Below are 44686 nucleotides of genomic sequence, written 5' to 3' on the forward strand. Positions count from 1 at the left end.
TGTTTGTGCTTGCCGCTGTAGTGGGCCCGGTTCGCCGGGCCGGTGCGGCGGCGGGTGCGGATCAGGGTGCCGTCGGCCAGCACCACCACCTGCCCCCGCGCGGCCAGCCGCCGCAGCACCCGGTTGAGCCGGGTGGCCCGGCCGGACAGCAGGCCGATCACCTCCAGCAGCCAGCGCCGCAGCGTGGCGGGCGAGATCCCGTTCGGGCCGGCCAGATCCAGGAGCCGCTCGTCCTTGCGCAGCATCGCCAGCACCAGCACCGCCTGCTGGGTGGGGGTGACCTTGCGCCAGCGGGACCCGATCTTTGTCCGGTGTGCGGTGATCAGGCCGGCCAGCCAGCTGATCGTGGCTGCCGAGACCGGCAACGCGCTGCGGTAGGAGATCGGCGTGGTGGTGGGGTGTGAGACAGTGGGTGCGGAGCCCCCGCATGTTCCTTCTTGAGTCACGACTTGATCAACATGCGGGGGCTCCGCCACGTTCCCCGGCCAGCCAGGTCCCGTCCCCAACCCCGTTACGAGACAACCACAACCAGCACCGTCAACACCCCTGACCAGCACAATCAGGATGAAAAGTCCCCAATGGGGTCAGCTCGGGGATGGTGCGCTTGTGGTGACGGCGTCGACGAAGCGCAGTACTCGCGCGTTGACCTCGTCGGCGGACTCTGCCGAGAGGGCGTGGGAGGCGTCGGGCCACAATTCGGCTTGTACCTGAGGGATCAGCGTGCGGGCTCTGGCGAGTGCGGCCGGGGCGCGGTGGATGACGCTGCGTCCGGCGATCAGTGCGAGCACCGGGATGCGGATGGAGTGCAGTTGTTCGTCGGTGAAGTACTCGGGTGGCGGCGCGCCGATCCGGTAGTCGCGGATGCCCGCGTCGATCACCGCCGCGACCGGGTCGTCGGCCGGCACTGACACGCCGCCGGAGATCCAGCTCAGAAACGCCGGCCGGGTCCAGCGGGAGATCACCGGCAGGCCGGCCAGCATCGTGCGCCAGAGCATCGCGGCGGGGAGGTGGCCCAGGGTGCGCACCGGGTCCAGCAGGCTCACCGAGGCCAACCGGCTGGGCGCGCGCACCGCCAGGTTGCAGGCGATCCAACCACCGAAAGACACTCCTACGAGGTGGACCGAGCGCAGGTCCAGCGCGCCCAGCACGGCCTCCAACCAGACCGCCTGGTCGGCCGCGTCGCGCAACGGCCTGGTCTGAACACTGCGTCCAGGCTCGCCGAGCAGGTCCACCGCGTACACGGGGTGGCGGGCGGCGAACGCGGAAAGGTTGGGCCGCCACATGACGGCGGTGCCGGCGCGGCCGGGCAGCAGCACCATCGGCGACCCGTCTGCCGGGCCGAAGCGGTACACCCGGACCGAACCGAAACCGGTCGCCACGTCGTACGTGGCCACCGGCTCGGGCAGGGCGCGCATGCCGGCGTCGTAGACCGCGTCGAACGCGGTTTTCGCCTGCGCTGACCGGAACCCGCCGATCCGCATGAGCTCACCTCCGTGGTTTGCGATACGATCGGATTGTAAACCGTTCACCAAGCAGGTGCCGATGCCCAAACGAGTCGACCATGACCAACGCCGGCGGGAGATCGTCGCGGCGCTGTGGCGCATCGCCAGTACCGGCGGCCTGGAGGCGGTCAGCCTCGGCGAGGTCGCGGTCGAGGCCGGCGTGTCCAAGGGCATGGTCCAGCACTACTTCGGCAGCAAGCAGGAGATGCTCCGATACGCAACCGGCTACCTGCGCGCCCGGGTCGAACAGCGGATCAGCCCGCAGCCACCGACGCTACGCGGGTTGCTGCTGGCGCTGCTGCCAGTGGACGAGGACAGCCGCACGGAGTCGTTGGTCGCCAACGCTTTCTTCTTCCGCGCGCTCAACGATCCCGCACTGGCAGCCCGGTTCCGCGAGGGCAACACCATGCTCCGTGACACCCTCGCCGCGCGGATCACCGACGAGATCCCAGCCCTGGACCCCACCGAGGAGGCCGACACCCTGCTCGCCCTGCTCAGTGGCCTGACCAACGCCCTCCTGCTGGGCCACCACAACGCCGCCGCCGCCACAGCACTGCTCGACCACCACCTCGTCAGGATCGGCGCACACCGCAACTCCCCACCCTGACTGCTCCTGGCTCACGCCGCGGGGAGCTTGTATCTGGTCGCCCGGCCTGGCGATGAGTACTGTCGCTGGAGTGACCGAAGTGGGCGCTGGGCCCGGCACCTCCGGATGAGCCCATGGAACCGACCACGAAGAATCCCGGCGATCTTCGGCGTTCGGCTGCCGAGCATGTGGCCTTGCGGCGAGTGGCGACGCTGGTGGCGCGGGGCGCCGCTCGTGCTGAGGTCTTCGAGGCACTGGTGACCGAGGTGGGCCTGCTGATCTCCGCGACCGACGCGGCCCTCGTGCGGTTGCACGACGACGAGACGGTGACCATGATCGGGCGCTGGAACGAGTCCGACGGGTACCAGAGCATCGGGGTCCGGCACCCGTTCGGCTCCGGCACCCTGGCCCGGCTGATCTGGGACGGCAAGCGTCCGGGCCGGATCAGGAGTTACACGGGCTCCTCGGGTTCGCTGGCCGAGATGATCCGCGGCTGGGGCTGGCGATCGTCAGTCGGTGCGCCGGTCATCGTCGACGGAACCGTGTGGGGTCTTACCGCCGTCGGTTCGGCGAACGACCAGGAGCTCCCGCCCGGGACAGAGAACCAGCTGGCAGCGTTCACCGAACTGCTGGCCATCGCGATCGCCAACGAGCAGAGCCGCGAGGAGCTTGAGCAGCTCGCGGCCGAGCAGGCCGCGCTGCGGCGGGTGGCCGAGCTCGCGGTACACGACGCCCCGCCGGATGAGGTGCTCGAGGCGGTGGTCACCGAGGCTTCGCGCCTGGTCGGCGTCGCCTTCACCACGTTGTTGCGCTTTGAGCCTGACGGAGCGACCGAGGTGGTGGCGATCCACGACCCGCCGGACGGCGTGACCGTGGGGATGCGTGCCTCGGGCGACGGTGACGGCGCCACCCAGCGCGTCTGGCGAACCCGGCGGCCGGCCCGCACCGACCAGCTGACGGCCATGTCGGGCGCGTGGCCGCGGCTGGCCGCGAGCCAGGGGTATTCGTCGAGCGCTGCGGCGCCGGTCCTGGCCGAGGACCGGCTGTGGGGCGCTCTGGTGGCAGCTGGGAGGGGGGCTTTGCCGCCTCGGATCGAAGAACAGCTTTCGCGTTTCGCCGAGCTGGCCGGCACGGCGATTGCCAGTTCCCAGGCGCGTGCCGACGTCCAGGCGCTGGCTGACGAGCAGGCGGCGCTGCTGCGCGTCGCCGAACAGGTGGCCCGCGGCGGACCGCCGGACACGATCTTCGCGGCGGTGGCTGCCGAAGCTCAGCAGCTTCTCGGCGGCCAGCCGATGACACTCGTCCGCTTCGAGGAGGACGCGGCGCTGGTGGTGGTGAGCCGCAGCGGCGGTCCTGCGCCGCCCGGGACGCGCATCGCCTACGCGTCCGGCACGTTGCCCGACCGCGTCCGGCGGACGGGGCGCCCGGTGCGCGTGGACGACTACGGCGTCGAACCCGACGCTGCCCTTGCCCGGGAGTTCGGCCTGACCGCCGCGGTCGCCGCACCGATCGCGCTGGAGAGCCGCGTGTGGGGAATGCTCACCGCCACCTCGGCCGACGGGCCGCTGGTGCGCGGGGTCGAGGATCGTCTTCAGCAGTTCGCCAATTTGGCCGGCACCGCGGTGAGCAACGCGGCGAGCCGCGCGCAGCTGATCGCCTCGCGCGCCCGGGTCCTGTCGACGGCCGACGAGACGCGGCGGCGGCTGCAGCGTGACGTTCATGACGGTGCGCAGCAGCGTCTGGTCCAGACGGTCATCACCTTGAAGCTGGCCCGGCAGTCACTCGCCGATCACGATGTGCAGGCCGGCGTCGACCGTGTCGAGGAAGCACTCAAGCACGCTCAGCGCGCTACTGATCAACTGCGTGAGCTCGTCAGCGGGATTCTCCCGGCGGGGCTGACCCGCAAGGGCTTGCGCGGCGGAGTGGAGTCGTTGCTTGCTGACCTGCCGCTGCCGGTGGACGCTGTTGTCGATATGCCCCGGCTGCCCCCGGAGATCGAGACCACCGCCTATTTTGTCGTGGCCGAGGCGCTGACCAACGTCGTCAAGCACGCCCGCGCCAGCCGCACCTGGGTTCGCGCCGGCCTCAGCGACGGCGCGGTGCGCATCGAGGTGGGTGACGACGGGGTCGGCGGAGCTCAGGCCGGAATGGGCTCTGGTCTGACCGGGCTCTTCGACCGGGTCGAGGCACGCGGCGGCGCGCTTCGCATCATCAGCCCAGTGGGTATGGGGACGACGGTGGAGGCTACGGTGCCGGTTGGCGAGCCGCTCCCGCCCACGCCGGGAATGCCCCATTAGCCGCCAGGCGGCCGATCCTCTGCGCGGGCCTGCAAGCGTGGCCCGGCGTTGCGCACGTAGGCCAGTACGGCGAGGACCCGGCGATGTCCGGTGCTTCCGGCGCCGATGTCGAGCTTGCGGAAGATGGCGGTCACGTGCTTTTCCACGGCCGCCTCGCTGATGGCGAGCGTCGCGGCGACGCCGGCATTCGACTTACCCTCGGCCATCACGGCGAGCACGGCCCGCTCGCGGGCCGTGAGCTGACGCAGCGGGTCGTCCCGGCGATCGCGGCCCAGCATGCGGCGCACGACCGCGGCGTCCAGGGCGGTCCCCCCGGACGCGACCCGCCGGATCGCGCTGACGAACGTCTCGACATCCCCGACCCGCTCCTTGAGCAGGTAGCCCACCCCTTCGGGCCGGTCCCCGATGAGGTCCAGGGCATAGGACTCCTCGTTGAACTGCGAGAGGACCAGAACCCCGAGCGTGGGCCGGCGGTGTCGCAGCTCCATGGCCGCGACCAGCCCGTCATCGCCTCGGTGAGGAGGCATCTGGACATCCACGATGACGACGTCCGGACGGTAGGCCAGCACCTTGCGGAACAGGTCTTCGGCGTCCCCGGCCTGGGCCAGGACCTCGAGCCCTGCCTCCGCCAGCAGGCGCACGATTCCCTCACGCATCAGGACATCGTCCTCGCCGACGACCACGCGCACGGCGCGGTCCGTCTCACCCATCGAGCATCCGGCGGAACTGCGATCCGGCCATGTCGGTCTTCGGGACGAAGCCGACAGCGCCCGCCTGCCGGGCCTCGGAATCGGTGGCCGCGCCGGAATCGGACGAAATCAGCAGCACTCGGGGCTGCCACGACATCAGCTGCATGCGCGCGGTCAACTGGAAACCGTCGCCGTCCGGTAGCCCGACGTCGATCAGCACGGTGTCGGGACGGAGCTCGGTAACTCGCTCCACTGCCTCCGCGATACTGCCGGCTTCCCCGACGACATCATGACCCCATGAGCGCAGGAGCCCGATCGCAAGCTGACGAAAGGACGAGTCATCGTCGACGACGAGAACCGACCGGGGCATGGCCACATCTTTCCAGCCTGGTTGGCTTGGCGAGGTAGGGCTGGCCGGAAATCTCGGCGGGCCGGCCGTAGTTCACTCGCGGGTGAGCACGACTGTGCCGTCGGGCCAGGGGGTCTGGGCAGGGCCGCGCCCCGCTGACAGGCTGCCCGGGAAAGCGAGCTTCCCAGGAGGGCGCCATGGGCACCATGACCGTCGGCCAGGAAAATTCCACCCCGATCGAGCTGTACTACGAGGACCACGGAAGCGGCGACCCGGTCGTCCTGCTGGCCGGCTGGCCGCTGGACAGCCGGTCCTGGGAACCGCAAATTCACCCCCTCCTGGAAGTGGGGCATCGCGTTGTCGCCTACGACCGCCGCGGGTTCGGCCGATCGAGCCGGCCAACCGAGGGCTATGACTTCGACGCCCTGGCCGATGATCTCCACCAGCTGCTGACCAAGCTCGATCTCCGCGAGGTGACGCTGATCGGCTTCTCGCTGGGCACTGGCGAGCTGGCCCGCTACATCGGCACCCACGGCACGGGACGGCTGAGAAGCTGCGTCTTCATCGAGACCCTGGCGCCGTCGTTTGCCAAGTCCGGCGAAAACCCCGAGGGCGTCGACCAGGCCGGGGTGGCCGGCGTGCAGAAGGCGATCCTCGACGACCGGTTCGCCTGGCTGACCGGGCTGGTCGAGAACCTGCTCAACCTCGACGACTACCTCGGCAAACGGGTGAGCGAACAGACCGTTCGCGCCGTCTGGAACGCCGGTGCCGATGCCTCACCATGGGCGACCTGGGCGTGCCCGCCCGGCTGGCTGGTGGACTTCGGCGACGACATCACCAAGATCGACATCCCGACGCTGATCCTGCACGGCACCGCCGACCGGATCCTGCCGATCAACGGTCAGGGCCGTCGGCTGCACGCCGCGCTGCCCGCGGCGCGGTATGCCGAAATCGACGGTGGCCCGCACGTCATGGGCATCACCCATGCCGAAGAAGTCAACCGCGAGCTGCTCGCCTTCCTGCGCGGCACCGCGCCGACGCCATGACCGGCCCCGGCTCCCGCGATGACCTCGCCGGGACACTCAAGCGCACCGAACTGCAGCGCGCCGCGTCCTCGATCCCCGGCCGCGAGATCGTCCAGGTGCTCACCGAGATCCCGGCCGGCGTGCAGTCCGGCTGGCACCGGCATCCCGGTGAAGAGGTCGGCTTCATCGTGGCCGGCACCGTGCGCATGGAGATCCAGGCCCGGCACACGCTCACCCTGCACGCCGGCGACGGCTTCCTGATCCCGCCCGAGACGCCGCACAACGCCACGGACCTCGGCCCCGGAACGGGCCGCATGCTTTCCACCTACCTCGTCGAACCGGGAAAGCCACTGGCCGTGTTCACCAAGCCATGACGACGAAGTACATCCACGCCGATCACCGCCGACCCTGATCGCGGACATCGCTTCCGGAAGCGGCTGACCTGATGAGGAGCAGTCGATGAGCACAGCAGGGAATGGTCCGGGCGACTCTGCCGCCCCGGGGCGGGGCGATGAGGCGACTGCGGCGCCGGCTGCTTCCGCGCGATTGCCCAGTGGACCGCCGGGGCGCGGCCGCGGGTATTGGGCCACCCTGGCCGCGATCGGAGCAATCGGGGGTGTGCTGTCCGGGCTGTTCGCGATCGGTGGCGGTATCTTGATGGTTCCCCTGCTGATGTGGCGCGCCCATCTCGGCCAGCGGCAGGCCGCGGCGACCTCGCTGGTGGCCGTCATCCCCGCCGCCGTCGTCGGTTCGGCCACCTACTTGGCTCACGGCGCCGTCAGCATCGCAGGCGCCGCCCTACTGGCGCCGGGCGTGGTCGCCGGAGCGGTCGCCGGCAGCCAGCTGCTGCGGCGCCTGCCGCTGGCCTGGCTGCGGTGGCTGTTCATCGCCTTCGTCCTCGCGAACGCGGTCCGCCTGCTGGCCGTCGCGCCCGAGCGCGGCCACCCGGTCCACCTGACAGCAGGGGTAGCGCTCGGCTATGTCGGCGTCGGCCTGGTGGTCGGGATCGCCTCCGGCCTGTTCGGCATCGGCGGCGGGATCATCGCCGTGCCGCTCCTGATCTCCGGCTTCGCCGTCAGCGACCTGATCGCGAAGGGCACGGCGCTGCTGGTCAGCATCCCGGCCGGCGTGGCCGGCACCGTGACGAGCCGGCGTAGCGGCCTGGTCGATGTCCGCGCCGGGCTGGTCGTCGGTACCGCGGCCGCCGCCGCCTCGGTACCAGCCGTGTACGCCGCGCTGGTGATCCCTCCCGCCCTGTCGGGAATCTTGTTCGCGGCGCTGCTGCTGGCCGTCGCCGTCCAGCTGGTCATCAAGGCGCTAGCCGCCCAGCGGATCCAGGCAGCGGCCACCGAGCGGTCGCCGAGTCACCGGTGAGCACATCAGGCGACCTCGCCCCTGTCCCTGCCTCGGCATCAAGGGACGCCCGCGCCCGGCACGGGCGCGGACCCGCCGGGAACGGCCTGGTTCCCGGCAATCACGAAAGAAGGAGAGAACGATGGGCACTGTCACCACCGCCGACGGCACGGAGATCTTCTACAAGGACTGGGGAGCCGGCCGGCCGGTCGTCTTCAGCCACGGCTGGCCCCTGACCGCCGACGCCTGGGATGATCAGCTGTTCCTGCTGGCCTCCCACGGCTACCGCGCCATCGCGCACGACCGCCGTGGCGGCGGCCGGTCCGGCCAGCCCTGGGACGGCAACAACCTCGACACCTACGCCGACGACCTGGCCGCGGTCATCGACGCCCTCGACCTGCACGACGCGGTCCTGGTCGGCCACTCCACCGGCGGCGGGGAGGTCGCCCGCTACATCGGCCGCCACGGCACCTCCCGGGTGGCCAAGGCGGTGCTGCTCAGCGCGATCCCGCCGCTGATGCTCAAGACGAGCGCCAACCCCGAGGGCCAGCCCCTGGAAGTCTTCGACGGCCTACGGGCCAGGCTGACCGCCGACCGGTCCCAGTTCTACCAGGACCTCAGCGAGCCCTTCTACGGCGCCAACCGCACGGGCAGCACCGTGTCCCAGGGCCTGCGCGATTCGTTCTGGCTGCTGAGCATGACCGTGGGCGAGAAAGGAGCCTACGACTGCATCAAAGCCTTCTCCGAGACCGACACCACCGAGGACCTCAAGAAGTTCGACGTGCCGACCCTGATCATCCACGGCGACGACGACCAGATCGTCCCCATCGCCGCCGCGGCACTGAAATCAGCGAAGATCATCCCGAACGCGACTCTGAAGGTCTATCCCGGCGCCCCGCACGGCCTGGCCCAGACCACCGCCTACAAGGACACCTTCAACAACGACCTGCTCGACTTCATCAAGTCCTGAGCCGAATCCCCGCAATCGCATCCCGCGGATCAGCGACAGCCTCGACCTGGTGGGCGCGCCGACAGACTGCCCAACGGGTGGGTGCCGGTCAGCGCCAGGCCCGACTTCGCGTTCACGATCCGGTAACCGCCGTTCGGCGGCTTCGGCAACCGGTGCCGTGATCAGCGGTGCGCGTCGCGGAATTCGCCCGGCGTGACCCCGGCGCGGCGGGTGAAGAACTTCCCGAAATTGGTGGGCTCGCTGAAGCCGAGCCGGCGGGCGATGACCGCGACCGGTTCGCCGGTGTGGGCGAGCAACCGCTGCGCCTCCAGCACCACGCGGCCGTCGATGACCTGCTTGACCGGCTGCCCCGTGGCGGCCAGGCAGGCGCGGCTCAGGGTCCGGACGGAATAGCCGAGACGCTGCGCGTAGTCCTCCGCGCGGCGGACCGTGGCGTACCGGCGTTCGAGCTCGGCGCGGAACCGCGTGTAGATCTCACCACCGGCCCGGGGATCGGTCCCCGGGCCGGGCAGCCGGTCGACGTGCAGGAGCAGCACGGCAAGCTGCAACCGGAGGATCTCGGGCGAAACGGTCTCCGGTGGACGGTCGAACTCCGCACGCAGCCGGCCCATGAAGTCCGCCACCACGGCGTGGTCCGGGCTGGTGCCCAGCTGACGGCAGACCGGGCCGGACCACGCGCCGACCACGCGCTCGACGCCGCTGAACGCCGGCGGGAAGGCCGGGGTGAACATCAGGTGCGCGCCGTCCGCCGTGCCGATGTCACCGAAGCCTTGCACCTGGCCGGGCCGCACCCACAGCAGTGTGCCGGGACGGCAGGGGTGGGTCACGAAGTCGACGGTGCGGGTCCCGGTTCCCGCGGTGACCAGCGTGAGCGAGTGGAAGTCGACGCGGTGGAGGCCGCCGGGCCGCCGCATCCGGGCGTGCAGGGTGGCCAGGTCGACGATCTCGAAGCCGGGGACGCCCGCGTCCGGCGGGTGGAATCCGAGGCTGGGGATCGGCTCGTCCGGCATCACACCTCCGTGTCCGGTTCTGACCATGCCAGGTCTGCAGCGTATCTCGCCTGCCTGGGGGTCTGGCGACGAAAGTGGTCACCACGACGGCGACACCGACGCCGTCCGACCAGGAGGAGTGATCGCCGTGAACGGCAGTGTCACGATCATCGACAAGGGCGCGGTCCGCATCCACAGCTACATGGCGCCGGACGACAGCGTGCACGTCACCACGCAGCTGATCGAGACCCCCGCGCAGGTCGTCGTCGTCGACGCGCAGTTCGTGCTGGCCTACGCCGACGAGGTGGCGGCCTACGCACGGGGCCTGGGCAAGCCACTGGACCGGGTGATCGTCACCCACGCCCACCCCGACCACTTCACCGGCGCCGCCCGGTTCGGCGCGCCGGTGCACGCCCTTTCCGTGGTCCGCGACCAGATCGCCGCGCTGGGCGACAGCCAGGACCCGACCGGCGCCGTCGTGCCGGCCGCCGACATCACCCCGACCGTGGTCATCGAGCCCGGCACCGAGGTCATCGACGGCGTGCCGTTCGTCTTCGAGGCCTACACCGGCGGCGAAGCCACCGACGAGCTGGTGATCAAGCTGCCGGAGCAGGGTGTCCTCGTCGCCCAGGACCTCGTGTACCACGACATCCACCTGTTCCTGGGCAACAACGACATCGCGGGCTGGCAGAAGGCGATCGAACGGCTCGCGGGCGAAACCGGCTACGACACCGTCCTCGTCGGGCACGGCACCCCCGCCGGGCCCGAGGTCTACGACCGGATCACCCAGTACCTGGCCGACGCGGCCGAACTGCTCGGCGACGACGGCGAGGCCTACAAGAAGGCCATCGTGGACCGCTACCCCGGCTACGGCAGCCCGTTCCTCATCGACATCGCCAACCGGTACCTCTTCGGTGCCGGACACGCCTGATCCGTCAGCGCCGCCAGGGCAGCTCGGCCGCGGGACGGTCCGGATCGGACAGTCCCGCCAGGACGATCTCGCACACTTCGCCGAACACCCGGACCTGCTCCGGATCCAGGCGGTCGAAGACCGCGGCCCGCACTGCGAAGTCACCCGGACGGGCCCTCACCGCGAGATGCCGAAGCGTCTCATCGGCCTGGTGCACGATGCCCGGCGGACCGTCCTCAGCCCGCCGGGGTGAAGCCACCCTGCACCGTGTGGGCGCCGTCGGCGGCGGTGGCTTGCACGCGATACGTGTCGGCGTCGGCGCGGCGCGAACCGGCGGCGTGGTTGTATTGGGCGGCGAAGATCTGGTGCGCGGCCGGGATGGTCCGGCCCGGCTTGAGCTCCCAGCGGTACACCAACGCGCCGCCGCTCTCCTGCGCGGTGACGGTGAAGTCGTCGGCGGGCCCGGTCTGCCACTGGCCGGTGCTCCGCACACCCCCGGTCTGCGTGACGCGCACTTCCACGACCAGTGCGGTCAGGGGGCGGGTGGTGTCGAGGGTGAGGGCGCTCTGGGCCCAGTAGACGGTGCTGTGCGGGTCGACGGCGCCCTGTGCCGACAGCGGCCCGTCCGAGACCCGGTTTCCCGCCGGGCCGGCCGGGGGCGGGGTGCTCGACGACGGACGGCCCGTGGTCGTCCGGTTCGGATTCGCCGTCGCGGGCGGCGATGCCGGACCGCCCGTGAGGGACTGCGTGGCGCTGGGCGCTTCCGTCGGGCTCGGGACGGAGAGCGTGGTCTCGCCGTCCGGGCGCGCCGGCGCGGTCTGGGCGCTTCCGGCGACGGCGAGGCCGGCGACGACCAGGATGCCCGCCGCGGCGGAGCCGGCGAGCACCACCTTGGGCCAGGACCTCGCGATGCCCGGCCGCGGCGGAGGGGCGGTGGTGCCGGCCATGCCGCGGTGGACGCGGGCCAGCATCCGGTCGCGGTCGGGCTGGTGGGCCTCGGCGGCCTCGCGCAGCCGCCTGCCGATCTCTTCGTTCACCGGCTTCCCTTCTCCGCCGCCATGTCCTTGACCGCGTGCACCCCGAGCACGCGTTCCAGTTCGGCCAGCCCCTTGGAGGTCTGGCTCTTCACCGCGCCGACCGAGATGCCCAGTGCTCGCGCGGTGTCCTTTTCCGACAGGTCGAAGGCGTGCCGGAGGACGACGCAGGCCCGCTTCCCGAAGGGCAGCCGGTCCAGGGCCGCCCGGACGTCCACCACGGCGGCCACGTCCGGACCCGCCACCGGCTGCGGGCCCCGTGACCAGAACAGCGCGACCCGGCGGCGCTCACGCGTCGCGCTACGGACGCGTTCCCTGGCCAGGTTCGCCACGACACCACGGGCGTACGCGAGCGGGTGCTCGGCCTCACGCAGCCGGTCCCAGCGCTGCCACAAGGCGACCAGGGCGTCGGCCGCCAGGTCGTCGGAAGCGTCCGCTTCGCCGGTCAGCAGGTAGGACAGCCGCCCCAGCTCGGCGTAGTGCCGTTCGAAGAAGTCGTGGAACTCCGCCGACGTGTCATCGAGGAGCATGTGTCCCGGCTGTCCTCTCCCTGCCCATGCCCCCGTCCCAGGCGGCAACGTACCAGTGGCGACCCGCGGCCGGGCCGGCGCGGACACCGGCCCGGTGCAGGTCATGACGGCTCGCCGTACAGCACGCCGCGGCCGTACTCGTCCAGGTCGCCGGTGATGACGCCGGAGCCGGCGCCCCCGCCGTACTGGTGCAGGTCGCCGTCGACCCGCGGCCAGGCACCGCCACCGTCGGCGGACCGGAAGATCCCGGTGACACCGCCGACCGTGCGGACGGGGTAGCGCACAGGGTAGCTCGCACCGGGCGCGGACTTGCCGAAGCCGACGGCGGCGGCCACCTGGACCCCACGCGGCCTGCTGAAACTCGCTCCACCGTCGGTGGAGTGCGGAAGCCCGCCGGCGCGGGCGGTGAAGCTCTTGGCGCCGTCAGTGCCGTCGAACAAGGTGGCGCCGCTGAGGGCGTGGAAGGTGCCGGCCGCGGCGCGGTCGGCCACCACGGTCGCGCCCGAAGGCAGGCCGGCGGACACCGTCCAGCTCGCGCCCTGGTCCGTGGAGAAGTGCGGCACCCGGCCCGACGCGGTCCACGCCACGGTGCCGCCGCCCGCGGCCACCGCGGGGGCCGCCGGTTTGGCCGGGGTGGCGGCTTTCGCCAGGTTCCACCGCTGGTCGGCGCTGCCCCGGTCGGCGGGCTGGGCGACCACACGGCGGTCGGTGCCGCCGGTCACGCTCAGGACCCTCGCCCCGTCGCGCGAGACGATCTTCACCGCCCCGCCGCCGACGTCGCGCAGCTGCCATTGCTGGGTGGTGGCGCCGGTGTCCGGCTGCTGTTCGACATCGGCCGCCGCCGTGGCGGAGCCGCGGATCCCCAGCACCTTTCCGCTGTTGTGGTTGACCAGCAGGCAGTAGCCGCCTCCCAGCGGCTTCAGCTGCCACTGCTGGCTCGCGGCGCCGGCGGCGCGTTTCTCCGGCTGGATCCGGGCCCCGTCCGCGGCGTCGCCCGCGGCCACGGCCAGGGCGGTGTCGTCGCGCGCCGAGACGAACTGGTAGTAGGCGGCCGAGTCCACCTGCACCGGCTCGGAGCCGTCCCGGGTCAGCGCCAGACAGGGAACCACGAGCGCGGGAACACCCACCGCCAGGGCGATCGCCATCCAGCGGCCACGGTGCCGCCGGCGTCCCGGTGGCACGGTACCGGCGTGCCGGGCACCAGTGGACCTGGTCTTTCGCAAAGCAGCACTCCTCGGGCCCGCCGGGCCGGCCCGTCCCGGCCTCGGCTCTCCCCCCTGGTTGCCGCCGCGCCCGGAAAGGTTTCCGCCCGCGGGCTCGGAGACCGGTTCAGCTCCGCGACGCCCTCGGCGAGGCCCGCGCTTCGCCGTGCCTGGTGCTCCTGTCCGGCAGAACCGGCCCGATCGAGCGTGCCCCGGCAGAAGCCGGGAGCGGGTCGGCCCGCCCGGCGGATGAGTGCCTTCCCGTCAGGCGGTGCCGAGGTCCAGGAGCCGCCGGGCACCGCGCGCCGCCGTGTCCTATGCAGACAGCCGAGGGCCGGGTGTCGCCGACCCGATGATCAGCGGGTGCACCACCGAAGGCATCCCTCGCCACCGCGCCGTGCCCAGGTCCTCGATGTCGAACCGCTGCTTGAGAAGCGCAACGGTGTCGCGATCGCACCGGCAGCCCTGCGCGAACGCCGCCCACGGCCCCGCCAGCCGCGTCTGCCTGCGCGCCGGTTTCGGGTCCTCGGCACGCACGTGCTCGCAGAACAGCAGCCGCCCACCGGGCCGCAGCACCCGCACGAGCTCGGCCAGCACACGATCGACGTCGGGCACCGTGCAGAGGACCAGCGTCGACACGACCGTGTCGACGCTCGCGTCCGCCATCGGCAGCACATCCGCCCGGGCCCGCACCAGCCGCATCCCGGTGCGGCCCGCCACGCGCTTTTCGAGTCGCCGGTACATCGCCGGTGCGGGCTCGGTCAGCACGACCTCCGCCGTCGCGGGGTAGTGCCCGACGTTGAGCCCGGTCCCCGCCCCGATCTCGACCACCTGGCCATGCGCGCGCCTCAGCAGGTCCCCGCGCCGGCCCGCCATGCCGAGCCGCTCCCCCCGGCGCAGGAACGGCTCGTACAGTGCCGCCCCGAACCGTGCCCAGAGCCCGTCCCGTACCCCCACGCTGTCCCCTCCGGCCATCGTTCCTCCTTCACACCGCCGATGCGACGCAGCACATCAGCCACCGGCCGCCCACCGCATCACCCGCTCGTGCCATTCCGGAGGCTGGCCGGAACGGGCCACGCGGGTCCGGGCCACGGCCTACGCTCGAGGAATGCCGGGACCAGACCAGCTCGTGCGGTTCACAGGTGGCCCCAACGATCGCCCCCTCGCCTACGCGACCGTCGGCGCAGGACCACCGCTGGTCGTCGGCGGCTGGTGGTGCGGGCACCTCGAACTGGACTGGCGGAACCCGTCGTTCCGCCGGTTCGCCGGCCTGCTCGGCGACCGGTTCACCCTCGTCCGCTACGACCGGCCCGGCGTCGGCATGTCCGACGCGGCCGGGCCGCTGGCCACGTCGCTCGCGGAAGAAGTGGCCGCGTTGAGCGCCGTCGTCGACGCGGCCGGGGAGAAGGTGAGCCTGTTCGGTGGTTCGTCCGGCGGCTGCGCCGCGATCGCGTACGCGGCGGCCCACCCCGGCCGCGTGGAGCGGCTCGTCCTCTACGGCAGCTACCTCCGCGGCGCCGACATCGCCACGCCGGAGGCCCGCGATTCCCTGCTGGCGGTCGTCGGACGGCACTGGGGCGTGGGATCCCGGGTGCTCGCCGACCTGTTCCTGCCGACCGCGACCGCAGCGGAACGCGACGAGTTCGTCCGGTTCCAGCGCGCAAGCCTCACCGCGGAGAAAGCGGCGCGCTCGCTCGCGGCGGTGTACGCGTTCGACGTCCGAGACCAGCCGGGCACGATCGAGGTGCCGACGCTCGTCCTGCACCGCCGCGACGATCGCGCGATCCCGTTCGCCCTGGGCCAGGACGTCGCCGCCCGCATCCCAGGCGCCGGCTTCGTGCCGCTCGACGGCACCGACCACCTGCCCTGGCGCGGGGACGTGGAAGGGCTCGTCCACGCCGTGCGGGAGTTCCTCGGCGCGGGCCGGCCCGCCCGCCGGGCCGGCTCGCCACGCCACGAGCTCTCCGAACGCGAACTCGATGTGCTGCGTCTGGTCGCGCAAGGGTCGAGCGACCAGGAGATCGCGCGCCGGCTCGGGATCAGCGCCCACACCGCGCACCGCCACGTGTCGAACATCCGCACCAAGCTGGGTGTGTCGTCGCGAGCGGCGGCCGCCGCGCACGCCGCCACCGCCGGGCTGCTTTGACTCGACCCGAAGTCACGGCTGCCGGTGGTGGCGGTTGCGTCGCTGTCGCCGACTCCCTGCCGGTCCTGCAGCGCAACCGAAGAACATGATCTCCGGCGGTTCACGATTACCGGCAGCTGTTCCTTGATCATCGGAGCCGTTCGCCGAACGCGATAACGGCGGTCGAGACCGTGGCGATGAGGGGTGTGGGGCAAGGACCGCGAACAGCGGCGGGTACGGCTCGAAAACGACGTGGGGCGCCTTCTCCGGCGAAGACACCCGCGGCTGCGGGGTCTGGGCGGTCACCGTCCACGTCTACGCGGCCGGCTCCGATTTGGGCGGAGCCCGGACGTTCTACAACCCGTACAGCGGCCCGAACTGCTGAGGTAGCCACGCAGGGCCGGGGCGCGCCGGCCGCCGGCCCTGCTGTGTCCGCCGAGGTTCTCCGTGGCCCAGCCTCCGGGCCGGCTTGCGGTTACCAGGAAACGGGGCCGAGGCGATCGATGAAGATCCCGGTCGGTCCGTCGGCGTCGAGCGTCGCGAGTTCGATGATCGGGTCGGTGCCCTCGGTGACCGTCAGCTGGCCGGTGTGGTTGTTCATGTCGGTGGCGGCGAACTTGCGGTTGGCGACCTCGCCGGGGGTGATGGCGTTGAACTTGATGTTCGGGAGCGCCTGGGCGTAGCGGACGGTGATCATGTTCAGCGCCGCTTTCGACGAGCTGTAGGCGAGCTCGTGCATTTTCGAGGCGGGCTGCGTCGGATCGGCCATGACCGCGAAGGAACCCACGGCGCTGGACACCATCACCACCCGTGGATTGTCCGCCGCGGCCAGCAGGGGGAGGAACGCGTGCGTGACCCTGACCGGCCCGTACACGTTGGTGTCGTAGACGGAATGGATCTCCTCGGCCGTCGCCTCCGCGGGTGGGACAGCGTTTCCTGGTGCGCCGGCGTTGTTGATCAGCACGTCCAGCCGGTCGGTGTGCTTCCGCACGAGCCGGACGGCGTCGGCCACCGACTCGTCCGAGGTCACGTCCAGCGGGACCATGACCACGTTCGCGCCACCGGCAGCCAGCTTGTCGGCGGCCGCCTGGCCCCGGCCTTCGTCCCGGGAGCCGAGGAAGATCGTCCAGCCCCGCTCCCCGAGCCGCCGGGCCGCTTCGAAACCGAGTCCCTTGTTGCCTCCGGTGATCAGCACCGAGGTCTGTTCCCTGTTCGTCATGCCCACCAGACACCGCTTTCCACTCGGCTGTGACCACGTGTGAACGACCTCACAGTGCGACCGGTCGGGCTTCTTGCTCCCGGTGATCGGCGGGGTTCGCGGTGGGCCGTGGGTAACCTCGGGATCATGGTGTTCGACTCGGCCCGGTTCGACCTGCGCCCGTATTCCGGTTTCGAGACGGAGCGCTTCGTCCGGCGGACGTTCTGCAGCTGGGAGGACGCGGGCTGGCGCTCCTTGCTCGTGCAGCGGTTCGAGCACGTCCCGGTGGCCGAGGACATGGCGCTGCCCGCCGCGGCCGACCTGCACCTGGTACTGCCGGTCTCCGGGCGGGCCGACATGGAGACGCGTGACGGCGGCCGGGCCGTCCACACTCGTTGGCTCCCCGGCCGAGTCCAGCTCGGCATCCCGCACCAGGCCACCATCCGCCGCTACCACGGCGACCCGGACATGCGCAGCGTCCAGGTGCACATCCCGCGCGACACCGTCGACTCCGCCGTGGCGCGACTGGGTGGCGGCATCCCGGACTTCGAGGCCATGGCCGCCTCCGTCGCCACCGGCGACCCGCTGCTCGAGGAAACGGTCCGGGCGCTCGGCTCCCCGGGCCCGGCCGACGACCTGTACGCCGAGACCGCGGCGGCCTTCCTGACCATGCACCTGCTGACCCGGCACGGCCGGCTCCGAGCCGGCCGGCCCCCGGCCCGGGAGGACGCCCGCGTGCGCGCGGCCGTCGCGTTCCTGCGCGAGCGGCTGGCCGAGCCGATCACCCTGGCCGACCTCGCCGACGAGGTGCACCTGTCGGTCTACCACCTCGTCCGGGTGTTCCGGGCCGCGACCGGACAGACCCCGCACCGGTTCCTCACCGGATTGCGGGTCGACGAGGCGAAGCGGCTGCTGCGCGAAACCGACCTGACGCTCGACCGGATCGCCCCGCGGTGCGGCTTCACCAGCCCGGGCGCCCTGTCGGCCGCGTTCGCGCGCCACACCGGAACCCGTCCGTCGGCCTACCGCAATTCCTGACCGGCACACCGCAATTCCGGGCCTGGGCCGGTGAACAGCACCGGCCCTAGCCTGTCTCCATGCAGTCCTACGACGTCACCGCCGAGTCCGCGGCACCGCCCGCGGCCGTGTGGGCCCTGTTGCTCGACGCCCACAGCTGGCCGGCCTGGTCCCGCGTCGACGCCCTGGAGACCGCGCAGTCGACCGGCCTCTCCCCCGACGGCCGGGACGGCGTCGGCGCGGTGCGCGCGTTCCGGACCGGAAAGGTCGTCACCAAGGAGCGCATCACCGCGCTTGAGCCGGAACGCCGGTTCGCCTACGAGGGCGTCGAAAACCCGCAGCTGACCGGCTACCGGGCCGCGGTCGAACTGACGGAGCTGCCCGGCGGCCGAATGCGGATCCGGTGGCACGGCACCTATTCGGCCCGCTGGGGAATGCGCTGGTTCCTCCAGCGATACCTGCGCCGCTTCATGCACGACATGGCGACCGGGCTGGCCGACCACGCCGCCGGGGTACCGGTGCGCCCGGACCCCGGCGCCGGGTTCAGCGACTGACCGCGAAGACGGGGCGCGGCGGCCAAGGCGGCTCGCGCGGTGGGCGTCCGTCCACTTTCGACATTCAGCGAAGGCACGGCTTCCCGGTCACAGACTCTGGCCGCCGGACGCTTCGATGCGCTGCGCGGTGATCCACGACGCCGCCTCGGCGGTGATGGCCCGGACGGCGTTGCCGACGTCTTCCGGCTCCCCGACCCGGCCCGACGCGTGATTGGCCGTGACCATGGCCCGGTACTCGTCGTCGTCGCGGATGACACCGCCGGCGAAATCGGTCGCGGTCGCACCGGGCGCGAGAGCGTTGACGGTGATGGCACGTGGCCCCAGCACTTTCGCGGCGTACTTCGTGTAGACCTCGATGGCTCCCTTCATGGCGGCGTAGACGGAGTACGCCGGGTTGGCGGCGTAGCGGGTCAGGCCGCTCGAGGTGAACAGGATCCGGCCGCCCTGGCGGACCATGGGAGCCAGGAGTTCGGTGAGCAGGATCGGGCCCCGGACGTGCACGGCGTAGAGAGCGTCGATGACGTCGACGGTGGTCTGGCCGAACGGGGTCAGCTTGTCGAACCCCGCGTTGTTCACGAGGATGTCGAACCGGTCTGTCTCCCAACGGTTCCGCAGGTGCGCGCGAAGCTGCTCGGCGAAGGCCGGGAAGGTCTCGGGCCGGGTGAGGTCGAGGGGCAGGGCGGCCGCGGTGCGACCGCGAGCCACGAGCTTGCCGACCACGTCCTCGGCTTCGTCCGGGTTGGCGCGGTAGGTGAGGATGACGTCGGTGCCATCGTCGGCGAGTGCGTCGGCGGCGGCGCGGCCGATACCCCGGTTGCCACCGGTCACGAGTGCGATACGAGTCATGGTCGGATCTCCTGGATGAAAGGGAGGAACGAGCGGCGGTCGAAACGCGCGACCAGCCCGCCTGAGCGATGGAGGCCAGACCAGCTTCTCTTGGCGACGGACCTGACAGCAATGGGAAAATCGGCAGGTAATCATTGCGCTCAGCGCAAAGACCGGGAAGCCCGGCGAACCGCGCTGCCGCTGTCGCTCGATCCACCAGGTCACCGCGTCAGCCCGACGTCAGAGGCCCCTCATCGCCACTCGGTGAACCAAGCGCTACCGGGCTCAGCCAGTCGATGTGGTGCTGGGTCAGCCACGCCGCGGTGTTGCGCGGCCCGCCCTTGAGCCGTTTCGAAATCGCCACGTCCCGGATGAGCCGCTTGATCGGGCCGGGGGTGGCCGTGCCGCCCATCTTCGCGCTGGTCGCCACCAGCCGCTCGACCCGCTCCCGGCGCAGCGCTTCATACGCCCGGAACGCCGCACCCGGCTCGGGCGCGTCACGCAAGCACTTGGCCAGCACGACCGCGTCCTCCATCGCCATCGACGCACCGTGCCCGGCGTTCGGCGCCGCCGCATGCGCCGCGTCGCCGACCAGCACCATCCGGCCCGCGTGCCACCTCGGCGTCGAAGCGATGTCGTAGCCGTTGCTCGCCCGGATCTGCTCCGATGCCTCGACGATCGCCGCCGCCGGCGAGCGGTCGTCGCGCAGCAACGCCGTCGCCTGCCGCTTCCACTCCGCCACCGACGTCGAGGCCAGCTCCACCTTCGACAGCTCCGGCCGCGGCAGGTTCACGAACCACCACGTCTCCCCGTCGGGCGCGGTCGTGTAGGCGAAGAAAACCCGCTTGCCATAGATCATCCGGTACGCACCCGGCATCGGATCGACCGGCGCCTGCCGCGCATAACCGCACAACACGACCGTCCCGGTGTACCGCGGCTCGGGCGCCCGCGGATCGATGAGCACCCGGGTCGCCGAATGGACACCGTCGGCGCCGATCAGCAGCTCGGCTTCCCGCCGGGAGCCGTCCTCGAAGATCGCCGCCACCCCACGCTCGGCCTCGACGTCGACGTCGTCGAGCCGCTCACCGCGCTCGATCTCGATCCCGCGCCCGACGGCCTCCTCGTGCAGCACCCGGTACAGCTCGGCCCGCTTGATGTTGTGCGGCCCGTACCCACCGGCCGGACCGCCCCCGATGGGTGCCTCGCCCAGCCGCCGGCCCGAGCCGCTCCAGAACACCGCGCGATCCGCCGGGAACGACGCCTCCAGCACCGGCTTGTCGGCCTCGATCGCGTGCAGCGCGTCGAAGCCGTTGTTCATGATCGTCATGAACGCGCCGACGTCGTCCGTGTCCGTCCCGCGGGCCTCGCAGACGACGGAATCGATGCCCGCCTTCTGCAGGGCCATGGCCGCGACCGGGCCCGCGACGCCCCCGCCGATGATCAGCGCCTTGGTCATCCCGCTCCCCTCGCCTCGAGGCCCCCGCGTCAACCCGGGTACAGCCGCGGACCAGGCTAAACCAGGCGAGGCCGTCCGGCGGGGTCACACGGCCGCCGGGTTCGGCGGTTTCGCGAATCCGCCTCGGCCGCCGGGTGGTCGTCGGCGCGGGTGGTCCAGGCGTCCTTCGCAAGGTGGGCGGGGCGGCGCTGCCGCGGCGCGCGCGGGAGTGCCGGTCGCGCCGGCCTCGGCCGCAGGCGGGTCGTCGAGCGGCGAACTGACGGCGGCGGCGTCGCGATCGATCGGACGAGATCGCGCCGGATCCGTTCCGGACCGCGCGCGACAAGGCCGAGTCAGCCGCGCCCTCGACACCACGCCCCGCTGTCGCCCCGCCACCGGGTGCCAACGCTTGACCGCGGCGGACAGCCCAGGCGCGGATCGCGGCACGACAAGAGGCTTTCTCAGCTTGCCGGCCACCACTGGGCGTGGATCCGCTCGACCTGAGGTAGAGCCGGCTATACCGCACGGGTAGCGCAGCCTCACCCGGTTGTGCTAGCTCCTGCACCATCGCGCTCCGAGCGGCCCTTCTCTACCGTCGTCCCATGCGATTTCGACCGATCACGCCACCAGGTTCCGACCGCAAAACTGTTCGACTGCATTCGAGAGCCGTGATCGGGCTGCTGCTGGCGGCCGCCGCAGCTTTGGTGGCGACATTCGTGCTCGCCCCCGCCGCCCTTCTGAAGCCGACCTTCGGGGCTTACGATTACACGCAATTGCAGGATGCCTTCGGAAGTGCTCTCGTCGAGTATTGGCGAAGCGGAACCCCGGCGTTCCCCGCCCGCCTGACGACACTGGTCGACTACTGGTTCCAATGGCATGCGATCAAAGTGGCGATCAGCGCGCTGGCGGTCATCGTCTTCGCCTTGCTCACCACCGCGCTGTGGCAGCGATACCTGCGAGCCCGGCCCTGGTACGCGGCGGTCGCCACGGCCGCCGCGGTGTTGACGGTCCTCGCCATGGGAGTGTTGATGGTGAACATCGAGGTGACCGCCGTACCGCTGGTCGGGTTGCTGGGGCTGCTACCCGGCACAACCGCCGACGGAAAACTCGCCCAGGTTTTGAGTGAGATGCACGAAGGGCTGACGGAATCGGCCGGCCCGCATGCCGGTTCCCCCGCGCTGACGATATTTCTCGGCGAGATCGAGCGATACCACTGGGTCATGGTGGCGATTTCCGCCACGCTGATGGTGGCAACCGGCCTGGCGAGCGCTTATTTCTGGAAGCGGCGTATCACCGGCGACCCGGGCGCCACCCGCGTCAGATTCATGCACACCACACTCGGTGTCGTCTCGGCTCTGACCGCATGCCTGCTGCTACTCCTGGCAGGGGCCACTACGCTCTCGGCGCTCGAGCCCGCCACCACGCTGCTGGACGTCATCGGTGCGGGCTGAACACCGCTCCTGCTGCGTCGTAGGGTCGTGACCGTGGCGACGAGCGTGTGGCGGGCGATGACGGGCAACCCCGTCCGATTCGTCCTGTCGCGATGGCCATGGCGCAGCCTGGCCTATGTGGTCGGCAGCGTGGCGGTCATCTCGATCGCCTGGCTGGCCTTCCTGCCGCTGCTGCTGTTTCCGCCGCTGCTGCTGCTCGTCGGCGTACCGATCGGGGCGCTGGAGCGCACCCGGCTCGGGTTCCTGGAGCCGCCGGCGGTCCCCGACCCGCACGCACCCGCGCCCCCGGGCGCCTGGGCGTGGGTGCGGCTGCGGGTGACCGAGGCCGCCACCTGGCGCGAACTCGGCTATTGCGCCTGCCTGCTGTCGGTGCTGGCGCTCCTCGACCTCGCCGCGGTGCTCGTCCTGTTCCTCTGCCTCCTCCTGCTGGCGCTGCCGCTTTGGGTCGGGTTGGGCCTGAACGTTCATTTCGCGGTGGGCACCTGGGCGGTCGAGACCGTCGGGCAGGCGTGCGCCGTGGCCGGGCTGGCCGGGGTGCCCGCGACGGTGGTCACCCTGTACGGAATCAGCGTGCTCGGCGGTGCCCAGGCAGCCTTCGCCAAGTGGCTGCTCGCGCCCACCGGCACCGAGATGAACCGTCAGGTCGAGGAGCTGGCCCGGTCACGCAGCCGGCTGGTCGACTCGTTCGAGGCCGAGCGCCGCCGGATCGAGCGAGACCTGCACGACGGCGCGCAGCAACACCTGGTGCTCCTGACGATGAAGCTGGGCCTGGCCGAGCGGCAGCTGGCCGACGCGGACGGACGCGCCGGTGAACTCGTCGGAGAGGCCCACGAGCAGGCTCGGCTGGCCCTCACGACCCTCCGGGACCAGATCCGCGGCATCCATCCGCAGATCCTCACCGATTTCGGGCTGGGCGAGGCGGTACGCGAACTCGCCGAACGGTGTCCGATTCCGGTCGAGGTCGACCTCGACCCGCCCGGCCGGCTGCCGCCCGAGATCGAATCCCCCGCCTACTTCGTGGTCTCGGAGGCCCTGACCAACGCGGTACGGCACGCCGCGGCCACTCGTATCCGGATCAGTGGCGGACTCGCGAAGCAACGGCTGGTGCTGACCATCGTCGATGACGGCAGGGGCGGCGCTGAACCGTCACGGGGCACGGGCCTGCGGGGGCTGGCCGACCGGGTGGCCGTCGTGGCTGGCACCCTGGAGATCAGCAGCCCACGAGGAGGACCCACCACAGTGCGGATCGACCTGCCGTGTCGCTACGAATAGTGCTCGCCGAAGACGCCGCGCTCATGCGGGCCGGACTCGTCAGCCTGCTCGAAGGACTGGGCCACACCGTGGTGGCGGCGGTCGGCGACGGCGACTCGATGCTGGCGGCCGCCCGAGAGCACCGGCCCGACCTGGTCATCACCGATGTCCGCATGCCGCCCGGTTTCACCGACGAAGGGCTGCGTGCCGCGGTGACCCTCCGCGCCGGCGACCCGAGCGCGGCGGTCCTCGTGCTGTCGCAGTACGCGGCCACCGCGTACGCCGCCGAACTGCTCGGCCCGTCCGGCCGGGCCGGAGTCGGCTACCTGCTCAAGGACCGCATCGGCGAGGTCGCCGACTTCGCCGACGCGGTGTCGCGGGTCGCGGCCGGCGAGACCGTCATCGACCCCGACGTGGTACGGCAGTTGCTGAACCGCCCCCGCACGACCAACCCACTCGACCGGTTGACCACCCGGGAACGGGAGGTGCTCGGGCAGATGGCCGAAGGACACAACAACCCGTCCATCGCCCGAACGCTCGAAATCAGCCACGCCGCGGTGGCCAAACACATCGGCAACATCTTCACCAAACTCGAGCTCCCCGAGGCCGACGGCCACCGCCGGGTACTCGCCGTCCTGACCTACCTGCGAAGCTGACCGCACCCGAGCCAAGGAAACCACCTGATGGACCGACCCGGTTTCATCGGCCGGCGGCGGACGCCCGCCGCCCGGGGGTCGAGCCGCCGACAACGCGCGGTGACGCGGTGAGCCTCGCCCATGACGAGGCCGGCGTGGGCGAGGCCGGGCCTGCTACCGCCTGCCGGGCTGACGTCCCCGGCCGGCCGTTCGCGCCGGCCGTCCGCCGGGCCGGCCCACACCCCAGACCAGGCTGATGTCGGTGAGCAGGTCTTTCGGCTTGACGGCCACCGTCTTCGGCAGCTGCGCGGTCTCGGTGGCGCACCGGGAGCATTCCAGGGCCGGGTGTTCGATCTTGCTCCTGCTCGTTCCTCACCTGCGGTAGTCCACCGACGCCAGGACATGTTCGGCGACCACGAGGTCGTGCGGGTAGGTCACCTTCAGGTTCTCCTGCTCGCCGCGGATCCACCGCACCGGAACCGCGGAGAACTGTTCCATCACCGACGCGGTGTCCGTGCCGTCGAACCCCGCTCGCGCGGCCGCCTCGTAGGCCTCCAGCAACGGCGCGGCCCGGAACGCCTGCGGGGTCTGGGCGAGGACCATCGACGCCGACGGGAGTTCCGCCAGCGTTTCCCCGTCGTCCGCGACCACGGCGACGTTTTCGGCAGGCAGCCCCGGGATCGCGCCGCCGTGTTCGCGGGCCTCGTGGAGCACGCCTTCGATCAGCGTCGGGCTGACGAGCGGGCGTGCTCCGTCGTGGATCAGCACGGTGTCCACGGTGCCGCGGTCGATGCGCTCGGCGAGGTGGCGGAGGGCCTTCAGCTCGGACTCCTGCCGGGTCCGGCCGCCATGGACGACCTCGACCGCGGCGCCGTCGACCTCGCGGTCGAGCACCCACCGGACGAGCTCGTCGTCCTGCGGCCGGACGACCAGCACCAGCGGCCCGATCCCCGGGACGCGAGCGAACGCGGCCAGGGACCACGAGACGACCCGGCGCCCGGCGAGCGGGAGGTAGACCTTGTTGACCCCGGCCCCGACGCGCGTGCCCGCGCCGCTGGCCAACACGACGGCCGCCGCCTGCTTCACCATAGGGCGCATCATAATGCCAGGATCTCGCTCAGGGTCGTGAGCAGCCTGGCGGCGTCCGCCCGCCCCGTCCGCGACGCGGTGGTCGATGGTCAGCCCGACCGCCCAGGTTCGACACCGTCGTGGTGCCGCCGGACAGCTCCGCCAGGGTCAGCTTGCCGAACCGGGCGCGGCCGGGGGAACACCGCAACAGCAGCTCCGCTCAGCGCCGGGTTCATCGTGATGACCGATCCCGAAGGGAACGAGTTCTGCCTGGATTGACCGCGGAGCGTGGGACCGCACGGCGGACCCGCCGGTAGACGACGAGCAGCAGGATCAGGCCGGTGACGGTCAAGGCGTGGGTCGAGATCCGCCCGGTGATCGGCAGGCCGCGCACGAGGTCGCTCACCGAGGCGACGCCGAGCACGACGGTCATGCCGCAGTAGAACGGCAGCCAGACGCCCGCCAGCCGGGGGTACAGGGCCACGCACAGCAAACCGGCGCCCAACGCGAGATTCCAGGGAACACCGGCGAAGCCCGGCTCGCCGGGGTGCGTCATCCCGGGCATGGCCACCATGTCGGCGGGCGGGCCGGCGGGCAGGAACAGCACGCCGAACCCGAGCCCGGCCTGCACGAGGGCAATGAGCGCGAGGGCGTACCGCACGAGCCACCTCTGTGCTGCGCCCCGCCGGGCGTCCTCCGCGAGAAGTGTCGTCACACTGGGGACACGGCTCCCGGGCCGGATCGGTTGAAAGTGTCCACAATCCCCAGGCCTTGCCCGTGAACGGCGGCGGCCGCTGGTTCGGCATCGACGAACTCCGTGGCATCGCCCGGCCAACCGAGGTCAGGTCAGTGGACGCTGACCGCGTTCTGGTGCACCAGCGCAATCGCGGCGGCCAGATCGTCCGGAGCGGACAAGAACGGCGAGTGCGACGTCGCCAGCTCGACGACCGTGGTCGCATGAGCCGAGACGGCATCGATCTCGTCGACGAAGCGCCGCTGCAATGCGAGCGGAACGGCCCGGTCGTCCAAGCAGACGATATAGGTGTGAGACACCGCACCGAACCGTTGCAGCGTAACAGAAACCGCCTCGCCAGGGATGCCGAGTGGCCCGTCGTCGCCGAGCAACGAGATCGCCGCTTCGGCGGTGCGCTCCTCGACGTCGTGGTAGAACGCGTCGCGGATGTCGGCATGCCGGGCGCGGTCACCGGGATCGATGCGCAACGCACCGATCGCCGCCGCGTCGCCGATCAGCAGGCGTGACACCTGTTCGCCCGCGTTCTCCGGCGTGGCCAGGCTTTGCACCGCGCCGACTCCGGTGACCGGGGCGAACGCCGCCAGGTACACCAGTTCGGCGAACAGCTCGGGCGCCGTTTCGACGGCGGCGGTCGCCACGCATCCCGCCATGCTGTGGGCGACGACCACGCACGGCCGGCCGCCACCGATCCGCCGCAGCTGCTCCACCAACGTCGCCGCCGCTGACGACGCCGTCACGCCGGCGGACGGTGTGGGCTCGGCGGCGTAGGCCGCGGAGTCGAACGGCCGCGCCCAGCGGGCCGTCGGCGAATGCCGCTTCAGGCCATGCCCGTCGAGGTCGACGGCGATCGACGGCACGCCACGACCGGCGAGCCGTTCGGTGACCAGGGACCAGGCCCAGCTCCCGTGCCACATACCGGGCACGAGCACCACCGGAGAAATGATGTTCACCCCGCCGACCATAAGAACCGGCCACCCTCGCAACCACGTACAACGAGTACGGGGGTGATCGTCAGCGAAGTATCGAGTCCAGCAACGCCAGCCGTTCTTCGGCTCCGCTGCCCGGCACGGGCTTCATCAGCAGCATCCGCTGACGCGACAACGGGCTCAGCAGCACCACGCAGTCCAGGTCGAGACGGCCGACACGATCATCGACGACCCGCTTCGTCGAGCAGTGCAGCACCGACACCTCGTGGTCGTCCCACAGGGCGGCGAACTCGGCGCTGGCCCGCAGGAGGGCCGCCACCAGGTCGGCGGCGTCGGTTTCGCCTTCGCGCTGCCCGGTGATCGCCCGCAGATCGGCGACGTAGGCGCGACCGGTCTGCTCGTGCTGTTCCTCGGGCTCCAGCTTGAAGCGCCACGTCGGCGACGTGAACCACTGCCAGACCAGGTTCGCCTCCCGTCCCGGGCGTCCGGTGAACGAGCCGAACAACGCGGTGTTGAGGAGGTTCTGCGCGACGACGGTGCCCAGGTCGTCGGAGATGAATCCCGGCATGGTGCGCTCCACCGCCGTCAGGACGCTGAGCAGGCCCGCGTCGACGAAGCCCGCGGGATCACGAGTCGCGGGCGCGCCCTGTCCCGCCAGGCGGTAGAGGTGGTCGCGCTCGTCCACGGACAGCCGCAGCGCTCCCGCGAGGCCGTTCAAGACACCCCCGACGGGCGGGCGCCGCGGCCTTGCTCCAGCTGTTCGTAGTAGACGGCCGACACGGTCGCCATCGCCGCGACTTCGTCCCGGCGGAGCCCGGGTGTGCGGCGCCGGCCGTTCGACCGGAGTCCGACGTCTTCCGGTGCGAGGGATTCCCGCCGCCGGCGCAGGAAGTCACCCAGCTCGTCTCGCTTGACGTTGTGGGACGGGGAAACCATGACGGAATGATTCCACACCGGTGGTGGTCTCGGTCGGCGCGAGGGTTGTCTTGTCGTACGGTCTACACCGTGACCTCGGCGGTCACGTCACCACCGGCGAATCCGCCGACCGCACCGCTCTCCGCCCTGACGGTGTGAAGGACCGGGCAGTTGCCATGAGGAGGAGAACCAGCAGGGCCGGGGCGGCGTAGGCGAGGCGGAACTGTCCGGCGGAGCCGAGGACTCCGCTGACGGCTCCGCCCGCGATGACGCCGAAGTAGTTGAAGAGGTTCAGGCGGGCGAGGATCGCTTCGGCGGCGTCCGGCTGGAGGCGGCCCGCGGAGGCGAGGCACAACGGTGCGAACGCCGAGACGCCCAACCCGGTCAGGCCCGCGGCCGCGGCGGCGATCGGCCAGGTGGGCGCGAACGCGAGGCCCGCTGCCGCGGCGGCGGTGAGGGCGGTGGCCCAGCAGACGACCGCGACCGGTCCGATCCGGCGGACCAGGCGATCGGCGCCGGCCCGCCCGAGCACCGTGCCCGCCTGGTAGGCGGCATAGGCCAGCGGAGCCGCGGTCAGTGATGCGGCCAGCGTCTCGTGGAGATAGGCGGTCGACCAGGTCGACACGCTGGCATCGATGACGTAGGCAACCAGCAGGACAATGCCGAAGGGAACCAGCCTGCCCCAGCTCCTCGTGCCCACCGCGGCGGGTGCCCGGCCGGGCGTGGTGCCGGGCAGCCGGTGCGAGCGGATGCCCAGCGCCAGTACGACGACGACCGCGGCCTGGATCACCAGGGTGTCCGCGACGGGCCAGTTCAGCCGGCCGGTGCCGGCGGTCAGGAGTGCCGCGGCGACGCCGGCGCAACTCCACACCGCGTAGAAGGACGCGAAGATACTGTGTCCGTAGTGGCGCTCGACCGCCGCCGCCCGCGTGTTGGCGGAGACGTCGATGCCGCCGACCGACAGTCCGAACAGGACGTACGCCGCGACGAGGACGGTCGTGTCCGGAGCCCAGGCGATGCCGAGCAGTGCGGCCGCCACGGCCAGGACGCAGCTCCGCATCGCGGCGACCGGCCCGAGGCGGCGGACGGTGGCCATCCCCAGGAAACTGCCCGCGCCGGCGGCGAGCGCGACGGCTAGGAGGATCGCGGTGGTGGCCAGGGCGGGCAGGCCGAACCGCTCTTGGACGGCCGGGATCGTGGTCGACACCGCCGCCACCGCGGTGCCCTGGGCCGCGAAGACGAGGGCGGTGACCCGGCGGGCTCCGGCCTTGCCCTGCGCTGGATCTCGACCGGACAGAGTCATGGCGCGTCCTCGTTCTCGTGGTGCTGCAGGGGCTGAGCGGCAACCGTAAGAAGACCGCGAACGCGGCGCGTAGGGCGCCGTCGGCCGGATTGCGGACCTTCGCGGCCACCCGGGGTCGCGTGGCCGCTGGAGTCCCCTCTGTGGCCGCGAGAACCCGTTACCTCCCGCCATCACCTCCTTACTGTCGTCTCACACCCACGAAGAGCGAAAAGGAGGTGGGCCGGTGACGGACCCGACCTACGACACCTGCGTCATCGGGGCAGGACCGGCCGGGCTGGCGGTGGCCAGGGCGCTGACGGAGCGGAACCTGCCGTACACGCACATCGAGCGCCACACCGGCGTCGGTGGCCTGTGGGACATCGACAACCCCGGCAGCCCGATGTACGAGTCGGCCCACTTCATCTCCAGCAGGACGCTGTCGGGATTCGGCGGCTGGCCGATGCCCGATCACTTCGCCGATTACCCGCCGCGACAGCAGATCCTCACGTATCTGCGCTCCTTCGCCGACGCCTACGGGCTCACCGACCGGATCGAGTTCGGCGCCGGGGTGGAGTCCGTGGCGAAGAACGCGGACCACACCTGGACGGTCACCCGGGACGACGGCCGAGAGAGCGTGCACGGGCAGGTCGTCGTCTGCACCGGCGCGCAGTGGCACCCCAACGTTCCCGAGCTGCCCGGCGAATTCGCCGGGCAGATCCGGCACACCGTCTCCTACCGCAGCGCCGACGAGCTGCGCGGCAAGCGGGTGCTGGTCGTGGGTGCGGGCAACTCGGGCTGCGACATCGCCTGCGACGCGGCACGCTCGGCCGACCACGCCGTGATCAGCATGCGCCGCGGCTACTGGTTCATCCCCAAGCACGTGTTCGGCCGGCCGGTGGACACGCTGGCGCACACCGGACCCAAGCTGCCGATGTGGCTCGAACAGCGCGTCTTCGGGCTCCTGCTGCGCATCCTCAACGGCGACCCGCGACGGCTCGGGCTGCCGAAGCCGGACCACAAGCTGTTCGAGACGCACCCGGCGGTCAATTCGCTGCTGATCCACCACCTGCAGCACGGAGACATCACCGCGAAGCCGGGGATCGCCCGCACCGCGGGCGACACGGTGTACTTCACCGACGGCACCAGCGACGACTTCGACCTCATCCTGCTGGCCACCGGATACGTCCACAAAGTACCGGTCGCCCAGAAGTACTTCGGCGACGAGCAGCATCCCGACCTGTACCTGTCAGCGTTTTCGCGTGAGCACCGCGGCCTGTTCGGCGTCGGCTTCGTGGAAACCAACTCCGGCGCCTACCAGCTCTTCGACACGCAGGCCCAGCTGATCGCCGGATTCATCGACGACGACCGCCGTGGCCGGCCGGCCGCCGCCCGATTCGGCGAACTGATCCGCACCGACCGGCCGGACCTGTCCGGTGGGCTGAAGTTCGTCGACTCACCCCGGCACACCGGGTACGTGGACAGCAGCGCGTTCGTCGAGTACCTGGGAAAGGTCGCCGCCCGGATGGGCTGGCCCACCCAGGGGCAGGAACCTGCGGCCCAGCCGACGCCGGTGGTCGTGCCATGAGCTATCCGTTGCGCGACAAGGTGATCTTGGTGACCGGCGGGGCCGGCGGCATCGGCAGCGCCCTCTGCCACCGCTTCGCCGCCGAGGGAGCAGCGTGCCTCGTCGCCGACATCGACACGGCCCGCGCCGAGCGGGTCGCCGCCGCGCTGCCCGGCTCCGGGCACACCGGAATCGGCTGCGACCTGCTGGACCGGGCGGCGGTGGAGAGACTGTTCGACCGGGTCTCGGCCGCGCACGGCCGGCTGGACGTCCTCGTCAACAACGTGGGCATGACCAGCGCCGAACGGTTCGACGTGCGCAGCGTCGAGAGCATCCGGCGGGAGATCGAGCTCAACCTGCTGTCCCCGCTGATCACGACGAGGATCGCGATCCCGCTGCTGCGGGCCGCGGCCGACCCCCGGGTGGTCACCACGGTCTCGCTGGGCGGCATCTTCCCGCTCGGGGAAACCCCGATCTACACGGCCTCGAAGTTCGGCTTGCGCGGCGCCATGCTGTCGATCGCCCTCGACCTCCGGGACAAGGGCATCCTGGCGGGATCGGTACTGCCGTCCGCGACCGACACCCCGATGCTGCGCCAGGAGGCGGTGGACGGCGGCAACGCCCTGCAGTTCCAGGACCCGCCCCAGCAGCCCGCCGACGTCGTGGCGGCGGTGCTGCGGCTGCTGGACCGGCCGAGGCTCGAGGTCTATCCGAAACCGAGCGAGTCCTACCTGGTGCGCCTGGCGATGCTGGCGCCGAATCTGCTGCCGCGGCTCATCCCGCTGTTCCGCAAGAAGGGCGAGCGGGGCATGGCCCGGTATCTGGAAGAGCTGCGCGGCCGGGGACTGGCCCGCCGCGACGGCGGGCACTGGGAACTGGTGGGGGAAGCGTGAATCTGCGTGTCGTCAATCCGGCCACCGGCGAACAGGTCGCGACCGTCCCCGTGTTCGACGCGGAGCAGGTCGCGGCGGCGACCCGGCGCGCCGAGGAGGTGTTCGTCTCCGGCACCTGGTCCCGGCGTGTGCCGAGGGACCGGGCCGCGGTCCTGCTGCGGCTGGCCGGGCTGATGGAACGCGATGCCGAGCTGCTGGCCCGGCTCGACTGCGAGGACGGTGGCAAGCCGATCACCGAGTGCCGCGACGGCGACGTCCCCGGCGCGATCGAGTCGATCCGGTGGTTCGCCGAAGCGGCGGACAAGCTGTTCGGCCGGATCGCCCCGACCGGGCCCGGGCACCTCGGCCTCGTCTGCCGTGAGCCGGTGGGCGTCGGGGCGGCCATCCTGCCGTGGAACTACCCGCTGGCCATGGCCGCCTGGAAGGTCGGCCCGGCCCTGGCCGCGGGCAACAGCCTGCTGCTGAAACCCGCCGAGGCGACGCCTCGCTCCGCGCTGCACCTCGCCCGGCTCGCGGCCGAGGCCGGCCTGCCCGACGGGGTGCTCACCGTGCTGACCGGTCCTGGGCCGGTCACCGGCACCGCCTTGGCCCGTGACCCGCGCGTCGGCGCGCTGTCCTTCACCGGGTCCACGGCGGCGGGGCGGCGCATCCTGGCGGACGCCGCCGAGACCAACTTCAAGCGCGTGTCCCTGGAGATGGGTGGCAAGAGCCCGCAGATCGTGCTGGCCGACGCGCTGGGCTTCGGCGACGAACTCGTCGAGAACATGATCGAGGCGGCGTTCCTGACGATGGGCCAGAACTGCACGGCGGGCTCGCGCGTGCTGGTCCACCAGGACATCGCGGAGGAGGTGCTCGCCCGGTTCGTGGCCGCGGCCGCGAAGCTGCCGATCGGCGATCCGGCGGATCCCGGAACCCGGATCGGGCCGCTGATCAGCCCGGCCGCCCGGGACCGGGTCGCGGCGGCCGTCGACGCGGCCCGCTCGGCCGGAGCCCGCGTGCACGTACCGGATCTGCCCGGGGGCCTGGACCCGCACGGCGCCTACTACCCGCCGACCGTCCTCACCGAGGTCCCGGCCGGCGAAGCGGTGCTGACCGAGGAGCTGTTCGGTCCCGTGGTCACCGTGCAGGCCTTCGCCACCGAGGCGGAGGCGATCGGCCTGGCCAACGCCACCCCGTACGGCCTGGCGGCGTCGGTCTGGACGCGGGACCTCGACGCGGCGGTGCGCCTGGCCCGCGGCATCGAGGCCGGGGTGGTGTCCGTCAACGCCTACAGCGAGGGCGACCTCACCGCGCCTTTCGGCGGCTGGAAGCAGTCCGGATTCGGGGGCGCGGAGAAGTCCACGACCGCGTTCGACCAGTGGACCAGGGAGAAAACGGTCTGGATCCGGACCCGCTAGCCGAGCCGGTCGCGCAGCTCGAGCGGCCCGATGCCGTGCCAGCGCCGGACCGCCCGCCGCAGCGCCCGCTCGTCGGAGAACCCGGCCTGGTGAGCGATGTCGCGCAGGGTGTGCTCGGGCCGGCGGAGCAGCAGCTCGACCCGCTCCCGCCGCACGCCGTCCACCAGCTGTTCGTAGGTGGTGCCGCACTCGGCCAGCCGACGGCGCAACGTCCGTTCGCTGGCCGAGTGCCGGCGGGCCTGCTCGGCGAAGGTCGGGACCGTCGGCAACGCCTGCGCGATCGAGATCTCCAGCAGCTCCAGCAGCTCCTGGCGGACCCGGGGTTCCGCCAGCTCGCCGTCCAGGAGCTGCAGCGTCGAGGCATGAGCGACCGGATCGCGGCCCGGCAGGACCGTGCGCGCCCAGGCCGGCGCGAAGACGAGCCGGTTGTGCGCGGCTCCGAAGACCATCGGACAGCCGAACAGCTCGTCGAACGGCTTGGCGTCCCCGGGAGCGGCGAAGGCGAACTCGACCCGGCCCGGCGTGAACTCCGAGCCGAACCCGAGCCGGATGAGCGCGACGGCGCTGGCGAAGGCCTCCTCGATCAGGAAAACCGCCACGGCCGGGTACAGCGCCGGATCCGGCAGCGCCACCCGGACCACGAACCCGTCCGGCTCCCACGCGGCCGACCAGACGAGCATCGCTCCCGAGAGGTTCTGGTACTTCACGCCGGTCGTGATCGCGTGCTCCAGGGTGTCGCTGGCCATCAGCGCGAAGCCGAGCAAGCCCCAGGTGGTGGGGTGCTGCGCAGCGCCCACCCGCAGCCCGAGGCGCTCGTCCCCGATCAGTGCCACGGCCTGCTCGATCACCGCCGCGCCCTGCCGATAGGAGACCCGCAGATCGGGCGAGGACAGCAAGGACTCGTCCAGGCCCACGCTCGCGAACAACGGGCCCAGGTCGACACCGTCCTCCGCGGCGGTGGCGGCGAGCGCACGCAGGATGTTCGGCGGTACCGTGGCCGAAGTGCTGCGCCTGGTACCGGCGAGCTCCGCCGCGACCGGGGTGTCGGACATCGCATCTTCTCCACTGTGCGAAGCAGCTCGCTCCCCGGCGATCCCATCTCGCGATCGCTCGTGCTGCGTACCGCTGTCCATTGCATCACGGCGGAGCGATCGGCACCGCATCCGGTCTCGGGGACGCTGCCGGCGAAGGCAGCGGCCGGACGTGTCTTGCGTCACGGAGCACCTCTCCGGCGACGCCGCTCACCCGAACCACGATTCTCAGAGAGCTCTGAGATCCGGTCGTTAGCGTGAACCGATACGTATTCGCGCCGGTTTCAGGAGGGATTCAGTGAGAGTGATGATTCGGATCGCCAGATCGGTGCTCGTCCTGGCCTCGGTATTCCTGTTGTCCCTGGTCGGCACATCCGTCGTCGCGTCGGCGCAGACGGCATCGCCGAGCCGGACGTGGCATCTGGAGCAGTTCGACAGGACCAGCCGGATGTGCGTTCAATACGGTCCCGAGGGGAGTACCCACGCCTCTTACTTCATCTTCGTGGTGAGCGGGACGTGGACCACCGACCTCGAGTTCGGGATGCGCGACCTGCCTCCCGGCTGGACCGCCACCGAGTACTACCTCCCACCGGGCTCCAACTTCCACAACCCTGACGGCTCGATCAACGTCAACGGGTTCGTCGGCGTGCGAGGACCGGCGTCGGTGCCGATGGCGACGTACCACGCACACATCTGGGTGTCGGACGGGACCGTGACCGAAACCCTCCCGACCGACATCGTGGTCACCACCGAGTCCTGGGTGGACTGCATGAACCGGGGGTGAATCCCCGGCACCAAGCGCCGACAGCGCGGCAGCACTGGCCTGGCAGGACCGGATCACCCTCACCGGACCGGTCCACACAGGACAGTGCTGCCGCTTCGCGCCACAGGAGACCTTTGCGTCAGTACTGGAGGGGCCGGCCTCCGGACCACCCGAACCATCGATCGATCGCCACGTGGACCGTCACCAGCGGATTCTCCCTGGCGGGGTAGTCCTTGCCGAGGAAGTGCCTGGAGAGCCGATCGATGTCGGCGAGGCCCTCATCGGGCTTGATCGACACGACGTGTCCCTGGACGGAAACATGCGTGCCGAAATCGTCCGCCGCAAGCACGGTCAGCGACACGTGGCCGTTGTTCTGCAGGTGTTTCAGCCGGGCCCGGTCGGCGTTCATGCACAGCATGAGAAGTCCGTCATCTTCGATGAGGTACCAGGTCGCCACCGACACGGGGCGACCGGTCGACGTGACCGTCGCCATGACGGCCGGGTTCGGCTTGCGGAGAAAGGCCAGGGCAGCTTCTGGCAACGGAGCATCAGACACAGGTCCATTGTGTCAGGACCCGGGTCCCGGGACACGGCACCATCCGCCAGATCACATCGCCGACTGACCACCGGAAGCAGGGCCGGCGAGGTCACCGCGACCGCCGGCCTTGCCGGACCGAACTGACACTCGTAAGGTGTCGTCGGCGCCGCCACGCTCCTGCTCGCCCTGGCCGTCCGGATCATCCGCCCCGCCTGGCCGGGACCCGCGTCTTCACCGGCGCCCTCGGCCTCTTCGCCGCCCGCCGAATGGCAGCCGGGTTCGGCGGCGAACTCAGCGACGAGACGGCCTTCGTCCACCCGGCCGGATGTTCGGGGTACGTACGTTCGTACTCGGGGTGGACATCCTGCGACTGCGGCCGCCCGGACGAACCCACGCCGCCGGCCAACCGGACCGAGCGCCGTTTTAACAGTCGTTTCAGGTTCGCTCGATATGAAGTTGGCATCGCCGGGCGACGCGGGTCTCGTGGCCGAACGCGCCGCGCTCTACGGCAGCAGGACCGGCTACGCGACCCTGAAAGGCAGCCATTCATGATCTCCGTGCTCGTGGTGGACAACCAGCCGCTGCAGCGCTTCGGGTTTCGCATGCTGCTGGAGAGCACCCCCGACACCGAGATCGTCGGCGAGGCCGAGAACAGCGCCGAGGCCGTCCGGTGGACCACCGAGCTGCGTCCCGACGTGGTGCTGATGGGCATCCGCGTGCCGGGCGCCGACGGGATCGAGGCCACCCGGCGCATCGCCGCCGCCGGTGGGCGTTCGCGGATCCTGGTACTGACGACGTCCGATGCGGACCGGTACGCGCTCGCCGCCCTGCGGGCCGGGGCGAGCGGTTTCCTGCTGAATGACACCCGACCGGAAGAGCTGATCGCCGGCATCCGGGCCGTCGCCGCCGGGGACGCCGTGATCGCGCCGGCGCTGACTCGGCGGCTGATCGACGCGTTCGCCGACCGGCTCGGCGACGACCTCTGCGGGCCCGTGCGGGAGGATCCCCGGTTGGGCTCCCTGACCGGCCGCGAGCGCGAGATCTTCGTCGCCATCGGCCGCGGCCTCACCAACGGCGAGATCGCGCAACGGTTCACGCTGTCGGAGTCGACGGTGAAGTCCCACGTCGGGCGGGTCCTGGCCAAGATCGGTGCCCGGGACCGGATCCAGGCCGTCATCCTCGCCTACGACCTGAGACTCACCCGGCCGGTTTAGCGCTTCACCTCGCGCGGTCACGCGGTGGTGATCTGCCCGTCGACGACCCGCACCGGCACGGTGGTCAGGGGTTTCGTTGCCGGCCCGCCGGTGACTTGGCCGTTGCCGTCGAAAGTGGAGCCGTGGCACGGGCAGCGGAAGCCGGAACCGGCGGCCGTGATGGGGCAGCCCTGGTGTGTGCAGGTGGCGAGGAATGCCATGAAGGTGTCGGCCGAGGGACGCACCAGATATGCGGCGGAACCGTTCGGTGCGGTGAAGCTTGTCGACGAACCGACGGCGACGGCGGAGACCGCAGCGATCACCATCCGGGAGTTCGGTCCCGGGTCTGCCGGCCGGCTTGGTTTCGGGTTGGTGGTGGTGCGACGGGAAAGGGCGATAACGCCGCCGCTGACGGCAGCGGCCGCCGCGGTGATCAGGCCGCCCCAGAGCAGAATGCGTCGCTCGGCGTCGTCCGGGGCGTGGTTCGGCGGGCGACGACGGCGTATCGCGGCGCGCAGGCGGTCCGTCGTGGAGAACAGGCCTGCGTCGCCGGCGACCAGCAGCGGGGTCCAGGCGGCTGCGAAGACGACGTCGGCGCCGAAGTAGTACGGGCGGGTCGTCCAGCTCACGGTGAGGAAGAAGCTCAGCGCAAGGAGAAACCCGCCGAGCGCGGCGATGCGGGTGAACAGCCCGAGCAGCGTACCCAGCCCGACAGCGACCTCGCCGAGGGCGATGACCAGGCCGAAGACGGTCGGGTGATCGGCGGCGAAGGACACCAGCGGGCCGACCGGGGAGGTCGTCGCGGCGTGCAGCATCTGAGCGTGGACGCCGAGGGGTGAGCTGTGGTCCAGGTAGTGGGTGTCGAGGATTTTGGAGAGGCCCGCGTAGAGGAACGTGCCGCCGAGGAAGACGCGGAGCGGCAGGAGTGCCCAAATAGGTCTCCGTAGTGACGTATCGGCCCGTGGTGTTGTTTCGCCAGGGGAAGGCTTGAGGGACAAGAGAAGCCGCCTTTCATCAGTCCAATGCGGACGTGTGTGAGCTCCGAGCTGCTCACACACGTCCGGCGCTTCGTCAGGACTTGCGCGGGGAGACCGTCATGATGCCCGTGCACATCTCGTCGCTGGTGCCGTCGCCCCACACCACGTAGCGCGGCGGCAGCTTGCTCAGCTGTGGCAGCCGTTTGCGCAGCCCCGCGTCGTGCGTACACGTCACCCGCAGCGTGTCCCCCGGACCGATCTCCACCGGCGACGGCAGCTTCACCAGCCGCTGGTTGTCGAAGTCGAACTGCGGCACGTCCAGCACGACCTCGGCGTTCGGCTTGCCGGGGTTGAGTTCGACCTTGATGGCCCGACCGAGCAGGTGCATGTGGCCGAAACCGGCGAACAGCGTCGCCGGCGCCTCCACCTTGTGGTCGCACGTCTGGGTGTCGCCGGGCTTCGGCGCGCTCTGGCCGCACTCCTCCACCTGCCGGTCCGCGGTGCCGCCGACGTCCGGCCCGAACCGCTTCGTCACGTCCGCGATCGAGGCCGCCCGGTCACAGAGCGGACCCGACTCGCCGGCGGCGCAGGGCAGGTCGGTCGGCGCGTCGAGCGGCAACGTGTCGAGTTCCCTGGTCTGCGGCGTGCCGTCCGTCAGCCGCAGCCGCACCGCCGTGCGGTCCGACCCGCCCGGCTTGCCGTCGGTCGCGAGCAGGTTGTAGTGCATCTGGAGGATGACCAGGCTGCCCGGCTCCAGCTTGAAGCCGACGTCCTGGGTGAACAGCGTCTCCGTGGCGCCCGGCGCCCAGGTGTCCACCCACGTCGCCTCCCCCTCTTCCACTTCGGCGCCCTTCACGCCGGTCCCGCCGAAACACTGCCAGCCGGGACCGGGGGTCTTCGCGTCCTGCTCACGCACCGCGGCAGCGCCGCCCGGCGGCACCACGTACACGATGGCGTGGTGCGCGAGGGCGACGTTCTCCGGCGTGACCTGGGTCCCGGTCAGGAACGCCGCCTTGGTCAGGCCCGGATCGATCACCTGGCACCGGTACTCGTCCGTGCCGCCGCCCTCCGGCGGCGCGGGCGTGTAGGCCTCGGCCATCTTCAGGTCGACGAACCGCTCGCCGGCGCGCAGCGGCTGTGGTGGAGCCGATGCCGCGCCCGCGTGCGCGCTGTGCGAGCCGGCCGCGGCGGGCGCCGCACTGGTGCCGGCGCCCGGCCCGCAGGCGACGACAGCGAAAACCGTCGCCAGCGCCATGGCGGGCGCCCCGAGCCTCCGCAGTGGACTATCAGGTTTCGTCATAACCTGAACGCTAGGCCGGATTCCGTCCCGTTTCATCGTACTGCGGTCGGCATTCCGGGGAGGGCGTTGGTACCACGGTACTGAGTTGACTGTCCACAGTGGAGTCATCGGTGCGGCCCGGGATCGACGCAGCCGGAAGTTCGATCCGAAGCAGCGCACCACCGCGTGCGGACCGGGCGACGGTGACGCGGCCGCCGTGGGCGTCGACGACCCGCTGCACGATCGACAGCCCCAGACCGGATCCCGGCAACGCCCGGGCGCTGTCGGCACGGTAGAACCGGTCGAACACCCGCGGCACGTCGGCGGCGTCGATGCCCGGCCCGGCGTCGTCGACCTCGAGCACCGCCGACGCGCCCTCGGCACGGAGCCGGACTCCGACCGGCTGGTCCGCGGGGGACCACTTGCCGGCGTTGTCGATGAGGTTGAGCACCGCCCGTTGGAGGCCGGCGGGACGCCCGCTCACCCACACGGAGGTCACGTCGAGCGCGACCTCGATGTCGGGCACCCGGGAACGCGCCCGGGTCGCGGCGGCCACCACCACGTCGGCGAGGTCGAGCACCTCGGTGCTCTCGTCGCTGACGTCACCGCGCGCCAGGTCGGTCAACTCGGCGGCCAGGGTGCTCAACTCGGCCACCTGGGCGCCGAGGTCGTTGAGCAGCCGGGTCCGGCTTTCCGGCGGCAGTGCGCTGTCCAGGGTGCCCCGCCGATCGAGCCGGATCAGCAGCTCGGCGTTGAGGCGCAGGCTGGTGAGCGGGGTCTTGAGCTCGTGGGCGGCGTCCTCGGCGAGCAGCCGCTGGGCCCGGCGGGATTCCCGGAGCGCGGCGAGCATGTCGTTGATCGACCGGATCAGCCGCCGGATCTCCCCACCTCCCTCGTCCGGGATGCCGGCGTCGAGATCCCGGGTGTGCGCGACCCGGACCGCGGCGGCGGTCAGCCGGTCGATCGGGGCCAGCCCGGTCCGCGCCACGGTCCGCCCGACAAGGGCGCCGCCGGCCACGCAGAGCAGCCCGATCAGCAGCATGCCCAACCCGAACTCGTTGAGCGGGCTGTCATCGGCGACGCGGGCCACCTGAACCGCGCCATCGCCCGCCCGCAGCGTGTAGACGAGGTAGCCGTCGTCGTCGCTGTCGCCCGCCTCCATCAGGTCGGCCGACGCGCCCCGCGCCACGCGCTCGGCGTCCTCGCTGACCGGGGGCAGCGCGGGTTGGCCGGCCGGCGTCCGGACCGAGCCGTCGGGCAGGATGACCCGCACCAGCTCACCGAATCCGGGATACGGCGGTAGCTGGGCCTGCGCCAGACCGGCGCGCTCCGCGTTCGCCGCCAGGACGCGGGAGTCGGCGCGCAGCTGGTCCTTCGCGGTGTCCTGCAGCTCCCAGGCCAGTAGCTGGCTGGACACCTGGAAGGCCACGAACACGCTGACCGCGATGGCCGTCGCCGCGATCACCGTCATCCTGGTCCGCAGGGACCGCCGGCGCCACCAACGGGTCAGCCGGCGCGGTTCCCGGCCGGCGGGCCTGCTCACGGAGGAGTTTCCCGCAACGTGTATCCCAGGCCGCGCCGCGTGTAGATCAATCGCGGCTCGCCCCCGGCCTCCATCTTGCGGCGCAGGTAGCTCACGTACACCTGGAGGTTGTTGGCGGTGGTGCTCATGTCGAAGCCCCAGATCGCCTCGAACAGCGCGTCGCGGGTCAAGACTCGGGTCGCGTTGCGGACGAGGACCTGCAGCAGGGAGAACTCGGTCCGGGTCAGGTGCAGCGGCCGCCCGCCCCGCCATGCCTCGAACCTGTCGGGATCGACCCGGACGTCGGCGAACGACAGGATCTGCGGCTCCCCGTCGGCCGGCGTGCGCCGGCGCAGCAGGGCCCGCACCCGGGCCAGCAGCTCCTCGGTGGCGAACGGCTTGGGCAGGTAGTCGTCGGCGCCCGCGTCCAGCCCCGCGACCCGGTCGGAGACCTGGTCACGGGCGGTCAGCATCAGCACCGGCAGCTCCCGGCCCGCACCCCGCAACCGCCGGCAGGTCTCCAACCCGCCGAGGCGGGGCATCATCACGTCGAGGATCAGCAGATCCGGCGCGTCGTCACCGACCCCGTCGAGCACGGCGAGACCGTCGGCGACGGTGCTGGTGTCGTAACCCTCGACCTGGAGCACCCGCTCCAGCGACTCACGGATGGCCGCCTCGTCATCCGCGATCATGATCCGCACGCCGGCCCGCCCCCTTCCCGTCGATGCTTTGCCGCTCATCCTCCCCGATCAACCTGAAGCCAGGATTAAAGCGTCGCCGCGGTTCGTCTGGTTCACCCATGCATGGCCATCGGCGGCTTCCCCGGCATCCGCTACGGCACGATCCGGCCGCAGTACATCCCCAACGAGGGCTGGGCCCCAGGGCGCCGCCACGAGCACCGGGGAGTCGGCCGATGCCACACGCACAGCCCGGAGTCCACCGCCGGTGTCGCGCGTCCGAGGTTCGTCGACAGCGGCCCGGGTTGCGCCCCAATGTGGCGTTCGGTGCGTCCAACGCACCCCCAGTCGATGGAGACGCCGGATGATTGTTCGAGGAAGCGAAGCAGTTCGACCGGGAACGGAAGCACGAGAGTGGAGTTCTTCTCCGCAGCGACGGCCACAACGGTCTCGAGCAGCCGCAACTGAAGGGCCGTCGGCGTGTCTTGACTCGTGCCCGGCGTTCCCGCTCAGCCTCCGCCTGCCGGGACAGCCGCCACACCCCGTCGCGGTCGAGCACGGTCACCTCGACCCCGCGCTGCTGCAAGAACCACGCGGTCGACAACCCGACGACGCCAGCACCCACCACGATCGCCGTTCGCGGCCTGCGTCCCCCTGATCGCCGGTGACCCGAGCGACGGAGACTTCACTCGACCCGATCATTTCCGACGGCCTCCGCATCGCAGTTGTCCTGACACCTCCATACTGAGGGAAAATCCAGCCGCGCAGTTGTATCGATTCGACAATCACGGAGGTGTGGTTTGTAGCGTTTCTCCACCGCGTCGTATCCGGCGCAGTTGATCGGCCACACGGATGGTGGATCAAGACGAGTAGCCGCGGTCAGGCGCGTAGCGCCTTTGACACGTCGCCGGACGCGGGATCTCCAAACAGTCGTTAGCCGAACCAGCCCCCGGGGGGTCGACAGTAACACAGGCTCCCTGAGATCCGTTATGCAGATTTAGCGCAGTGACGAGGTCGCCGTCGATTGAGCGCCGCCGGTCACGCTCACACGACCATTCGTCCTGCAGTTGGCACCGCTGAGCGCGGGCGGGCTGTACCTCCGCCGGGGGCCTTCTAAACTCACGTTGAACTTGCGGGGGTGAAATGAATCATTCACGACAACTCGTTCATCGCTCGATCTTGGCGGTCGACATCGAGAGCTACGGGGATCCGGACCGGACGACGCCACACCGGCTGACGATTCGCGACGGCCTCGACCATGCGCTGCGGCGAGCCTTCGACGAGGCCCGCGTTCCGTGGTTCGACTGCCGCCACGAAAACACCGGTGACGGCACATTCGTCCTGATACCAGCGCAAGTCTCGAAAGGTCCCCTGGTGGAGACTCTGCCTGCCGCCCTGGCACGGGAGCTGCGCCGGCACAACGAAACTCACCGGCCACAGGAACGTATCCGGGTGCGAGTGGCTCTGCACGCCGGAGAAGTCGCCTACGACGACCAGGGCGTGACCGGCCCCGCAATCAACCGGACATTTCGCCTGCTCGACGCACCGCCGCTGAAGACAGCGCTGGCCGAGTCACCGGGCACGCTGGCGCTGATCACCTCGGCGTGGTTCTTCGACGAGGTTGTCCGCAACAGCACCGTCGCGGACATCGGAGCTTTCCGGTCGGTCCAGGTCAGCGTCAAAGAAACCGCCACAACCGGATGGATCAGCCTGCCCGACCATCCCTACTCGTCAGGCGCCGCGGCCGGTTCGCTCACCTCCACCGTCCGGTCAACGCAGCAGCCGGCCGCAGCCGGAGTCGGGGATCCCGGTAACGCAGGCAGCACGCTGCCGAGGGATGTGCCGGTCTTCACCGGACGCGTCGACGAGCTCCACCTCCTGACCGCGACCGTTGCCGCCGCCGCGGAGCAGAACACACTGGGCACCGCGATTCACGTCGTCGACGGTATGCCTGGAGTCGGGAAGACGACCTTCGCGGTGCACGCTGCCTACCAGTTGGCGCGCTATTTCCCGGATGGCCAGATCTTCCTGGAACTGCACGGCCACAGCGCCGGCCAACCCGCCGTAGCTTCCACCGACGCACTCGCCTCGCTGCTGCTTCTGCGGGGCGTCCCGACCTTGGCCATTCCCTCCGACGTCGATGACCGCGCCCGGCTGTGGCGGGAGAAGATGGCCGGCAAGCGCATCTTGCTGCTGCTTGACGATGCGGTCGGAGACGAGCAGATCCGGCCACTGCTGCCCGGCGGTACCGGCAGCTTGGTGCTGATCACCAGCCGACGACGGCTCGAATCGATCGCCGACGCCGGCCGCGTCTCCCTGGACACGCTCTCGCCCAAAGACGCAGCCGCGATGTTCGACCGCTACACGTTCGGGCAGCACGATCCGGACGCGGTCGACGAGCTGATGAGACTGTGCGAATACCTGCCGCTGGCCATCTCGCTCACGGCGGGCCGGTTACGCTGTCACCCCGGCTGGACTGCTCGGCAGCTGGCCGGCGACCTCACCCGTTCCCACAACCGTTTGAAGACTCTGCGAGCCGATAACCGGAGCGTGGCCGCCGCGTTCGACCTCTCCTACCGCGACCTCAACCCGCACCAGCAGCGTCTTTTCCGGCGGTTGGGTCTGTTTCCGGGTAGCAACATCGACGCGGAAGCGGCCGCGGCACTGGACGACACCACCGTCGAGACCGCTCGCGAGCACCTCGACGTGCTGTACCTCAACCACCTGTTGGACGAACCGGCCCCCGGGCGCTATCGCCTGCACGACCTGACCCGCGCCTACAGCCGGACGCTCACCGACCCGGGCGCGGACGCGGGCGCGTTCGAACGCCTGCTCGACCACTACATCGACACCGTCCGCGCGGCGCACCGTTTCGTGCACAGCGCCACGCCTCGGCTCGAACTGATCGTCCGGGCGCCGATTCCAGCACGGCAGTTCGCGACCGAAAGCGAGGCGATCGCCTGGCTGAGCGCGGAGCGGACCACCATCGGAGCCTGCATCATTTCCGGTGCCACCAACGGCGAGATACGGCGGGCGGCCGAGCTGGCGATCGCCTTCCACCCGTTCCTCGAACAACACGGACACTGGCTCGATGACCACCGCATCCACCAGGCCGTGCTCAGCGCGGAACAGGCGGCCGGCGACGTCACCGCCGAAGCCGCGACCTTGGTAGACCTGGGGCGTCTCCAGCGCCTGCTAGGCAGCTTCCATGATGCCGCCAAGACGCTGGCGCGTGCTCGAGGCCTGCACAGCGAGCTCGGCGACCGGCTCGGTGAAGCCAACGCACTGGACGAGGCCGGCCTCGTCCAGCTCGAGCTCGCCGAGACACAACGTCGGGCAGCGGAATGGGTTCCTCCGGGTATCGACACGACGAAACCCAGCAGTTCCCGGACCTACGACTACCTGCTGGGCGGCGCGCACAATTTCCCAGCCGACCGGGAGGCCGCGGAACAGGCCGAAAAGATCATGCCCGGCATCCGGGACGTCGCCCGGCTCAACCGCACGTTCCTCGTCCGGGTCGTGCGCACGTTGATGGACCTGGGCATCCGGCAGTTCCTCGACATCGGCTCGGGGATCCCCACGGTGGGCAACGTCCACCAGATCGCCGGGGAGATCGACCCGCGCTGCCGGGTCGTCTACGTGGACCGCGACCCGATCGCCGTCGCGCACAGCAAAATGCTCCTGCGCACCAGCGAACACGCCACGATCGTGCATGCCGACTTCACGGATCCGGACGGTATCTTCGCCGACCCGGAGATGCACCGGCTGGACTTCGGCGAACCGATCGGCCTGCTGATGGTGGCCATGCTGCACTGGATCCCGGACGCCAGCGACCCGCACACGCTGCTCGCCGAGTACCGCCGCCGCGTCCCGGCCGGCAGCTACTGCCGCATCAAGCAACGTTGGGTAGGTAATCCGGTCGGCGGATCTTGGAGTTGACGGCGAAGTGACGCTTCGGGTGGCAGTGGCGGTTGCGCCAG

The 44686-nt window shown here is 70.9% G+C and carries 43 protein-coding genes and 3 pseudogenes; 19 read left to right on the forward strand and 27 right to left on the reverse strand.

Annotation, left to right across the window (positions count from 1 at the left end):
* Both AB0G28_RS41775 and AB0G28_RS41780 read right to left on the reverse strand, forming a co-directional pair.
* A pseudogene (locus AB0G28_RS41775) lies at nt 1–365 on the reverse strand (IS5/IS1182 family transposase); the annotation flags it as partial.
* A 219-nt stretch (nt 366–584) separates the two neighbouring features.
* Nucleotides 585–1481, reverse strand: a complete 897-nt coding sequence (locus AB0G28_RS41780; protein WP_361102969.1) for an alpha/beta fold hydrolase — start codon at nt 1479–1481, stop codon at nt 585–587.
* A gap of 61 nt (nt 1482–1542) precedes the next feature.
* On the opposite strand from AB0G28_RS41780, the gene AB0G28_RS41785 reads away from it, so the two are divergent.
* Entirely contained in the window at nt 1543–2109 is a 567-nt protein-coding gene (locus tag AB0G28_RS41785) for a TetR/AcrR family transcriptional regulator (RefSeq protein WP_361102970.1), read from the forward strand.
* Nucleotides 2110–2222: 113 nt separating this feature from the next.
* A complete protein-coding gene (locus AB0G28_RS41790; protein WP_361102972.1) occupies nt 2223–4385 on the forward strand; it encodes a GAF domain-containing sensor histidine kinase in 2163 nt (720 codons plus the stop codon).
* Here AB0G28_RS41790 and AB0G28_RS41795 read toward each other — a convergent pair.
* Both AB0G28_RS41795 and AB0G28_RS41800 read right to left on the reverse strand, forming a co-directional pair.
* Nucleotides 4382–5074, reverse strand: a complete 693-nt coding sequence (locus tag AB0G28_RS41795; RefSeq protein ID WP_361103048.1) for a response regulator transcription factor — start codon at nt 5072–5074, stop codon at nt 4382–4384. The two genes, AB0G28_RS41790 and AB0G28_RS41795, sit on opposite strands and share 4 nt — an antisense overlap.
* Before the next feature lie 13 nt (nt 5075–5087).
* The gene (locus AB0G28_RS41800) at nt 5088–5444 is read right to left on the reverse strand and encodes a response regulator transcription factor (RefSeq protein WP_361102974.1); all 357 of its coding nucleotides are present in this window, start codon (nt 5442–5444) and stop codon (nt 5088–5090) included.
* A gap of 176 nt (nt 5445–5620) precedes the next feature.
* On the opposite strand from AB0G28_RS41800, the gene AB0G28_RS41805 reads away from it, so the two are divergent.
* The 4 genes from AB0G28_RS41805 (at nt 5621) to AB0G28_RS41820 (ending at nt 8771) form a co-directional block, all read left to right on the forward strand.
* Nucleotides 5621–6469 (forward strand): alpha/beta hydrolase, encoded by an 849-nt coding sequence (locus AB0G28_RS41805; RefSeq protein WP_361102976.1) that lies wholly within the window; start codon nt 5621–5623, stop codon nt 6467–6469.
* Nucleotides 6466–6822 carry a cupin domain-containing protein gene (locus AB0G28_RS41810; RefSeq protein WP_361102978.1) on the forward strand — a complete coding sequence of 119 codons (357 nt, stop codon included), beginning with the start codon at nt 6466–6468 and terminating at the stop codon, nt 6820–6822. Before AB0G28_RS41805 ends, AB0G28_RS41810 begins: the two co-directional genes overlap by 4 nt.
* 85 nt (nt 6823–6907) lie before the next feature.
* On the forward strand, nt 6908–7822 hold the full coding sequence (locus AB0G28_RS41815) for a sulfite exporter TauE/SafE family protein (protein WP_361102980.1): 915 nt from the start codon (nt 6908–6910) through the stop codon (nt 7820–7822).
* 121 nt (nt 7823–7943) lie between these two features.
* Complete coding sequence (locus AB0G28_RS41820; RefSeq protein WP_361102982.1) at nt 7944–8771, forward strand: alpha/beta hydrolase; 828 nt, start codon at nt 7944–7946, stop codon at nt 8769–8771.
* 161 nt (nt 8772–8932) lie between these two features.
* On the opposite strand, the gene AB0G28_RS41825 is transcribed toward AB0G28_RS41820, so the two are convergent.
* On the reverse strand, nt 8933–9781 hold the full coding sequence (locus AB0G28_RS41825; RefSeq protein WP_361102984.1) for an AraC family transcriptional regulator: 849 nt from the start codon (nt 9779–9781) through the stop codon (nt 8933–8935).
* Between the two features lie 127 nt (nt 9782–9908).
* Here AB0G28_RS41825 and AB0G28_RS41830 point away from each other — a divergent pair, with 127 nt between their 5' ends.
* On the forward strand, nt 9909–10691 hold the full coding sequence (locus tag AB0G28_RS41830; protein WP_361102986.1) for an MBL fold metallo-hydrolase: 783 nt from the start codon (nt 9909–9911) through the stop codon (nt 10689–10691).
* Between the two features lie 4 nt (nt 10692–10695).
* Here AB0G28_RS41830 and AB0G28_RS41835 read toward each other — a convergent pair whose 3' ends face one another.
* The 5 genes from AB0G28_RS41835 to AB0G28_RS41855 form a co-directional block, all read right to left on the reverse strand.
* Nucleotides 10696–10824 (reverse strand): hypothetical protein, encoded by a 129-nt coding sequence (locus AB0G28_RS41835; RefSeq protein WP_361102988.1) that lies wholly within the window; start codon nt 10822–10824, stop codon nt 10696–10698.
* 82 nt (nt 10825–10906) lie between these two features.
* Nucleotides 10907–11707, reverse strand: coding sequence for a hypothetical protein (locus tag AB0G28_RS41840; protein WP_361102990.1), 801 nt, complete (start codon nt 11705–11707; stop codon nt 10907–10909).
* The gene (locus AB0G28_RS41845) at nt 11704–12234 is read right to left on the reverse strand and encodes a SigE family RNA polymerase sigma factor (RefSeq protein WP_361102992.1); all 531 of its coding nucleotides are present in this window, start codon (nt 12232–12234) and stop codon (nt 11704–11706) included. Before AB0G28_RS41845 ends, AB0G28_RS41840 begins: the two co-directional genes overlap by 4 nt.
* Before the next feature lie 101 nt (nt 12235–12335).
* Nucleotides 12336–13379 carry an RICIN domain-containing protein gene (locus tag AB0G28_RS41850; protein WP_361102994.1) on the reverse strand — a complete coding sequence of 348 codons (1044 nt, stop codon included), beginning with the start codon at nt 13377–13379 and terminating at the stop codon, nt 12336–12338.
* A gap of 372 nt (nt 13380–13751) precedes the next feature.
* Nucleotides 13752–14411 carry a class I SAM-dependent methyltransferase gene (locus AB0G28_RS41855; RefSeq protein WP_361102996.1) on the reverse strand — a complete coding sequence of 220 codons (660 nt, stop codon included), beginning with the start codon at nt 14409–14411 and terminating at the stop codon, nt 13752–13754.
* A 133-nt stretch (nt 14412–14544) separates the two neighbouring features.
* On the opposite strand from AB0G28_RS41855, the gene AB0G28_RS41860 reads away from it, so the two are divergent.
* Nucleotides 14545–15582 (forward strand): alpha/beta fold hydrolase, encoded by a 1038-nt coding sequence (locus AB0G28_RS41860; RefSeq protein ID WP_361102998.1) that lies wholly within the window; start codon nt 14545–14547, stop codon nt 15580–15582.
* 454 nt (nt 15583–16036) lie between these two features.
* Here the strand turns inward: AB0G28_RS41860 and AB0G28_RS41865 are convergent, their stop codons facing one another.
* Entirely contained in the window at nt 16037–16780 is a 744-nt protein-coding gene (locus AB0G28_RS41865; RefSeq protein WP_361103000.1) for an SDR family oxidoreductase, read from the reverse strand.
* A gap of 126 nt (nt 16781–16906) precedes the next feature.
* On the opposite strand from AB0G28_RS41865, the gene AB0G28_RS41870 reads away from it, so the two are divergent.
* Together AB0G28_RS41870 and AB0G28_RS41875 are read left to right on the forward strand one after the other, a co-directional pair.
* Nucleotides 16907–17797: an AraC family transcriptional regulator gene (locus AB0G28_RS41870; protein WP_361103002.1), complete on the forward strand. Its 891-nt coding sequence runs from the start codon at nt 16907–16909 to the stop codon at nt 17795–17797.
* Between the two features lie 59 nt (nt 17798–17856).
* Nucleotides 17857–18330, forward strand: coding sequence for an SRPBCC family protein (locus AB0G28_RS41875; protein WP_361103004.1), 474 nt, complete (start codon nt 17857–17859; stop codon nt 18328–18330).
* A gap of 87 nt (nt 18331–18417) precedes the next feature.
* Here AB0G28_RS41875 and AB0G28_RS41880 read toward each other — a convergent pair whose 3' ends face one another.
* Together AB0G28_RS41880 and AB0G28_RS41885 are read right to left on the reverse strand one after the other, a co-directional pair.
* Nucleotides 18418–19176, reverse strand: coding sequence for an SDR family oxidoreductase (locus AB0G28_RS41880; protein ID WP_361103006.1), 759 nt, complete (start codon nt 19174–19176; stop codon nt 18418–18420).
* Nucleotides 19177–19384: 208 nt separating this feature from the next.
* Nucleotides 19385–20611, reverse strand: a complete 1227-nt coding sequence (locus AB0G28_RS41885) for an NAD(P)/FAD-dependent oxidoreductase (RefSeq protein WP_361103008.1) — start codon at nt 20609–20611, stop codon at nt 19385–19387.
* 647 nt (nt 20612–21258) lie between these two features.
* On the opposite strand from AB0G28_RS41885, the gene AB0G28_RS41890 reads away from it, so the two are divergent.
* The 3 genes from AB0G28_RS41890 to AB0G28_RS41900 are packed head-to-tail and all read left to right on the forward strand — an operon-like array spanning nt 21259 to nt 23948.
* Nucleotides 21259–22041 (forward strand): hypothetical protein, encoded by a 783-nt coding sequence (locus tag AB0G28_RS41890; protein ID WP_361103010.1) that lies wholly within the window; start codon nt 21259–21261, stop codon nt 22039–22041.
* Nucleotides 22042–22074: 33 nt separating this feature from the next.
* On the forward strand, nt 22075–23313 hold the full coding sequence (locus tag AB0G28_RS41895; protein ID WP_361103012.1) for a sensor histidine kinase: 1239 nt from the start codon (nt 22075–22077) through the stop codon (nt 23311–23313).
* 23 nt (nt 23314–23336) lie between these two features.
* Entirely contained in the window at nt 23337–23948 is a 612-nt protein-coding gene (locus AB0G28_RS41900) for a response regulator transcription factor (protein ID WP_361103050.1), read from the forward strand.
* A gap of 351 nt (nt 23949–24299) precedes the next feature.
* Here AB0G28_RS41900 and ispD read toward each other — a convergent pair whose 3' ends face one another.
* The 6 genes from ispD to AB0G28_RS41930 form a co-directional block, all read right to left on the reverse strand.
* Entirely contained in the window at nt 24300–25016 is a 717-nt protein-coding gene (gene ispD / locus AB0G28_RS41905) for a 2-C-methyl-D-erythritol 4-phosphate cytidylyltransferase (protein WP_361103014.1), read from the reverse strand.
* A 211-nt stretch (nt 25017–25227) separates the two neighbouring features.
* Nucleotides 25228–25656: a hypothetical protein gene (locus tag AB0G28_RS41910; protein ID WP_361103016.1), complete on the reverse strand. Its 429-nt coding sequence runs from the start codon at nt 25654–25656 to the stop codon at nt 25228–25230.
* 185 nt (nt 25657–25841) lie between these two features.
* Nucleotides 25842–26711 carry an alpha/beta hydrolase gene (locus tag AB0G28_RS41915; RefSeq protein ID WP_361103018.1) on the reverse strand — a complete coding sequence of 290 codons (870 nt, stop codon included), beginning with the start codon at nt 26709–26711 and terminating at the stop codon, nt 25842–25844.
* A 49-nt stretch (nt 26712–26760) separates the two neighbouring features.
* On the reverse strand, nt 26761–27393 hold the full coding sequence (locus AB0G28_RS41920) for a transcriptional regulator (protein WP_361103020.1): 633 nt from the start codon (nt 27391–27393) through the stop codon (nt 26761–26763).
* Nucleotides 27390–27611 (reverse strand): helix-turn-helix domain-containing protein, encoded by a 222-nt coding sequence (locus AB0G28_RS41925; protein ID WP_361103022.1) that lies wholly within the window; start codon nt 27609–27611, stop codon nt 27390–27392. The genes AB0G28_RS41920 and AB0G28_RS41925 overlap by 4 nt, the downstream gene beginning before the upstream one ends.
* Nucleotides 27612–27693: 82 nt before the next feature.
* Entirely contained in the window at nt 27694–28893 is a 1200-nt protein-coding gene (locus AB0G28_RS41930; protein ID WP_361103024.1) for an MFS transporter, read from the reverse strand.
* Nucleotides 28894–29116: 223 nt separating this feature from the next.
* Here AB0G28_RS41930 and AB0G28_RS41935 point away from each other — a divergent pair, with 223 nt between their 5' ends.
* From AB0G28_RS41935 to AB0G28_RS41945, 3 genes are read left to right on the forward strand one after another with little or no spacing between them, the layout of a single operon-like run.
* Nucleotides 29117–30457 (forward strand): NAD(P)-binding domain-containing protein, encoded by a 1341-nt coding sequence (locus AB0G28_RS41935; RefSeq protein ID WP_361103026.1) that lies wholly within the window; start codon nt 29117–29119, stop codon nt 30455–30457.
* Nucleotides 30454–31329, forward strand: a complete 876-nt coding sequence (locus AB0G28_RS41940; RefSeq protein WP_361103028.1) for an SDR family oxidoreductase — start codon at nt 30454–30456, stop codon at nt 31327–31329. The genes AB0G28_RS41935 and AB0G28_RS41940 overlap by 4 nt, the downstream gene beginning before the upstream one ends.
* Nucleotides 31326–32726, forward strand: coding sequence for an aldehyde dehydrogenase family protein (locus tag AB0G28_RS41945; protein WP_361103030.1), 1401 nt, complete (start codon nt 31326–31328; stop codon nt 32724–32726). The genes AB0G28_RS41940 and AB0G28_RS41945 overlap by 4 nt, the downstream gene beginning before the upstream one ends.
* Here the strand turns inward: AB0G28_RS41945 and AB0G28_RS41950 are convergent.
* Nucleotides 32723–33778, reverse strand: a complete 1056-nt coding sequence (locus AB0G28_RS41950; RefSeq protein WP_361103032.1) for an AraC family transcriptional regulator — start codon at nt 33776–33778, stop codon at nt 32723–32725. The genes AB0G28_RS41945 and AB0G28_RS41950 overlap by 4 nt on opposite strands.
* A 286-nt stretch (nt 33779–34064) precedes the next feature.
* Between AB0G28_RS41950 and AB0G28_RS41955 the strand changes: the two genes are divergently transcribed.
* Nucleotides 34065–34541 carry a DUF5980 family protein gene (locus tag AB0G28_RS41955; RefSeq protein ID WP_361103052.1) on the forward strand — a complete coding sequence of 159 codons (477 nt, stop codon included), beginning with the start codon at nt 34065–34067 and terminating at the stop codon, nt 34539–34541.
* A 118-nt stretch (nt 34542–34659) separates the two neighbouring features.
* Here AB0G28_RS41955 and AB0G28_RS41960 read toward each other — a convergent pair whose 3' ends face one another.
* Complete coding sequence (locus AB0G28_RS41960) at nt 34660–35076, reverse strand: pyridoxamine 5'-phosphate oxidase family protein (protein ID WP_361103034.1); 417 nt, start codon at nt 35074–35076, stop codon at nt 34660–34662.
* Nucleotides 35077–35606: 530 nt separating this feature from the next.
* On the opposite strand from AB0G28_RS41960, the gene AB0G28_RS41965 reads away from it, so the two are divergent.
* On the forward strand, nt 35607–36272 hold the full coding sequence (locus AB0G28_RS41965) for a response regulator transcription factor (protein ID WP_361103036.1): 666 nt from the start codon (nt 35607–35609) through the stop codon (nt 36270–36272).
* Between the two features lie 17 nt (nt 36273–36289).
* Here AB0G28_RS41965 and AB0G28_RS41970 read toward each other — a convergent pair whose 3' ends face one another.
* The 6 genes and pseudogenes from AB0G28_RS41970 to AB0G28_RS41995 all read right to left on the reverse strand — a co-directional run.
* Entirely contained in the window at nt 36290–37249 is a 960-nt protein-coding gene (locus AB0G28_RS41970; RefSeq protein WP_361103038.1) for a Rieske 2Fe-2S domain-containing protein, read from the reverse strand.
* Between the two features lie 73 nt (nt 37250–37322).
* The gene (locus tag AB0G28_RS41975) at nt 37323–38528 is read right to left on the reverse strand and encodes a hypothetical protein (protein WP_361103040.1); all 1206 of its coding nucleotides are present in this window, start codon (nt 38526–38528) and stop codon (nt 37323–37325) included.
* Between the two features lie 10 nt (nt 38529–38538).
* Nucleotides 38539–40050 carry an ATP-binding protein gene (locus tag AB0G28_RS41980; protein WP_361103042.1) on the reverse strand — a complete coding sequence of 504 codons (1512 nt, stop codon included), beginning with the start codon at nt 40048–40050 and terminating at the stop codon, nt 38539–38541.
* Nucleotides 40047–40730 carry a response regulator transcription factor gene (locus tag AB0G28_RS41985; RefSeq protein ID WP_361103044.1) on the reverse strand — a complete coding sequence of 228 codons (684 nt, stop codon included), beginning with the start codon at nt 40728–40730 and terminating at the stop codon, nt 40047–40049. The genes AB0G28_RS41980 and AB0G28_RS41985 overlap by 4 nt, the downstream gene beginning before the upstream one ends.
* 338 nt (nt 40731–41068) lie before the next feature.
* Nucleotides 41069–41238 (reverse strand): annotated as a pseudogene (locus AB0G28_RS41990) (slipin family protein); the annotation flags it as partial.
* A gap of 6 nt (nt 41239–41244) precedes the next feature.
* Nucleotides 41245–41337 (reverse strand): annotated as a pseudogene (locus tag AB0G28_RS41995) (FAD-dependent oxidoreductase); the annotation flags it as partial.
* 548 nt (nt 41338–41885) lie between these two features.
* Between AB0G28_RS41995 and AB0G28_RS42000 the strand changes: the two are divergent.
* Entirely contained in the window at nt 41886–44645 is a 2760-nt protein-coding gene (locus tag AB0G28_RS42000) for an SAM-dependent methyltransferase (protein WP_361103046.1), read from the forward strand.
* The last annotated feature ends 41 nt before the right edge of the window (nt 44646–44686 follow it).

Origin of the sequence: Amycolatopsis sp. NPDC021455 (assembly GCF_040640995.1) — a bacterium.
Classification (GTDB): domain Bacteria; phylum Actinomycetota; class Actinomycetes; order Mycobacteriales; family Pseudonocardiaceae; genus Amycolatopsis.

Coding starts and splice junctions, on each gene's coding strand:
- AB0G28_RS41900 (WP_361103050.1), top strand. CDS start 23,337: ATGCGGGCCGGACTCGTCAGCCTGCTCGAAGGACTGGGCCACACCGTG.
- AB0G28_RS41870 (WP_361103002.1), top strand. CDS start 16,907: ATGGTGTTCGACTCGGCCCGGTTCGACCTGCGCCCGTATTCCGGTTTC.
- AB0G28_RS41825 (WP_361102984.1), bottom strand. CDS start 9,781: ATGCCGGACGAGCCGATCCCCAGCCTCGGATTCCACCCGCCGGACGCG.
- AB0G28_RS41845 (WP_361102992.1), bottom strand. CDS start 12,234: ATGCTCCTCGATGACACGTCGGCGGAGTTCCACGACTTCTTCGAACGG.
- AB0G28_RS41965 (WP_361103036.1), top strand. CDS start 35,607: ATGATCTCCGTGCTCGTGGTGGACAACCAGCCGCTGCAGCGCTTCGGG.
- AB0G28_RS41930 (WP_361103024.1), bottom strand. CDS start 28,893: ATGACTCTGTCCGGTCGAGATCCAGCGCAGGGCAAGGCCGGAGCCCGC.
- AB0G28_RS41940 (WP_361103028.1), top strand. CDS start 30,454: ATGAGCTATCCGTTGCGCGACAAGGTGATCTTGGTGACCGGCGGGGCC.
- AB0G28_RS41950 (WP_361103032.1), bottom strand. CDS start 33,778: ATGTCCGACACCCCGGTCGCGGCGGAGCTCGCCGGTACCAGGCGCAGC.
- AB0G28_RS41810 (WP_361102978.1), top strand. CDS start 6,466: ATGACCGGCCCCGGCTCCCGCGATGACCTCGCCGGGACACTCAAGCGC.
- AB0G28_RS41850 (WP_361102994.1), bottom strand. CDS start 13,379: ATGGCGATCGCCCTGGCGGTGGGTGTTCCCGCGCTCGTGGTTCCCTGT.
- AB0G28_RS41955 (WP_361103052.1), top strand. CDS start 34,065: ATGATTCGGATCGCCAGATCGGTGCTCGTCCTGGCCTCGGTATTCCTG.
- AB0G28_RS41925 (WP_361103022.1), bottom strand. CDS start 27,611: ATGGTTTCCCCGTCCCACAACGTCAAGCGAGACGAGCTGGGTGACTTC.
- AB0G28_RS41915 (WP_361103018.1), bottom strand. CDS start 26,711: ATGGTCGGCGGGGTGAACATCATTTCTCCGGTGGTGCTCGTGCCCGGT.
- AB0G28_RS41975 (WP_361103040.1), bottom strand. CDS start 38,528: ATGACGAAACCTGATAGTCCACTGCGGAGGCTCGGGGCGCCCGCCATG.
- AB0G28_RS41865 (WP_361103000.1), bottom strand. CDS start 16,780: ATGACGAACAGGGAACAGACCTCGGTGCTGATCACCGGAGGCAACAAG.
- AB0G28_RS41875 (WP_361103004.1), top strand. CDS start 17,857: ATGCAGTCCTACGACGTCACCGCCGAGTCCGCGGCACCGCCCGCGGCC.
- AB0G28_RS41790 (WP_361102972.1), top strand. CDS start 2,223: ATGGAACCGACCACGAAGAATCCCGGCGATCTTCGGCGTTCGGCTGCC.
- AB0G28_RS41805 (WP_361102976.1), top strand. CDS start 5,621: ATGGGCACCATGACCGTCGGCCAGGAAAATTCCACCCCGATCGAGCTG.
- AB0G28_RS41820 (WP_361102982.1), top strand. CDS start 7,944: ATGGGCACTGTCACCACCGCCGACGGCACGGAGATCTTCTACAAGGAC.
- AB0G28_RS41880 (WP_361103006.1), bottom strand. CDS start 19,176: ATGACTCGTATCGCACTCGTGACCGGTGGCAACCGGGGTATCGGCCGC.
- AB0G28_RS41815 (WP_361102980.1), top strand. CDS start 6,908: ATGAGCACAGCAGGGAATGGTCCGGGCGACTCTGCCGCCCCGGGGCGG.
- AB0G28_RS41800 (WP_361102974.1), bottom strand. CDS start 5,444: ATGCCCCGGTCGGTTCTCGTCGTCGACGATGACTCGTCCTTTCGTCAG.
- AB0G28_RS41785 (WP_361102970.1), top strand. CDS start 1,543: ATGCCCAAACGAGTCGACCATGACCAACGCCGGCGGGAGATCGTCGCG.
- ispD (WP_361103014.1), bottom strand. CDS start 25,016: ATGGTGAAGCAGGCGGCGGCCGTCGTGTTGGCCAGCGGCGCGGGCACG.
- AB0G28_RS41855 (WP_361102996.1), bottom strand. CDS start 14,411: ATGGCCGGAGGGGACAGCGTGGGGGTACGGGACGGGCTCTGGGCACGG.
- AB0G28_RS41780 (WP_361102969.1), bottom strand. CDS start 1,481: ATGCGGATCGGCGGGTTCCGGTCAGCGCAGGCGAAAACCGCGTTCGAC.
- AB0G28_RS41860 (WP_361102998.1), top strand. CDS start 14,545: ATGCCGGGACCAGACCAGCTCGTGCGGTTCACAGGTGGCCCCAACGAT.
- AB0G28_RS41885 (WP_361103008.1), bottom strand. CDS start 20,611: ATGACCAAGGCGCTGATCATCGGCGGGGGCGTCGCGGGCCCGGTCGCG.